35 protein-coding genes and 1 pseudogene are annotated in these 45,408 nt (G+C 71.1%); 18 read left to right on the top strand and 18 right to left on the bottom strand.

The features are described 5' to 3' along the window. Window positions 1–254: 254 nt before the first annotated feature. Window positions 255–1,742 (bottom strand): SulP family inorganic anion transporter, encoded by a 1,488-nt coding sequence (locus JGS39_RS08540; RefSeq protein WP_219568150.1) that lies wholly within the window; start codon window positions 1,740–1,742, stop codon window positions 255–257. Between the two features lie 413 nt (window positions 1,743–2,155). On the opposite strand from JGS39_RS08540, the gene JGS39_RS08545 reads away from it, so the two are divergent. Then, entirely contained in the window at window positions 2,156–2,560 is a 405-nt protein-coding gene (locus tag JGS39_RS08545; protein WP_219568151.1) for a MerR family transcriptional regulator, read from the top strand. Between the two features lie 66 nt (window positions 2,561–2,626). Here JGS39_RS08545 and JGS39_RS08550 read toward each other — a convergent pair whose 3' ends face one another. Then, window positions 2,627–3,460 carry an RraA family protein gene (locus JGS39_RS08550; RefSeq protein WP_236063497.1) on the bottom strand — a complete coding sequence of 278 codons (834 nt, stop codon included), beginning with the start codon at window positions 3,458–3,460 and terminating at the stop codon, window positions 2,627–2,629. Window positions 3,461–3,569: 109 nt separating this feature from the next. Here JGS39_RS08550 and JGS39_RS08555 point away from each other — a divergent pair, with 109 nt between their 5' ends. The 5 genes and pseudogenes from JGS39_RS08555 to JGS39_RS40675 all read left to right on the top strand — a co-directional run. Then, window positions 3,570–4,895 (top strand): alpha-L-fucosidase, encoded by a 1,326-nt coding sequence (locus JGS39_RS08555; protein ID WP_219568152.1) that lies wholly within the window; start codon window positions 3,570–3,572, stop codon window positions 4,893–4,895. A gap of 189 nt (window positions 4,896–5,084) precedes the next feature. After that, the gene (locus JGS39_RS08560; protein ID WP_219568153.1) at window positions 5,085–6,329 is read left to right on the top strand and encodes an ABC transporter substrate-binding protein; all 1,245 of its coding nucleotides are present in this window, start codon (window positions 5,085–5,087) and stop codon (window positions 6,327–6,329) included. Continuing rightward, the gene (locus JGS39_RS08565; protein WP_306068827.1) at window positions 6,308–7,237 is read left to right on the top strand and encodes a carbohydrate ABC transporter permease; all 930 of its coding nucleotides are present in this window, start codon (window positions 6,308–6,310) and stop codon (window positions 7,235–7,237) included. Before JGS39_RS08560 ends, JGS39_RS08565 begins: the two co-directional genes overlap by 22 nt. A gap of 9 nt (window positions 7,238–7,246) precedes the next feature. Then, window positions 7,247–8,158: a carbohydrate ABC transporter permease gene (locus JGS39_RS08570; RefSeq protein WP_308120263.1), complete on the top strand. Its 912-nt coding sequence runs from the start codon at window positions 7,247–7,249 to the stop codon at window positions 8,156–8,158. A gap of 590 nt (window positions 8,159–8,748) precedes the next feature. Beyond that, window positions 8,749–9,798 (top strand): annotated as a pseudogene (locus JGS39_RS40675) (right-handed parallel beta-helix repeat-containing protein); the annotation flags it as partial. Between the two features lie 213 nt (window positions 9,799–10,011). Here the strand turns inward: JGS39_RS40675 and JGS39_RS08580 are convergent. The 3 genes from JGS39_RS08580 to JGS39_RS08590 all read right to left on the bottom strand — a co-directional run bounded on the left by JGS39_RS08580 (window position 10,012) and on the right by JGS39_RS08590 (window position 12,775). Continuing rightward, complete coding sequence (locus tag JGS39_RS08580; protein WP_236065703.1) at window positions 10,012–10,773, bottom strand: GntR family transcriptional regulator; 762 nt, start codon at window positions 10,771–10,773, stop codon at window positions 10,012–10,014. A gap of 68 nt (window positions 10,774–10,841) precedes the next feature. Then, on the bottom strand, window positions 10,842–11,828 hold the full coding sequence (locus JGS39_RS08585) for an acetylxylan esterase (RefSeq protein ID WP_219568154.1): 987 nt from the start codon (window positions 11,826–11,828) through the stop codon (window positions 10,842–10,844). 122 nt (window positions 11,829–11,950) lie between these two features. After that, window positions 11,951–12,775: an amidohydrolase family protein gene (locus JGS39_RS08590; RefSeq protein ID WP_219568155.1), complete on the bottom strand. Its 825-nt coding sequence runs from the start codon at window positions 12,773–12,775 to the stop codon at window positions 11,951–11,953. A 107-nt stretch (window positions 12,776–12,882) separates the two neighbouring features. On the opposite strand from JGS39_RS08590, the gene JGS39_RS08595 reads away from it, so the two are divergent. From JGS39_RS08595 to JGS39_RS08605, 3 genes are all read left to right on the top strand, one after another. Continuing rightward, window positions 12,883–14,829, top strand: a complete 1,947-nt coding sequence (locus tag JGS39_RS08595) for a DUF8034 domain-containing protein (protein WP_308120264.1) — start codon at window positions 12,883–12,885, stop codon at window positions 14,827–14,829. Continuing rightward, on the top strand, window positions 14,826–15,782 hold the full coding sequence (locus JGS39_RS08600) for an aldo/keto reductase (RefSeq protein WP_219568156.1): 957 nt from the start codon (window positions 14,826–14,828) through the stop codon (window positions 15,780–15,782). The genes JGS39_RS08595 and JGS39_RS08600 overlap by 4 nt, the downstream gene beginning before the upstream one ends. A 282-nt stretch (window positions 15,783–16,064) precedes the next feature. Beyond that, window positions 16,065–17,453: an MFS transporter gene (locus JGS39_RS08605; RefSeq protein WP_236063503.1), complete on the top strand. Its 1,389-nt coding sequence runs from the start codon at window positions 16,065–16,067 to the stop codon at window positions 17,451–17,453. A 280-nt stretch (window positions 17,454–17,733) separates the two neighbouring features. On the opposite strand, the gene rhaS is transcribed toward JGS39_RS08605, so the two are convergent. The 5 genes from rhaS to JGS39_RS08630 form a co-directional block, all read right to left on the bottom strand. Further along, window positions 17,734–18,822 carry a rhamnose ABC transporter substrate-binding protein gene (gene rhaS, locus JGS39_RS08610; protein WP_219568157.1) on the bottom strand — a complete coding sequence of 363 codons (1,089 nt, stop codon included), beginning with the start codon at window positions 18,820–18,822 and terminating at the stop codon, window positions 17,734–17,736. A gap of 135 nt (window positions 18,823–18,957) precedes the next feature. Next, the gene (locus JGS39_RS08615) at window positions 18,958–19,989 is read right to left on the bottom strand and encodes an ABC transporter permease (protein ID WP_236063504.1); all 1,032 of its coding nucleotides are present in this window, start codon (window positions 19,987–19,989) and stop codon (window positions 18,958–18,960) included. A 16-nt stretch (window positions 19,990–20,005) separates the two neighbouring features. Then, window positions 20,006–21,061: an ABC transporter permease gene (locus tag JGS39_RS08620; RefSeq protein ID WP_219568159.1), complete on the bottom strand. Its 1,056-nt coding sequence runs from the start codon at window positions 21,059–21,061 to the stop codon at window positions 20,006–20,008. Next, window positions 21,058–22,587: a sugar ABC transporter ATP-binding protein gene (locus JGS39_RS08625; protein ID WP_219568160.1), complete on the bottom strand. Its 1,530-nt coding sequence runs from the start codon at window positions 22,585–22,587 to the stop codon at window positions 21,058–21,060. Before JGS39_RS08625 ends, JGS39_RS08620 begins: the two co-directional genes overlap by 4 nt. A gap of 597 nt (window positions 22,588–23,184) precedes the next feature. Continuing rightward, window positions 23,185–24,432, bottom strand: coding sequence for a cytochrome P450 (locus JGS39_RS08630; RefSeq protein WP_219568161.1), 1,248 nt, complete (start codon window positions 24,430–24,432; stop codon window positions 23,185–23,187). A 256-nt stretch (window positions 24,433–24,688) separates the two neighbouring features. On the opposite strand from JGS39_RS08630, the gene JGS39_RS08635 reads away from it, so the two are divergent. The 5 genes from JGS39_RS08635 to JGS39_RS08655 all read left to right on the top strand — a co-directional run bounded on the left by JGS39_RS08635 (window position 24,689) and on the right by JGS39_RS08655 (window position 30,926). Then, on the top strand, window positions 24,689–24,952 hold the full coding sequence (locus tag JGS39_RS08635) for a hypothetical protein (protein ID WP_219568162.1): 264 nt from the start codon (window positions 24,689–24,691) through the stop codon (window positions 24,950–24,952). 109 nt (window positions 24,953–25,061) lie between these two features. After that, entirely contained in the window at window positions 25,062–26,258 is a 1,197-nt protein-coding gene (locus JGS39_RS08640) for a radical SAM protein (protein WP_219568163.1), read from the top strand. Next, window positions 26,255–27,634, top strand: a complete 1,380-nt coding sequence (locus JGS39_RS08645; protein WP_219568164.1) for an MFS transporter — start codon at window positions 26,255–26,257, stop codon at window positions 27,632–27,634. Before JGS39_RS08640 ends, JGS39_RS08645 begins: the two co-directional genes overlap by 4 nt. 50 nt (window positions 27,635–27,684) lie before the next feature. Beyond that, entirely contained in the window at window positions 27,685–29,817 is a 2,133-nt protein-coding gene (locus JGS39_RS08650; protein WP_219568165.1) for a prolyl oligopeptidase family serine peptidase, read from the top strand. Beyond that, window positions 29,814–30,926 carry a glycosyltransferase gene (locus JGS39_RS08655; protein ID WP_219568166.1) on the top strand — a complete coding sequence of 371 codons (1,113 nt, stop codon included), beginning with the start codon at window positions 29,814–29,816 and terminating at the stop codon, window positions 30,924–30,926. The genes JGS39_RS08650 and JGS39_RS08655 overlap by 4 nt, the downstream gene beginning before the upstream one ends. A 69-nt stretch (window positions 30,927–30,995) precedes the next feature. Here JGS39_RS08655 and JGS39_RS08660 read toward each other — a convergent pair whose 3' ends face one another. The 6 genes from JGS39_RS08660 to JGS39_RS08685 are packed head-to-tail and all read right to left on the bottom strand — an operon-like array spanning window position 30,996 to window position 37,550. Beyond that, on the bottom strand, window positions 30,996–31,607 hold the full coding sequence (locus JGS39_RS08660) for a GAF domain-containing protein (protein WP_219568167.1): 612 nt from the start codon (window positions 31,605–31,607) through the stop codon (window positions 30,996–30,998). After that, window positions 31,604–32,455, bottom strand: a complete 852-nt coding sequence (locus JGS39_RS08665) for a S8 family peptidase (protein ID WP_219568168.1) — start codon at window positions 32,453–32,455, stop codon at window positions 31,604–31,606. The genes JGS39_RS08660 and JGS39_RS08665 overlap by 4 nt, the downstream gene beginning before the upstream one ends. Then, window positions 32,452–35,610: an adenylate/guanylate cyclase domain-containing protein gene (locus tag JGS39_RS08670; protein ID WP_236063499.1), complete on the bottom strand. Its 3,159-nt coding sequence runs from the start codon at window positions 35,608–35,610 to the stop codon at window positions 32,452–32,454. The genes JGS39_RS08665 and JGS39_RS08670 overlap by 4 nt, the downstream gene beginning before the upstream one ends. Next, window positions 35,610–35,819, bottom strand: a complete 210-nt coding sequence (locus tag JGS39_RS08675; protein ID WP_219568169.1) for an aroma-sacti cluster domain-containing protein — start codon at window positions 35,817–35,819, stop codon at window positions 35,610–35,612. The genes JGS39_RS08670 and JGS39_RS08675 overlap by 1 nt, the downstream gene beginning before the upstream one ends. After that, window positions 35,812–36,504 (bottom strand): iron-containing redox enzyme family protein, encoded by a 693-nt coding sequence (locus JGS39_RS08680; RefSeq protein WP_219568170.1) that lies wholly within the window; start codon window positions 36,502–36,504, stop codon window positions 35,812–35,814. The genes JGS39_RS08675 and JGS39_RS08680 overlap by 8 nt, the downstream gene beginning before the upstream one ends. After that, window positions 36,501–37,550 carry a radical SAM protein gene (locus JGS39_RS08685; RefSeq protein WP_219568171.1) on the bottom strand — a complete coding sequence of 350 codons (1,050 nt, stop codon included), beginning with the start codon at window positions 37,548–37,550 and terminating at the stop codon, window positions 36,501–36,503. Before JGS39_RS08685 ends, JGS39_RS08680 begins: the two co-directional genes overlap by 4 nt. A 406-nt stretch (window positions 37,551–37,956) precedes the next feature. Between JGS39_RS08685 and JGS39_RS08690 the strand changes: the two genes are divergently transcribed. Then, a complete protein-coding gene (locus tag JGS39_RS08690) occupies window positions 37,957–39,837 on the top strand; it encodes an AfsR/SARP family transcriptional regulator (RefSeq protein WP_219568172.1) in 1,881 nt (626 codons plus the stop codon). Between the two features lie 389 nt (window positions 39,838–40,226). Here JGS39_RS08690 and JGS39_RS08695 read toward each other — a convergent pair whose 3' ends face one another. Further along, a complete protein-coding gene (locus JGS39_RS08695) occupies window positions 40,227–41,270 on the bottom strand; it encodes a helix-turn-helix transcriptional regulator (RefSeq protein WP_219568173.1) in 1,044 nt (347 codons plus the stop codon). 388 nt (window positions 41,271–41,658) lie between these two features. Between JGS39_RS08695 and JGS39_RS08700 the strand changes: the two genes are divergently transcribed. The 3 genes from JGS39_RS08700 to JGS39_RS08710 all read left to right on the top strand — a co-directional run bounded on the left by JGS39_RS08700 (window position 41,659) and on the right by JGS39_RS08710 (window position 45,179). Then, window positions 41,659–42,912 carry a GAF domain-containing protein gene (locus JGS39_RS08700; RefSeq protein WP_219568174.1) on the top strand — a complete coding sequence of 418 codons (1,254 nt, stop codon included), beginning with the start codon at window positions 41,659–41,661 and terminating at the stop codon, window positions 42,910–42,912. A gap of 163 nt (window positions 42,913–43,075) precedes the next feature. Next, window positions 43,076–44,599 carry an acetaldehyde dehydrogenase ExaC gene (gene exaC, locus JGS39_RS08705; RefSeq protein ID WP_219568175.1) on the top strand — a complete coding sequence of 508 codons (1,524 nt, stop codon included), beginning with the start codon at window positions 43,076–43,078 and terminating at the stop codon, window positions 44,597–44,599. A gap of 202 nt (window positions 44,600–44,801) precedes the next feature. Then, window positions 44,802–45,179 carry an FKBP-type peptidyl-prolyl cis-trans isomerase gene (locus tag JGS39_RS08710; protein WP_219568176.1) on the top strand — a complete coding sequence of 126 codons (378 nt, stop codon included), beginning with the start codon at window positions 44,802–44,804 and terminating at the stop codon, window positions 45,177–45,179. Between the two features lie 87 nt (window positions 45,180–45,266). Here JGS39_RS08710 and JGS39_RS08715 read toward each other — a convergent pair. Then, a partial coding sequence (locus JGS39_RS08715) for an SDR family oxidoreductase (protein WP_219568183.1) occupies window positions 45,267–45,408 on the bottom strand: 142 nt, incomplete at its 5' end.

Below are 45,408 nucleotides of genomic sequence, written 5' to 3' on the forward strand. Positions count from 1 at the left end.
AACGCTCGTGATCAATACAGCTAGGGCGTGTTTCGAAAGTAGCGTCGTCCGCCCGAAGGGCGGGCCCGGCGGCGTCTGGTGCGTGCGATCGCAAGGCGCGGAAAAGGTCTCGTAGCGGAGCTACTAGGGCATTTCCGCAACGCCGCGAGCGTGCGTGCCAGGCGTCGCCGGGCAGGCGGGACTTTCGAAACACGCCCGAGGGCCCGACCCCGGAGACCGGCTGAGCGGCAAGGGCACGTGAGCCGCCCGTTGGATCAGTGACTGGTGAGCTCTCCGGAAAGCTTCCCGTGGAGATGTGCGCTGGAAGCGTTGAGGCCGATGATCTCGACGGTCTTGCCGCGCTGGGCGTACTTCGTCTCGATGGCGTCGAGGGCGGCCACGGAGGAGGCGTCCCAGATGTGGGCGGCGGAGAGATCGATAACGACGCGCTGGGGGTCGCCCGCGTAGTCGAACCTGCCGACAAGATCATTGGAGGAGGCGAAGAACAGCTCGCCGTTCACGGAGTAGACGACGGCGCTGCCGTCGGGGTCGGTGACCGCGGTGACGTCGGCGAGGCGGGCGACGCGCCGGGCGAAGATGACCATCGCGGTGACGGTACCGACGACGACGCCGATGGCGAGGTTGTGGGTGGCGACGACCACGATCACGGTGATGACCATGACGGCGATCTCGCCCGCGGGCATCCGCCTGAGGGTCTTCGGGGCGATGGAGTGCCAGTCGAAGGTCGCGAACGACACCATGACCATGACGGCGACCAGGGCGGCCATGGGAATATCGGACACCACCGGGCCGAAGACGATGCACAGCACCATCAGAAAGGAACCGGCGAGGAAGGTGGACAGCCGGGTACGGGCTCCCGAGACCTTCACGTTGATCATCGTCTGGCCGATCATCGCGCAGCCGCCCATGCCGCCGAAGAACCCCGTGACGATGTTGGCGATGCCCTGCCCGATGGACTCGCGGGTCTTGGAGGAGTGGGTGTCGGTGATGTCGTCGACCAGCTTCGCGGTCATCAGCGACTCCATCAGCCCGACCAGCGCCATCGCGAAGGCGTAGGGGGCGATCGTCGTCAGGGTGTCGAGGGTGAAGGGAACGTCGGGCAGACCCGGCACCGGCAGCGAGGACGGCAGGTCACCCTTGTCCCCCACGGTCGGCACGGCGATCCCCGCAGCGACCGTGATGACGGTGAGGATGACGATGGAGACCAGCGGGGCCGGAATCACCCGGGTGACCTTCGGGAAGAAGACCATCAGCGCCAGGCCGCCGATGATCAGCGGGTACACGGCCCAGGGCACGTCGTGCATCTCGGGCACCTGCGCCATGAAGATCAGGATCGCCAGAGCGTTGACGAACCCGACCATCACCGAACGCGGCACGAACCGCATCAGCTTCGCCACTCCCAGCGCGCCGAGCACGACCTGGAAGACCCCCGCCAGGATGACGGCGGCGATCAGGTACCCCAGGCCGTGCTCACGGTTCAGCGGAGCGATCACGAGGGCGACGGCGCCGGTGGCGGCCGAGATCATGGCACGGCGGCCGCCGACGACCGAGATGACCACCGCCATGGTGAACGAGGCGAACAGGCCGATCGCCGGGTCGACGCCCGCGATGATCGAGAACGAGATGGCCTCGGGGATCAGCGCCAGCCCGACCACCAGACCGGCCAGGATCTCGGTACGCCAGACCTTCGGGTCGGACAGCCAGTCGGGCTTCAGGCCGCGCAGCACAGCGGCGGGCGTCATGACGGAAGAAGACAAGGAGGTGAGAACCTGTCGTGCTCGGGCAGACCCCGCCGGCAGGCCGGGGCTTGCGGGAAAAGCGCGAAGGGGCCGGGCCGGCACCCCGCGGACGGCCCTGGAGGGCCGGAGTACGAGGGGGAGGGACGGAGCACTGGCGCACGGCCGGGCCACTCACATCCGGGAAGCGGAAGTCACGGCGGGCAGGCGGGGGCGCTCAGCACCATGGGCTCGCGCACGCTCACTCCTGCAAGAATCGGGTCTGCGCCGGGTCGTCGTCGGCCCCGGGAACGATGGCTGGGAGCGGGGCAGTCGCGCGGCCCTCGCCGTCAGCAACTCTACCCTAACGTTAGGGTAGAGGTCGGTCGCGGTCGCGCAGGGTGCGGCCCGCCACGAGGAGAAGGGCCGGGGCCACGGGCGTGGACGACAAGCACATGCAGATCGGCGAGGTCGCCGCACGGACCGAACTGTCCCTGCGCACGATCCGCCACTACGAGGAGACGGGCCTCGTCGTTCCTTCCGCCCGCTCGCAGGGCGGGTTCCGACTCTACACCGAGAGTGACGTCCAACGGCTCATGGTCATCCGCCGCATGAAGCCGCTCGGTTTCACTCTCGACCAGATGCGCGACCTGCTCGATGCGACAGACCGCCTCGACGCGGGCAACGCGCTGGACGCCGGTGAACGCGAGGGCCTGTTGGACCGGGTACGCGAGTACGAACGGGCCGCCGCGGAACAGGTCACCAGGCTCCGCATCCAGCTCTCCCGGGCCGAGGACTTCGCCGGCACCCTCCGTGCACGCCTGCCGCAGGACACTCCTGGCTGAGCTGAGCAGTCGGCCGGCCCGCGGGCCGGCCCCGACCTCCGGCGGAAGCGTCGACACCATGTCCCCTCAGGTGGCGGACCGGCTCGCCAGGTACTCGGTCATGCCCTCGCCGGTGAGCGGATAGTAGTCGGAGAGCCTTGCGCCCTCATCGAGGCGGCGACGGGCGAACGCCTCCCGGTCCTGGTGGAGCAGGGAGTCCTCGGCGAGCGGGATCGCGTTCTGCTGCGGCACGACGACGGCCCCGTCCTCGTCGGCGACGATCAGGTCGCCCGGTGTGACCAGTGAGCCGCCGACGCCGACGGGCACGTTGAACGCGGACGGGAACAGCTCGGTCTGCGAGGCGTAGTGGGGAGTGACGCCGGTGCACCAGATGGGCACGCCGAGCGCGCGCACCCGGGCCGCGTCCCGCACCCGGCCGTCCACCACGATCCCGGCGCCGCCGCGCAGCTTGAAGTAGCGCACGAGCATGTCGCCGAGGCAGCCGGTGAAGTGACTGCCCTGGGCCGAGATGACCAGTACATCGCCGGGCTGGATGGATTCGAGTACGCCCCACAGCGGGGTCTTGCGCTCGATGTCCTCCTGCTCGGCGCCGTTGAAGACGTCTTCCCGCTGCGGGAGGAACTGCAGCGTCACGGCACCGCCGGTGACCTTGACGTCCGGTTCCCGGTGCAACGGCACCGGTCCGTCGATGAACGTCCGGGTGATGCCCATCTGGTGGAGCTTCGCACAGGCCGTCGCCGCGCTCACGTCCTTGAGCGCGTCCACCATCTGCGGGGTGGGCCGTACATACGCGGAGGTGTGGACCGGTGACCGCATCGACTCATAGGCACCGGTCCCCTCCGTCCCGCCGATGAGGGACTCCCCCGCCGATGCCGCTTCCTGATTCCCGATCGAGTGCATGCACGTGCCTCTCCGCGCGCTCGCCGCACGCAACGCCAGTGACATCATCGCCTATCGATGGTAGATAACAGCCAATCGATTAGTGCTGTCAATGCGTCAGGAGCCTTCCATGAACGGTGCGACCACGGATTCCGCCGATTCCCCCGCCGCCACCGGGTGGTTCGAGGCGGCCCGCTTCGGCCTCTTCGTCCACTTCGGCCTGTACAGCCTGGCGGCGCGGCACGAGTGGGTGCGCAGCCGTGAGTCCATGTCGCAGCAGGAGTACGACCGTTATCTGGACAAGTTCGATCCGGACCTCTTCGACGCGCGCCAACTCGCACGCGCCGCGCGGGAGTCCGGGATGCGCTATGCGGTACTGACCGCCAAGCACCATGACGGGTTCTGCCTCTTCGATTCGGCGCTGATCGACTACACGTCGGTGCGCGCGGTGGGCCGCGACCTGGTCCGCGAGTTCGTCGAAGCGATGCGCGCCGAAGGGCTGCGCGTCGGCCTGTACTACTCACTGCTCGACTGGCACCACCCCGACTTCCCGGTCGACGAGCACCACCCGCTGCGCGACACCCCGGCCCGGCAGGACCCTCGCGACATGGAGCGCTACCGCGCCTACATGGAGGGCCAGGTACGTGAACTCCTGACCGGGTACGGCCCGATCGACACCCTGTTCTTCGACTTCACGTACCCGGAGAAGGGTCCGCGGGAGTGGGGGGCGGAGCATCTCCTGTCCACTGTGCGGGAGTTGCAGCCGGGCATCCTCGTCAACGACAGGCTCGGCATTCCGGGCGACTACGTCACGCCCGAGCAGTACCAGCCCGACCGGCCGCTGGAACGCGACGGCGAGCGCGTGACGTGGGAGGCCTGCCACACACTCAACGGCTCATGGGGCTACGACCGCGACAACCACGACTACAAGGACCCCGCGCTGCTGGTCCGCATGCTGGTGCAGTCCGTCGCCTGCGGCGGCAACCTCATCCTGAACGTCGGGCCCAACGGCCGCGGCGCCCTGGATCCGCAGGCCCGCGCCACGCTCCGGGCCATCGGCGCATGGACGGACCTGCACGCACGGTCCGTGCACGGTGCGGGGCCGAGCTCCTTCGAGCCGCCCCCGCACGCCCTGTACACACAGTCCGGCAATCGTCTGTACCTGCACCTGCCGGCCTGGCCGCTCAAGCACCTTCACCTCCCCGGGCTGGCCGGGCGCGTGCGCTACGCCCAACTCCTGCACGACGGTTCGGAGATCCGCTTCCACGAGACGGACGGCGCCCGGCACGAGCACAACAACCTCGCGCCGCCGAGCCAGCCGACGGGGACGCTGACCCTCACCCTGCCCATCGCCCGGCCCGATGTGCTGCTCCCGGTGATCGAGCTGGAGCTGGACACGAGTACCGGAACTCAGATTTGCGGCAGCACCCTTGAAGAAGCAACGAGCCCGCTCTAGCATCAACAATCGATAGACGATAGGCCTGTTGGGAGGCGGGGGTCCGGCCCCGCCTCCACGACATCGCACCACCCCGCCGGGCGAACCGGACCCTCGGGCGCCCGCACCCTCCCGCCGCCTTCCCCTCAGGAATCCGCGGCTGGATGCCAGCTATCGATTATTCACGACTACGCAACGGAGCGTGTCCCGATGAAAACAATGTGGCGCCGCGCTTGCGGGCTCACCGTGGCTCCCCTGGTGATGGCCTCGGCCGTCGCCTGCGGGGGCGGGTCCGACCAGGCGTCGGAGGGCACGACCCTCCGCGTCATCGTGAACATCACCCCGAACCTGACGGAGAAGTACTGGAACGACCTCTTCGACGGGTACGAGAAGGCTCACCCCGGTGTGACCATCAAGCTCGAACTGACCGGCACGATCTCGCCGGACGCGAAGCTGAGGCAGGACCTGGCCGCCGGCGATCCGCCCGACGTCGCGCAGCAGATCACGCCGAAGGCCGACAACGTGTCGCTCTTCACGGACCTGTCCGACCAGCCCTGGATCAAGAAGACTCCGCTGACCGCCCAGTACGCCGTCGGCGGCAAGCACTACGTGGCGGGTGTGGGTGAGCAGATACAGTCGCTCGTCTTCTACAACAAGGCCGCCTTCGCGAAGGCGGGGGTCGACGCGGCTCGGATCACGACGATGGCGCAGTTCACTTCGGCCATGGGTGAGTTGAAGGACGCCGGTTACAAGCCGCTGCAGACTGCCGGGCAGTGGGTCACCGGGGCCCAGTTCTCGATGATCGCCGACGCGGGTGTGCTCACCGCCGATCCCGAGTGGTCGGCCAAGCGCAACCAGGGCAAGGCCTCCTTCGCCGAGAGCGGCTACCTGCCCTACTTCGATCACTACAAGAGCTGGATCGACGACGGCTACCTGGAGAAGAGCGCACTCGGACTCACCTACGCGGACGGCCAGACGGCGTTCCTGAACGGCAAGTCCGCGATGTACGTCATGGGCTCGTTCTTCGTGCCCGCCGCGGACGCCGCGAAGAAGAGCGACGACATCGGGGTGTTCACCATGCCGACGGACGGGGCTTATCCGTCCGGTCAGTTCGGCAACATCTCGAACCCGTACGTCGTCGTGAACAAGTCGCGCCACAAGGCCGAGGCGATCGAGTTCGTGAAGTGGGCGACCACCGATGCGGCGGCCATCAAGAGCCAGCTCGCCTCGGACGGCAACCTGCGCGAGGGCTTCACGTATCCGATGTCCAGCCTCGGCACCTCCGTGCAGCAGATCCTCGACAAGGCGCCGTCGGTGCTCGTGAAGTCCGGGGAGAGCGAGCCGATCACCGGCTTCAGCGACGAGCTCAACAAGCAGATCCAGTCCCTGTACACAGGCGCTTCCCCCGAGGACGCGGCCGACGGATTGGACAAGTGGTGGAACTCGCAGAGCTGACCGCGGGGCTTGACCGGCAGGCGCGTCGTCGGGCGAGACTGCGTGAGTCGGCCGTGTCCTTCGCGATGATGGGTCCGGCCGTCCTCCTGTACACGGTGATGACCGTCGTTCCTGTGGGCGTCGCCGTCTATCTCAGCCTGACCGACTGGGACGGATTCTCCGCTGCCGCGTTCATCGGCCTGGACAACTACAAGCACCTCTTCGACGACCCGAGTTCGTCGGAGGCCTGGTATGTGACGGCGCTGATCGCCACGGCCGGCACCGTGCTCATGGTGGGTCTGGGGCTCGTGTACGCGCTGGCGCTCAAGGGCCGTTCGCGCGCGAACTCCTTCTTCCGGGCCGTCGCCTACTTCCCGCACGTCATCAGCGCGCTGATCCTCGGCTATCTGTGGGCGGCGATCCTCGGAACCAACGGCGCCATCAACAACACGCTGGCCAAGTTCGGCATCGAGCCGCTCGGGTTCCTCTTCGACGAGCAGTTCGCGCTGATCTCACTGATCGGCGTGATCGTGTGGGCGGGATTCGGTTTCAACGTGGTCCTGTTCGTGGCCGCGCTGCAGACGGTGCCGGCCGAGCTGCTCGAGGCGGCGGCGATCGACGGCGCGTCCAAGCGGCAGATCAATCTGCGGATCGTGATCCCGATGATCGCGCCCGTGGTGACCGTGGCGACCGTACTGAACCTGGTGGGTCTCATCCGGGCCTACGACATCGTGGTCAGCCTCACCGGCGGAGGCCCGGCCGGGTCGACGCAGACCTTCACCTATCTCATTCTCGCCCGGTCCTTCGAGGGCACCAAAGTCGGATACGCGACCGCGCAGGCGGTGTTCCTGATGGTGGTCTCGGCGGTGCTCGCCCTCGTCGTGACGGCGCTGCGCAACCGCCAGGACCAGGCCGCGACAGGAAGTTAGGAGCCGTTGGTGGTCGTACTGGAAGCAAAGGTCCACGACAGGCCGCAGGCCGCGCCGGCCAAGGGCGGGAAGGCACCGGGCACGGAGCGCGGGGAGCCTCGCTCGCCCGGCCGGTGGGTGCTGCTCGGGGTGCTGTTCGTCATCATGATCGTGCCGGTGTACCTGCTGGTCGTGAACGCCTTCAAGTCGCAGCAGGACATCCTCGACAACCCCTTCTCCATCCCGCTGAGCGGGCTGACCTTCGAGCACATGTCAGCCGCGGTCAGCAGCCCGCAGTTCAACGTCATCGACGGCTACGGCTTCACGCTGTTCCTCGTCGTGCTCGTCGACGTGCTGTGCATCCTGCTCGCCGGCCCGGCCGCGTACGCGATCGCGCGCAGCCTCAAGCGACGGACGCAGCTGGTGCTGCTGTACTTCCTGGCCGGCACGTTCATTCCGGGCGCCGCCGTGATCATCCCGGTGATCTACGTACTGCGCGAGATCGGGCTGGCGAACACCGTGACCGGCCTGGTCGCGCATGACGTGGCGTCCACGCTGCCGGTGAGCATCTTCCTGTTCGTCGGCTTCATCCGCACCATTCCGGTGGACATCGACCATGCGGCGACGATCGACGGTGCGGGCCGCTTCCGGACGTTCTGGGCCATCATCTTCCCGCTGATGCGGCCCGCGGTGGTCACGGTGCTCATCCTCAACTCGATAGGGATCTGGAACGACTTCGTCTCTCCGCAGATCCTGCTCAGCCCGTCCTCCGGGCACTACACGGTGACGACGGCGGTCTACGCCGGCATCAGCCAGTACTCGACCGATCTGACGAAGGTGTTCCCCAACCTGCTGCTCGCCATCGCACCGGTCGTCATCTTCTTCATCTATATGCAGCGCCACATCATCAGCGGTCTCACCGTGGGCGCCGTGAAGGGCTGACCGGGGCCCACGTTCCAATTCCGTCCGAGAAAGAGCCGAGAGCCGAGAAAGGACCACGCGTGCTGAGAAACCCGAAACGACGGTCCCGTGGAGGACCGTGGACCGCGGCCGTCCTGTTCGCGTCGCTGGCCATGGTCGCGGTGGGGCATCCCGCCGCGGCCCATCCGGTCAAGCCCAAGGCGGGGAACACGTATTACGTAGCACCCTCCGGCCAGGACACGGCGGACGGGAGGAGTGACAGGTCGCCGTTCCGGCACATCCAGAAGTGCGCCGACGTGATGGTTCCGGGCGACACGTGCCTGGTCCTGTCCGGTACGTACGAGGAGACGGTCGTGCCGGCTCGTTCCGGCACCGCCGAACTGCCCCTCACCTACCGCGCGGCCCCGGGTGCGAAGGTGACGGTGAGCGGCGCCTCCAGGATCGGCGGCTTCGAGCCGGTCACCGCCGCCGATGTCACCGAGATCGCCACGAAGGACCCGTTCGCCGCCGGCTCGCAGTTCAGCGACGCCGTGGCGGACGGGCACGTATACAGCACGAGCGCCGACCTCGGGCCCGACGTGACCACGGTGCAGGTCTTCACCGACAAGAATATGGGCGTCGAGGCCCAGTGGCCCTACCCCGGCCTCGACCTGCTCGGTCCCTCGCTCCAGTACGCCGGTGCGGGCAGTGCCGACGCCACCGTCGCCGACGCGGATCTGACCCGTCCGGCGGGGTACTGGGACGGCGCGCGCGCCCTCACCGGCTACTGGTACGTGTCGGCCACGACCACGGTCAAGAGCTCCGCCGTCGGCTCCGTGACGCTGGACGCGGCGCCGCCGTGCGTCCACAAGGTCGTACCCGAGGAGACCCGGTACGCACTCTCCGGGAAGATCGGCGAACTCGCTCATCCGGGCGAGTGGTTCTATGATCCGGCGGCGAAGCGCCTGTACGTCTACAGCACCGACGATCCGGACACCCACAGCGTCGAGGTCAAGCGGCGCACGCTCGGCTTCGACCTGACGAACACCTCTCACACGACGGTCGACGGCATCGGCCTGTTCGCCACCACCATCACCACGGGGCCCTCCAGCACGGGCGTCACTCTGGACGGCATCGACGGCCGGTACCTCTCGCACTACACGGACATCACCCGGGGCGCGACGGACTGCGGCAGTACGGTGACGCGGGGCGTCGGCGACACCGGCATCGTCCTCGACGGCACCCGGAACAGGATCGTGAACAGTGATCTGTCGCTGAGCGCCGGAAACGGCATCGCGCTCCGCGGACAGAACAACACCGCCACCGACAACGTGATCCACGACGTCGACTACATGGGCACCTACGCGGCGGGCATCGCGGTGCAGGGCAACAGCCAGACGGTCACGCACAACACGATCTCCCGGGTCGGCCGCAGCGGCATCAACCTCCAGTGGAACGAGGTCCCCGGGCTCACCCCGGGCAAGGACGTGATCGCGTACAACGACATCTCCGGGTATGCCCGCATGAGCCTGGACGTCGCCGCGATCTACACCTGCTGCAGCGCCTGGATGATGGGCACCACCATCGACCACAACGTGCTCCACGACCCGGCTCCGGCCACGACCTCCACCACCTTCGGGATCTCGGGGGTCTACGCGGACAACGGCCAGAGCGACCTCGTGATCGCGAACAACGTGGGCTGGGGCAACCGGGAGGGCACGGTGATGCTGAACGGTCTGGGTACCGGATCGCACGACAACGGCGTCTACAACAACACCGGTGGCATGACGCTGTTCTACGTGAAGGAGCCGGGGCAGTCGACCGGCACGGAGATCTACAACAACCTCGGGACGATCCGGGGCCTGACCGGCGCCACAGACGGCGGACTCGTCCTCTCACACAACCTTCCCGCGGAGACCGACCCGCTGTTCGTCGACGCGGCCAACCACGACTACCGGCTGACCGCCGGCTCCCCCGCGCGTGGTCAGGCGCTCGCNTGCGTGGTCGGCGAACGCCTGGGCCGCCTTGGCGGGCTCCCTGGACCTCAACAGGCTGACGAGGCGCCCGTGTTCGTCGGCCATGGCACGCCAGTCACCGTCGAACAGCGGGTCGGAGATGGCCCGCAGGGTGCGCAGACTCGGCTCGATGACCTCCCACATGCGGGCCAGGAACGGATTGCCCGCGAACCGGCTGACGAGGGTGTGGAACTCAATGTCGGCGTCGCGGAAGCTGCTGACGTCGTTCGTGGCGACCGCCTCGTGCATCCTCTCGACCTGCGCGTCGAGCTCGGCCAGCTGGTCCTCGGTGATGTGCTCGGCGGCCAGCTGTGCGGCCAGCCCCTCAAGTGGTTCGCGTACTTGACGTGCGTACTCCGCGTCCCGCGAGGAGATCTCCACGACGAAGTGGCCGCGGCGGGGGACGTGCGTGAACAGGCCCTCACGGGCGAGCCTTTTGACCGCCTCGCGCACCGGGGCCTGGCTCACGCCGAGCCGCCGGGCGATCTCGGATTCGACCACGCGGTCGTTCGGTGCGAGATCGCCCTCGACGACGGCCTGGCGCAGCAGGTCGTACACCTGGTCCGAGATCAGGGTCTTGCGGAACCGGTCCTTGTTGGTGGCCAGCGTGGAGACGAACCCACCGGACGCATGTGATGCCATGAAATCCCAATCCTGCACTGGGGCACGTCAGTTGCGACATAATACGCGCCCGCCCTCCCTCGGTGGAGTCACACCGAGGTTTCCAGCTGATCGGCCAGCCACTCCAATTTGACTACCTCATGGGCGGCCCCGCCGCCTTCGTGGTCGTTGAACGGATAGACCCGTATCTGCTTGTCGGACTGATCCACGTTCCCGTGGGTGCCGTAGTGGTTGAACGCCGCGTACACCGTGGAGGGCGGGCAGATGCGGTCCATCAGCCCGACCGAGAACAGGGTCGGCGCATTGGCCCGCCGGGCCAGGGCGGCCCCGTCGAAGTACGACATGGTGCGCGCCACCGTGGCCGCGTGCTCACGGTGCCGCTTCACGAACCGGGTGACCTCGTCGTACGGCGGCATGTCCGTGATCGTCGTGGCGCGCGCGAAGTGGCACAGGAACGGCACGTCCGGCATGACGGCCACGAGGTCGGGGACCAGACCCGCGGCGGCGAGCGTGATGCCGCCGCCCTGACTGGTTCCGGTGACCACGACGCGGGCCGGGTCGACGTCCGGGTGCGTGCGCGCCGCGGCCACGGCGCGCACCGCGTCGGTGTAGAGGCGCCGGTAGTAGTAGCGGCGCGGGTCGAGGACGCCGCGGGTGAGGAAGCCGGGCGCCGCGATGTCGCCGGTGGCCGGGTCGGCGTCGGGGGTCTCGGCGCCCTGGCCGCGGGTGTCCATGACGAAGTGCGCGTAGCCCGCGTCCGCCCACAGGCGCGTCTCGTGCGGCGCCCCCCGCCCGGTGCCGTAGCCCAGGTACTCCACGACGACCGGCAGCGGGCCGGTGCGGGTCACCGGCAGGTGGAGCCAGCCGCGTACGGGGTGGCCGCCGTAACCGGCGAAGGTCACATCGAAGGTGTCGATCGTGACGAGCCCGTTGTTCACCGGCTGGAACGAGACAGCGAGGTCGACGTCCTCGTGCCGGGCAAGGGTCTCCTGCCAGAAGACGTCGAAGTCGTCCGGCTCGGCGAGAGCCGGCCGGTAACTCTCCAGCTCGTTCAGGGGAAGGTCGAACTGTGCCATGAGCATCTCCGCGGAGGTCGGGGCCCGCTCTCGGCGATGCCGAGCCGGCCGCTGATCATCGCCTATCGATCATCGAGGGAATCGAATCAGGGGCGTTCGAGCACTGTCAACCGGGCGGACGGTCAGCTGTCGAGTCCGTACACGCGGGCCGGGGTCGTGTGCAGGATGCGAGTGCGCCGGTCGTCCGTCAGGTGCGCCAGGCCGAGCCGGGACGTCGTGAGCGAGTCGGCCCGGGTGCCCCGGGGCAGACAGATCGGCCAGTCCGAGCCGATCAGGCAGCGGTCCGGGCCGAGCGTGTCGACGACGTGCCGCAGCATGTGCGCGATGCGCTGATGTGGTGCGCCGTGCTGTTGGGTGAGCAGTCCGGAGATCTTCACCACCACACCGGTCGCGTCGGCTGCGCGCTCGATATCGCGGTACCACTCCCCCGCCTCGGGCGTGCGCAGATGCGGGGGATTGCCCAGGTGGTCGACGACGACCTTCAGCTCCGGATGCCGGTCTGTGACGTCGGCCGCCGCCCCCAACGCCCCCTGATGCAGGTTGATCTGGAGGACCACGCCTTCTTCGGCCAGGACGGGGACGAGCGCGCGGGCCGCCTCGGGAGTGTCCGTCCAGGAGGTTCCGCCGAGCCGCATCCCGTTCGGCCGCGAGGCACCCCACTCGTGCAGCAGGGCACGGAACGGGCCGGGTCCGTCGGCGCCGTGGACGTGCAGGTTGGCCACGTACCCGGCGATCAGGTCCGGGCGGCGCAGGCGCAGTTCGCGCAGCGTGCGCGTCTCTCCCGCGTCTCCGCGCGACGCCTCGACGAGGATCGCGCCGGCCAGGCCGAGACCCGCACCCGACCGCTCCAAGTCGCCCTCACCGAAGGGGTGATGATGCTCACTGCCGGGCTTGATCCACGGGAACCCCCCGGCCGGATCCCACAGGTGGACGTGGCAGTCGATCACGGTGCGCCTCCTCCTCGGCTTGCGGGGCAGCTCCTGAGTATTGACACCTCGCTCCCCGCCGGTGAGTCTAACCATCGGCTATCGATGGGCGATTATTCAATGCTTACGTGACGAGGGAGCAGGTGTTCTCGATGCTCAGGCCTGAGCGGACCGGCGGCACACATACAGGGAAAGAGGCACACGGGCCTCTGCTGAACGCGACCCGGACCGTTACCGACATCCCCCGATGGGCAGAGCTGGAACGGCAGTTGTTCGCCTTCCAGAACAAGGCGTGGCGGCTCTTCGCCGACCGCTACACCGAAGGCGACGGCCGCCTCGTCTTCCGCGACACGCTCGGCCGGGGTCTGGACGGCCGGGACGGGGTGGACGACTTCTACGAGCCGTTCTTCAACTGGCCGATGCTGTACGTGCTCGGCGGCAGTACGGATCTGCTGGCGGCCGCGCGGCGGCACTGGAGTGGTGTCACCGCGCAGCTCACCGAAATGGGCATGCTCGTCGAGGGCCTGGAGCGGGGCTACGACTGGTTCCACCAGGGCGAGGGGCTGCTCCTCTTCTACGGCCTGTGCCTCGCGGACCCGGACGACGAGGAACTGCGCGCACTCGCCCTGCGTTTCGCGGACTTCTACCTTCCCGGCGGACCCAACTACGACCCGGAACAACGTGTGGTGCGCGCCCCGCACAACGGCTCGGCGGGTCCACGGTACGGCTTCAGCGACGAGGAGCCGTACTTCCCGTGGAGCCCGGCTCTGCGCCCGTACGGCATGCCGCTGGACGGGGTCGACGACCTCGCGTCCTTCGACGACCTGGAGGCGTCACCCGAGCGGGCCCGGGCGTACGGCCGGGCGATGTGGGAGCGGATGGGCCGCGGTGACACGATCGTGAACCTCGCGGCCACGGGCCTCGCGACCCAGGCGTTTCTGCTCAGTGGCGAGCGGCGCTACGCGGACTGGGTGGCCGAGTACGTCGGCGCGTGGCAGGAAAGGCTCGACGGCCGTGCCGTCGTGCCCGACAACGCGGGCCTGAACGGTGTGGTGGGCGAGTACCTGGACGGCCGCTGGTACGGCGGCCACTACGGATGGTCCTGGCCGCACGGCCTCTCCCCCGTCGGCAGCGCCACCGTCGTCGGCGCGGCCAACGCGACCCTTCTCACCGGGGACCGGGGCTTCCTGGACCTCGCCCGCAATCCCCTCGACGTCGTGATGTCCCACGCCGAGCAGCGCGGCGCGGGCGAGATGGGCACGCTCGGCGAGCGCTGGGAGCCGCACCTGCGCGCCATGGCGGACGAGCGCACCCTCATGGTTCCTCAGCGGCACAACGACTCCGGCTGGTTCGACTACACCGTCATGCCGGGACAACTTCCGCTTGCGCTCTGGCACTTCAGCCGGGACGAGGCCGACCGGGAGCGGATCGAGCGGCTGCGGTCGGCATCCCGCTGGGACTGGGCGGCGGTGCACACCCAGCGCATCAAGGACGAAGCGGGCCACGAGGAGCCCTGGTACGAGTTCCTGCACGGGCGGAACCCCCAGTATCCCGAGCGGATTCTGCGCAGTGCCCTGGCGAGCTGCGCCGAGCGCGTGGAGGCCATCGAGAGCGACACCGTCGACCCGGCGGTCGGCCCGGACGCGCTGGACATCCACCACTGGCAGCACCTCAACCCCGTCCTGACCGAGGCTCTGCTGCAGCTGACCACCGGCTCCCCGCAGGTGCTCTACAACGGCGGACTGGCCCACCTGCACGTGCGCTACCACGACGCGGACGCCCGCCGCCCCGGCCTTCCGCCGGACGTCGCCGCGCTCGTCTCCGACATCCGCCCGGACCACACGGTGCTGGAACTGGTGAACCTCGGTGGTGCGGCGCGTTCCCTGCTGGTGCAGGCGGGTTCGTTCGCCGAGCACCATGTCGGAGCCGTCCGTGTGGACGACGGCCCCGCCCAGCCGGTCGGCGGACCGTACTTCCGCGTCGCCCTTCCCGGGAACGCGCGGATCCGGCTGACCCTGACCATGACCCTGCGCGCGGGACGCGCGGCCTGCGCCTCACCGTGGGAGACGGCATGACCGACCGGCCGGCAACGAACCGGCTGCCCTTCACTCTGCCCCGCCTCGGTCTGGGCACCGCTCCCCTGGGCGGTCTCTTCGAGGACGTCAGCGACGAGGAAGCCGCAGCGACCCTCAAGGCGGCGGCCGAGGGAGGAATGTCGTACGTCGACACCGCTCCCCGCTACGGACACGGCCTCGCCGAGCGCCGCCTGGGCCGGCTGCTCCCCTCCTCCGGGGGCGCCGGCCCGGTGATCTCCACCAAGACGGGCTGGCTGCTGCGCCCCCGGCCGGACGGCTCGCCGGGTGAGGTGATCACCGACTGGACCGAGCGCGGCATCAGGGAATCCCTGGAGTCGAGCCTGGCTCGTCTCGGCCGCTCCAGCGTCGACATCCTGTATCTGCACGACGCCGAACGCTTCCCGGACGAGATCCGCCGCACTGCCTATCCGGCGGTGCGCAGACTGCGCGAGGAAGGCCTGGTCAAGGCCATCGGGTTCGGCATGAACCACAGCGCCCCGCTCGCCTCGTACGTGGCGGAGTTCGAGGTCGACGTCGTACTCGTCGCGGGCCGTCTCTCGCTTCTCGACCACGAGGCGCTCACCGAGTTGCTGCCGCTGTGCGCCAGGACGGGTACCGCGGTGGTCGTCGGTGGTGTCTTCAACACCGGCCTTCTGGCCGACCCGGTGCCCGGCGCCATGTTCAACTACCAGCCGGCTACCGCTGCCTCACTGGAGCGGGCACGGCAGTGCCGGGCCCTGTGCGACGCGTACGAGGTGCCGCTCCCCGCGGCAGCGATCCAGTTTCCGCTGCTGCACGGCGCCGTGGACTCGGTCGTCCTCGGCTGCCGTTCCGCGGCAGAGGTGACGGCCAACGTGGCAGCCGCCCGCTTCCCGGTTCCGGACGAGCTCTGGCAGCGGCTCGCGAGGGCGGGATTCGTCCCCGAACGGCTGCTGGCGGAGCGCGTCGGCTGACCCGCGTACCAGGGCGGCCCCATTGTGGAGCCCGGTTGCCGCACGCGCCCCGTGTGTGCGGCGGCGGCAACCGGGCATCCGGCCGATAGTGGATGCACTGCGGCCACGCGGTGCACACCCGCCGCCCGGGACGAGGAGGGAACCGCTGTGATCAGCCCCGACGCATCGGAGGAGCCCGGAGACAGGGAGGGAACGGCGGCGCCGGGTGATTCCGGAATCGGCGGGGTCACCACGGCCGTCCCGGCGCGGCTGGACCGGCTGCCCTGGTCACGCTGGCACTGGATGATCGTCATCGGCCTCGGCACGGTGTGGATCCTCGACGGGCTGGAAGTGACGACGGTCGGCAACATCGCGAGCCGGCTGTCGGAAGAGGGCTCGGGACTGGCCATCACGTCCACCCAGGTCACCGGCCTGGCGGCGGCCCTCTATGTGGCGGGGGCCTGCTCGGGAGCGCTGTTCTTCGGCTGGCTCACCGACCGGTACGGCCGTAAGAAGCTGTTCATGGTGACGCTCGCGGTCTATCTCGCGGCGACCGCGATGACCGCCCTGTCCTTCAGCGCGTGGTGGTTCTTCCTCTTCCGCTTCCTCACCGGCTTCGGCATCGGCGGGGAGTACGCCGCCATCAACTCGGCGATCGACGAGCTGATCCCCTCGAAGTACCGGGGCCGGGTCGATCTCATCATCAACGGCAGCTACTGGCTGGGCGCGGTCGGCGGGGCGCTGCTGTCGATCGTCATGCTGAACACGGACTACTTCCCGAAGGACCTGGGCTGGCGGCTCACGTTCGCCCTGGGTGTTGTCCTGGGCCTCGTGATCCTGCTCGTACGCCGGCATGTGCCGGAGAGTCCGAGGTGGCAGTTCATCCACGGCCACGGCGAGGACGCCGACAGACTCGTCGGTTCGGTCGAACGGGAGATCGAGGAGCAGCGTCATGAGAAGCTGCCGCCGCCGGCCGGTGAGATCACGATCCACGAGCGCAAGAGCATCGGCTTCGGACTCATCGCGAAGACGGTCTTCCGGAGCTACCCGAAGCGCGCGGTGCTCGGGCTGTCACTCTTCATCGGGCAGGCCTTCCTCTACAACGCGATCACCTTCGGTTTCGGCGCGATCCTCACCACGTTCTACGACGTCGAGAGCGGTCAGACGGGCTACTACTTCGCGGTGATCGCTGCCGGAAACTTCGTCGGACCACTCGTACTCGGCAAGCTGTTCGACACGATCGGGCGGCGCGTCATGATCGCCGCCACATACATCGTCCCGGGCATCCTGCTCTTCATCACGGCTTGGCTCTTCGACCGGGGTTCGCTCAATGCCACCACCCTGACCGCGTGCTGGTGCGTGGTGCTGTTCTTCGCCTCGGCAGGTGCGAGCAGCGCCTACCTGACCGTCTCCGAGGTCTTCCCGATGGAGACCAGGGCCATGGCCATTGCCTTCTTCTACGCGGTCGGTACGGCCGTCGGCGGGATCAGCGGCCCCCTCATCTTCGCCGACCTCACCGAGTCGGGCGTCCCCCGCGACACCGCCCTCGCCTTCTGCATCGGGGCCGGGCTGATGTGCGCGGCGGGCATCGTCGCCGCCTTCCTCGCCGTCAACGCCGAGCAGCGCTCCCTGGAGGACATCGCGAGGCCACTCTCCCAGACGGAGGAGACCGTCGGCGGCACGAAGCAGTGAGCGGACGAGTATCCGGTTCGCAGTGCGGGCGCTGCCTACGGACACAATCCGGTCGTCCACGTCTCCGGACAGGCTCCCGCGCCTGCCTTCCCGCAGCCGCCGGGTCGCCGTGGTCAGGCCCCGGGCGTGGCGCGCGAGTCCCGCCCACGGGTCCTGGTCGGCGCGGTCCCCGAGGCCGGTCACCGTCCAGCGGCGGGCTGTCGGACCGGGGACGTCCAGCTCGTCCCGGGCCGGCGGCACCGCGACGGGAGCGCCGGGCCGGGACCGGACCGCGAAGGGCTCAGAACTTGAACTGATCGATGTTGGCCTTGTCGAAGACGGTCGGCTTGCCGAGCAGGACCACGCCGTCCTTCCCGATCGTGAACGAGCCCAGGTCGCCCGCGGTGAAGGTCTCCCCCTCGGCACCGGTGATCCGGCCGGATTCCAGGGCGACGGCCGTATGGGCGGCGAGGGCGCCGAGCTTCGCCGGGTCCCAGAGCTCGAAGGCCTCGACGGTGCCGTTCTTGACGTAGGCGCGCATGTCGTTCGGGGTGCCGAGGCCCGTCAGCTTGACCTTGCCCCGGTACTTGGAGCCGGACAGGTACTGGGCGGCCGCCTTGATGCCGACCGTGGTCGGGGACACGATCCCCTTCAGGCCGGGGTGCTCCTGAAGCAGTCCCTGGGTCTGCTGGAAGGACTTCTGGGCGTCGTCGTCACCGTAGGCCGTCTTGACCAGCTTGATGTCCTTGTACTCGGGCTTCTTCAGCTCGTCCTTCATGAAGTCGATCCAAGTGTTCTGGTTGGTGGCCGTCTGGGCCGCCGAGAGGATCGCGATCTCGCCCTTGCCGCCGATCTGCTTCGCCAGCAGCTGGATCTGGGTACGGCCCAGGTCCTCGGCACTGGCCTGGGAGACGAACGCCTGACGGCAGCCGGTCTGCGTGTCGGAGTCGTACGTCACGACGCTGACGCCGTTCTTCATCGCCTGCTTCAGTGCCGTGCACAGGGCGCCCGGGTCCTGGGCGGAGACGGCGATGGCGTCGACCTGCTGCTGGGTGAGGGTGTTGACGTAGGAGACCTGTCCGGATGTGTCGGTGCCGCTGCTGGTGCCGACCTCCTTGTACGTGGAGCCGAGCTGCTCCAAGGCCTTCTTGCCGCCGCCGTCCGACGTGGTGAAGTAGGGATTGTTGACCTGTTTGGGCAGGAAGGCGACGGTAAGACCCTTCTTTATGGCCTTGTTCGGGTCCGCCTTGCCGGTGGCGGCGGCCGGGCCTGCCGCCTTGTTCGCGGAGTCCTTGGTGGTGCCGGAACAGGCGGTGGCACCGAGGGCGAGAACGGCGGTGACGGCGAGAGCCGCGGTCAGCCGGGCGCTTTTGGCGGTGGGGCCGTACATGACGGGTTCCTTTCGCTGCCGCGAGCCGCGGGGGCCGGCGTGCGGATGTCCGGATGGTGACGGAGTACGTGCGGGTCGTTGCGGCTCCGCGGTGATGTGGCATCGGGAGCCTGCGGACGGGGTGGCGCCCCGCATTCAGGAGGTGCGGGGTGAAGGCGGGACGACCGCGGCCCGGGTTCTCCTGCGGGCCCGGGCCTCGGAGACCTGGCGGCCGACCCGGGGGGCGAGAACGGAGATCACCAGGAGGACGCCGGTGACCACGATCTGGGACTGGGCGGAAACGTTGGTCAGGCTCATGACGTTCTGCAGCGTGCCGAGCAGCAGCACACCGGCGACGGCTCCGCCCAGGGTCCCCTTGCCGCCGTCGAAGTCGATACCGCCGAGCAGCACCGCCGCGATGACGGACAGTTCGAGGCCGGTGGCGTTGTCGTAACGGGCGCTCGCGTAGTGCAGCGCCCAGAAGACGCCGGTCAGCGCGGAGATCAGTCCGGTGGTCACGAACATGGACAGCTTGAGCCGCTTGACCCGGATGCCCGAGAACCTCGCCGCCTCCTCGCCGGCACCGGTCGCGAACAGCGAACGGCCGGTCGGGGTGGCGTGCAGGACCACGACGGCCACGGCGAGCAGCACGGTGAAGGGGACGGCGGCGTACGGAACGAAGGTGTCGCCGATCCGGCCGGACCCGAAGTCGAGGTACTGGGTGGGGAAGTCGGTGACGGAGTCGGAGCCGAGGACGATCTGCGCGATTCCGCGGTAGGCGGCCATGGTGCCGATGGTCACGGCGAGGGAGGGCAGTCCGAGCCGGGTGACCAGCAGTCCGTTGATCAGACCGCAGACGACACCGAGCAGCAGGCACAGCGGGATGATCGCCTCGATCGTCATGCCGGCGTTCCACAGCGCGCCCATCACCGCCCCCGACAGGCCGGCTGTGGAGCCGACGGAGAGGTCGACCTCTCCGGAGACCACCAGCAGGGTCATGGGCAGGGCGATCAGGGCGATCGGCAGGGTGTTGCCGATCAGGAACGACAGGTTCAGCGCGTTGCCGAAGTTGTCGACGAAGGAGAACGAACAGACCAGGAGGGTCAGCAGCAGGACGCCGACGGCGGTGTCCCAGCGGACCGCTCCACCAAGGCGGGCCAGGGCCGGTGGCCGAACGGCGGGGGCCATGGTGGTGGTGGTGGCGTCAGGCATGGCGGGCGCTCCTCGTCCGTGCGGCCTTCTTGCGCAGCGCCGCGGCCACCCGCAGGGCCAGGATCCGGTCGGCGGCGATGGCGAGCAGCAGCAGGAAGCCGTTGATCGCGGTGACCCAGACCGAGCTGACGCCGATGGCCGGGAGCACGCTGTTGATGGAGGTGAGCAGGAGAGCGCCGAGGGCGGCGCCGTACACGGTTCCGGAGCCGCCGGTGAAGGCGACACCGCCGACGACGACGGCGCTGACCACGGTGAGTTCGTATCCGTTGCCGGTGGCGGAGTCGACGTTGCCGAAGCGGGCCAGGTAGAGGGCTCCGGCGAGACCGGCCAGCGCGCCGCAGAGGACGTACGCCGTCATGATCCGCGCCCGGACGGGGATGCCCGCGAGCCGGGCGGCCTCGGGGCTGGAGCCGAGGGCGTAGAGGTCGCGTCCGCTGTGGTAGCTGCGCAGGTAGTACGCGACGCCGGCCAGTACGGCTGTGGCGAGCAGGGCGAGGTAGGGCAGTACCCAGATCCCGTCGTGGCCGAAATCGACGAAGCCGGCGGGCAGTGCGTCGGCCGTGATCTGGCGCGATCCGACCCAGATGGAGTCGATGCCCCGGACGATGTAGAGGGTGCCCAGGGTGACGACGAGCGCGGGAACCTTGCCCAGGCTCACCAGGGCTCCGTTGAGGACGCCGAAGAGCGCGCCGAGACCGACTGCGAGCAGGACGGCGACCAGTGGACTGCCGCCGTCCCGGAGGTGGATGCCGGCGGCGAAGGCGGAGATGCCGAGGACGGAGCCGACCGAGAGGTCCACGTTGCGGGTGATCACCACGACTGCCTGGCCTGTGGCGACCAGGACCAGGATCGTCGCGTTCAGCAGCAGGTCCTTGACGCCCTGCTCGGACAGGAACTCGGTGTTGGAGAGCTGGGTCGCGCCGAGTATCAGGACGAGGACGAGGGCAACGGCCAGTTCGCGGGCCTTGAACACCCTGTCCACGAGTCGCCGCGAGGCGTCGGGCGGGGGTGCGGGCTGCTGCCGCACCGGGTCTGCGGTCACGGTCATGCCGCGGTCCTCCCTCGGTCGGCACGGCCGGTCGCCGCCGCCATCACCGCCTCCTCGGTCGCCTCGGATCCGGGGATCTCGGCGGTCAGCCTGCCTTCGTGCATCACCAGCACGCGGTCGGCCATGCCGAGGATCTCCGGCAGGTCGGAGGAGATCATCAGCACCGCGACTCCCTGTGCGGCCAACGAGGAGAGCAGCCGGTGCACTTCGGCCTTGGTGCCGACGTCGATGCCCCGGGTCGGCTCGTCCACGATCAGCACCTGTGGGGAGGTGGCCAGCCACTTGGCGAGGACGACCTTCTGCTGGTTGCCTCCGGAGAGCGTGCCGACGACATGGGCGAGCCGCGCGTACTTGACCTGGAGCCTGACCGCCCAGTCCACCGCGCGGTCGCGTTCGGCGGCACGGTTCATCAGACCGGCGCGTGTGGTCGCGGCGAAGCCGGTGAGGCCGATGTTGCGCTCGATGGACATGTCCATCACCAGGCCCTGGGCCCGGCGGTCCTCGGGGACGAGGGCTAGGCCCGCGGCCATCGCCGCACTAGGGGCGCCGGTTCGCAGTCTCCGGCCCAGGACCTCGACTTCACCTCCGTCGAACCGGTCGACGCCGAACACGGCGCGGGCCAATTCGCTGCGGCCGGCCCCGACCAGTCCCGCCAGGCCCACGATCTCGCCTCGCCGGACTTCGAAGGAGACGTCCGTGAAGACACCCTCACGGGTCAGCCGGCGTACTCCGAGGGCCACTTCGCCGATCTCCGTGCGCTGCTTCGGGTACAGGTCGTCCAGGTCTCGGCCGACCATCCGGCGTACGAGGTCGTCCTCGCTCAGACCTTCGAGCGGTTCACTGGAGATCAGGGCGCCGTCGCGCAAGGTGGTGACACGCCGGCAGAGCGCGAAGATCTCCTCCAGACGGTGCGAGATGAACAGCACCGCCGCGCCCTGCGACCGGAGCGTCCTGACGACGCCGAACAGCCGGGCGACCTCGCTGCCGGTGAGCGCCGCGGTCGGCTCGTCCATGATCAGGACGCGGGCGTCGAAGGAGAGGGCCTTGGCGATCTCGACCAGCTGCTGGTCGGCGATCGACAGCCCGCGCGCCGGCCGGTCCGGGTCGAGGTCGACGCCGAGGCGTTCGAACAGCTCTGCTGTGGCCCGCCGGACCGCCCGGTGGTCCACCCGGCCGAACGAGCGGCGGGGCTGACGGCCCACGAAGATGTTCTCCGCGACGGACAGGTCCGGGAAGAGCGTCGGCTCCTGGTAGATCACAGCGACGCCGGCGTCGCGGGCATCGGCCGGGCCGTGGAACCCGACGGGCTCGCCGTCCAGCAGGACGGTTCCCGTGTCGGGGCGGTGCACACCGGCGAGCACCTTGATCAGCGTCGACTTTCCGGCACCGTTCTCGCCGGCCAGGGCATGGGCCTCTCCGGCGTACAGCCGCAGGGACACGCCGCGCAACGCCCGTACGGCACCGAAGGACTTGCTCACCCCCTCCAGCTCGAGTACCGGGGTCGTCTCCGGTTCGGGGTGCTTCATGGCTGTTCTCCCGTGCTTGTGGCGACCAGAGGGCTCGTCATGAAATGTTTCAGTGGAGTAGCCGGGAAGCTAGCCCCGCCCCGATCAACACGTCAAGGGGTGTTCCGCGTTGAGCATCACGAAACGTCAGGAGGCCGGAGAAAACGTTGTCAGCCCGCAGTGGACTGCCAGGGCACGCCCACGCGGACCGGTCCGGACCCGCGACGACACGATCCGGCAACAGCTCCCGCCGCCCGGCGAAAACTCTTGACTCCTCATGCGTGGGCGGTTAATTTCACGACGCGGTATGAATCGATTCATCACCGGGCAAAATCACCGGGCTGAGCTACGGCCGCTCAAAGTGTGCGAACCGATGCCGGCGCAGGCCCGGGTCCGGAGCCCGGAGGCGCCGGGTGAACGCCGTTCGCGAGGCACGGCATCACCGGACGTGAACCAAGGGCTGTCCCGCGATTCCTGGTGTATCGGCGCACGGCGTCGGATGCGGTGCACCGCCAGGCGGCGAGGCGCCCGCACGCTGGATGTATCCGGGCGTTTCGACAACGCGGCGAGGTGCCGTAGCTATCGTTTGGGCGCCCGCCAGGGATCGCGGGACAGCCCTCAGGCGCGGCCGCGGGGCAGCACGGGCAGGGCGGCCAGGCGGCGGTGCAGATAGCCGCCGCCCCAGGTCAGTTCATCCAGCGGCACCGCCGGGGCCAGTCCGTGCCAGCGGCCGAGCAGGGTGGTCAGGGCCACCGTGAGCTCCAGCCGTGCCAGCGCCGATCCGGGGCAGTAGTGCGGGCCCAGACCGAAGGTCAGGTGGCGGCTCGCGGTGCTCCGGTCCGGATCCAGCGTTCCGGGGTCGGCATGGCAGCGCGGGTCGTGATTGGCCGCCGCCACGGACAGCAGGACGCCGCTGCCCGCCGGAATGACCGTGGACCCGAACCGGACGTCCTCCAGCGTCACTCGCTTGGTGCTGAAGGGACCCGGAGTGTCCCAGCGCAGCAACTCGTCCACCGCACGCGGGATCCGCCCGGGTTCGTCCCGCAGGGACCGCTGCACTTCGGGGTGGCCCAGCAGGGCCACCACACTCATGCCGATCGCCTGCACCGTGCTGTCGAAACCGGCCAGCAGCAGCATCGCCAGGAGGGAGGCCACTTCGTCCTCGGCCGCACCGCCCTGCTCACGCCATGCGGCAAGCACACGGGAGACGACGTCGTCACCCGGTGCGGTGGTGCGGAGGGCCATCGTGGAGCGCACGAAGACGTCGATCCGGGCCACGCTCTCCTCGATCGTGGCGGCGGTGCAGCCCGCCTTGTCCGCGAGGCAGGCCACCGGCTCGTAAAGGGCGGCCCGCTCCTCCTCCGGCACGTCGAAGACCTCGCACAGCGACAGGAAGGCGAGCGGGCGCGCGAAGGCGTCCATCAGCTCGACCGGGCCGTCGCCGCGGGCCGCGTCGGCCGCGTCGAGGAGTTCGCCGGCGGCTCGCTCGATCCGCTCGCGGTGGGCGGCCATACGCGCCGGGGTCAGCGCCGGCGTCGCCAGACGGCGGATCCGCGTGTGGTCGGGCGGGTCGTAGTTGACCAGCGTCAGATCGAGTGCGCGGCGGCGCACGCCGGGATCGGGAACGCTGCCGCCGCTCAACGAGAGCCGGGGGTCCCGGAATCCGGCCCGCACGTCCTCGGCACGGGTCACCAGCCACACCGGCCGTCCGGCCGGCGTCCTGACCCGGGCCACGGGACAGGTCTCCCGGATGTCGGCCAGCGCCTCGGCCGGCCGGTTCAGGAAGCCGGCCCCGAGCGGCTGCGGCAGCGGCTGCTGCCCTGCCGGCGCGGGCGCGCCGGCCGTGACGGCGGGTTCGGTGTCCATCCGAAGGCGTCCTCTCGCGGTCGCGGAGTGTACTGGGGCCACGCTAGGAACGGCCGGTTGCCCGCCGGTTCGTGCCCGGTGGGATTGCGGTATGCCCGCGCGCCCGCCGCACCGGCCCGCCCACACGCCGACCAGGACGATTCACCGCGCGACAACCGGATGCGAACCGGTCCCGAACCTCCTGCTCCTAGCTTCCTGGCGGTCGGCGCAGCACCGCCGTCCGTCGTCCCGATCGCCCGTCGTATGGAGGACCAACATGGCCGAGAACGTCGAGCCCAACGAGACCCCCGCCGAGGACGCCCCCGAGGTCGTCGCACACGTCGAGTCGCCTGTCGGCTGGTGCGGCATCCACCAGGAGGTGGCCGAGGAGCCCGAGGTCATCGCGCACTCCGAGGCGCCCGTCGGCTGGTGCGGTGTGCACCAGGAGGCGGCCGAGACCGAGGAGCCCGAGGTGATCGCGCACTCCGAGGAGGGCGAGGACACCCCGTGGTGCGGCGTCCACCAGGAGCAGAACGCCTGATCCGGTCAACCGGTCGGCCCTCCTCGGTCGCGGCGGCGCACGACGCCGCCGCGGCCGGGGTTCGCTCCGGCCGACCCGCTCCTGCCACCACCCCGACCCGGAGGTTGCCGTGCCCGGTACGCAGTCTGTCGCCGTCCCCGCCGCCGGGGCCCGTCTGATCCACGCCGACAGGGGGTGGTGGTTCCTCGGCGCCGGCGGATACGCGCTGATGCGGCCCGGCCAGGTGGGGCCGGACGGCACCCTGCGGCCCTCGGCGGAGCGCTATCTGCGCGAGGCGGGTCTGTACGACGTTCGGCCCTACACCTCGTACTCGCTCACCGTGCTGACCAGCACGGACTGCAACCTCGGTTGCGGATACTGCTTCCAGAACACCGCACAGGATCCCAAGGGCGGCAGCCGGCCGCCGCGGATCCAGCACGCCCGCCTGACACCCGAAGCCATCGGACAGGTACTGGACTTCACCCGTGAGCGCATGGACGCGGCGGGGATGGACCGGCTGGCGCTCCTGCTGTTCGGCGGTGAGCCGCTGCTCAACCCGCGGGGCTGCCGCGACCTGCTCACCCGAGCACGGGAGCTGGGGCCCCTCACCGCGTCGATGACGTCCAACGGCACCCTGCTGACCCCGCTGATCGCCAAGGAGCTCAACGCGGCGGGTCTCGGCTCCGTCCAGGTGACCTTCGACGGCGACCGGGCCGACCACGACTCCATCCGGGTCAAGCGCTCCGGGGGCGGCACCTTCGACGTCATCGTCTCCAACATCGCGCGCGCCATCGAGAAGACCTCGCTGCGCTGGATGCTGCGGGTCAACGTCTCCCATCTCAACCGGAACGGCGTGGACGAGCTGGTCGAGCGCCTCGGTGCCCGACTCGATCCGGCACGCTGCGGCATCCACTTCGCACGGGTCGGTGACGTGGGCGTCGGCTACGCGAACAACCTCATGCACGAGGACGGCCTCGTCGGGGACTTCGTCCGCTGGCACGCCCGCGCGCTGGAACTCGGCTTCATGGTGGCCCGTCCGCGCGCCCATGTCCCCTGCCAGGCCTGCTCCTTCAGCGACGGACGCTACGGCGCGGTCATCAACGCCGACGGCGTCCTCGCCAGTTGCTGGGAGACCGCCGGCAAGCCCGGCATGGAGGTGGGCACCCTCACCGACGGCTATATGACCGCCGAGCAGACGGAGGGCCGCTGGGTCAGCTGCCACGACCATTACCAGTACGACGAGGAGGCGGCCGTCCGCGCCACCTTCCAGGACCGGGTCGACGCCGGTGTCCTGGACTGCCTCAACGCCGTCGGACGGCTGGGATGAAGAGCGCCGGCATCCTGCGCACCAACCCCGACTTCCGCCGCTACTGGCTCAGTTCGACCCTTTCCACGCTCGGTTCCCAGCTGTCGCTGCTGGCCTTCCCCCTGCTCGTCCTGTCCATCGGCGGGAGCGCCGCGCAGGCCGGCACGGTGGCGACGTGCTCGATGGTGACCCGGACGCTGTTGCGTCTGCCCGCCGGCCAGTTCGCCGACCGGCTCGACCGCCGCATGATCATGGTCGGGACCGATCTGGTGCGACTCGTGGCGCTGGCCAGCATTCCGCTGGCGTCGGGGCTGGGAGAGCTAGGCCAGACGCATCTGCTGTGTGTGGCCATAGTGGAGGGCGCGGCCACCGCGCTCTTCTCCCCCGCGGCCACGATCGCCGTGCGCGACGTGGTGCCGGAGAAGGATCTCACCGACGCGCTGAGCCGCAGCCAGACCGCCATGGCGTCGAGTTCGCTGATCGGGCCGTTCCTCGGCGGCTGGCTGTTCACCCTGGACCCGATCCTCCCGTTCGCGGTCGACGCCGCCTCGTACGGGGTGTCCGCGCTGCTGCTGCTGCGGATGGGCACGCTGCCCTCCCAGAAGGTCCCGGACACCGAGCGCGACAACCGGCTCACCGCCGGGCTGCGGTGGCTCACGCACCAGCGGGCGCTGCTGGCGGCGCTGCTCTTCGCCGCGGGCATCAACATCGTCTCGGCGGCTGCCCAGACGACCATGGTCGTCTCCCTGCGCCAGAGCGGCGCCGGCGGGACGGCGATCGGAGCGGTGATGGCCTGCGCCGGCATCGGGGGGCTGCTCGGCGCGGCCGCGGCGCCATGGCTGATCAAGAGGAACCCGGCCGGCCGGATGTTCCTGCTCATCGGCACCGTCTGGGCACTCGGACTCGCCGTGTTCTCCGCGACCACGCAGCCCTGGGTGATCGGCCCGGTCCTGGTGGTGGTCGTCTTCTTCAGCCCGCCTGCGGGCATCGTGGTCGGCCGCGCGATCCTCGTACTCGCACCCCGCGATCTTCTGGGCAGGGTCAGCACGGCGACCGGGCTGCTGATGGCCGGTCTCGCCTCCGCCGGACCGGTCATGGCGGGCGCGTTCGTGGACTCCATGGGCGGGAGCCGCACCTGGCTGATCCTGGCCGGGGCAGCCGCGGTGGTCACCGTGGTCTCGTCGGTGCCGCTGCTGCGCGAGACCAGTCTGGACGCCACTGGCGACGCCGGCAACGGCAACGACGGCGCGAACGACCGCGGCGACTCGGACACCGCCCTGCCCTCCGAGCGGCCGGCCGGCGAGCCGCATCCCGAACAGGCCGCCCCTGACGGCACGGAGCCCGTGGGCCTGATCCCCGCGCCTCCCGCACCGCGCCAGGGCACCGGCGGCAGCTGACCCCGCCCTCCGCCCGTGTCCGCCGTGACCGTCCTCCCAGGAGTGCCGCGATGACCGTGTCCCCGCCCCGCGACGCCGGGCCGACGCCGGCCCGGCCCGCCTACCCGGCCGCTCCCCGCAGCGGACCGGTGGAGCTCGTGCACGGACAGCCCGTGGCGGACCCCTACCGCTGGCTGGAGGACCCCGAGGACCCCGCCACCGCCGCGTGGAGCGCCGCCCAGGACGTGCTCCACGCGCAGGAGGAGGCGCGCTGGCCGGGCCGGGAGGCGCTCCGCGAGCAGATGGCGGCGCTGCTCGCCGGCGGTGGCAGCGGCCCGCCGGTGGTGCGCGGCGGGCGCGCGTTCCACCTGCGCAGGGAACCGGGGCATGAACTGGCCGTGCTCGCCGTCCGGGAGAACGGCCGGACCCGGGTGCTGCTCGACCCGCTGGCGACCGACCCGTCGGGCACCACGGTGCTCGACGCCTGGGAGCCCTCGTGGGAGGGCGGCCTGGTGGCCGTACAGCTGTCCTGCGGTGGTACGGAGAACTCGGTGCTGCGGGTACTCGACGCGCGGACCGGCGAGGTGGTGGACGGGCCGCTGGACCGGGTCCGCCGCTCTCCCGTGGCGTGGCTGCCGGGCGGCCGGGCCTTCTACTACGTACGCCGGCTGCCGCCGCAGGAGGCCGTCGGCGCGGGCCGTCACCGCCGTGTGTATCTCCACGAGGTCGGAAACCCGGCCGGGCTCGACACGGAGATCTTCGGCGCCGGACGGCCGGAGACCCAGTACTACACCGTGGCCACCTCCCCCGACGGCCGCCTCCTGGTCATCGGCGCCAGTGAGGGCACCGCGCCGCGCACCGACCTGTGGACCGCCGACCTCACCGTGACCGGCCCGGACCGGCCCGCACTGCGCCGCTTCCAGCACGGCACCGACGCGCACACCGCCGTCCGCCTCCGGCCGGGCCGCGGTCCCCTGCTGCTCCGGACGACCGCCGGCGCCCCGCGCGGCCGGATCGCCGCGGCCCGTCGCGACGCCACTGGCCCCGGTCAGTGGCACACCCTGGTCGGCGAGCAACCCGGCACCGTGCTCCAGGACTTCGCGGTCCTGGACGGCCCGGCACTTGACCGGCCCCTGCTGCTGGTCGCACGGACCCGGCACGCGGTCGGCGAGATGACCCTGCACGACGCACGGACGGGCGCCCTCGCCGGGTCCGTGACCCTGCCGGGGCACGGGTCGGTCTCGCGACTGACCACACGTCATGACCCGGGGCACGAGGCGTGGTTCGCGTACACCGACCACGTCACCCCCAACGTCGTCCTGCACTACGACGCGGTCACCGGGCGCCTGCGCCCCTGGCCGGCCGACTCGGCGGCCGGCCGGCCGGCCGACGGGGTGAGAGTCACCCAGGAGGTCGTGCGTTCCCGTGACGGAACCGACGTGCGCATGTTCGTGATGTCTCCCGCGGGACGTCCCGACCGGCCCCGCCCCACCGTCCTCACCGGGTACGGCGGCTTCGGCGCTTCGATGACGCCCGGCTTCACCCCGCAGGCCCTGCCGTGGGTGCGGGCCGGCGGCGTGTACGCGGTGGCCTGTGTGCGCGGCGGCGGCGAGGAGGGCGAGGAGTGGCACCGGGCCGGGCGCCGCGAGCACAAGCACAACACCTTCGACGACTTCGACGCCGCAGCCGACCATCTGCTCCACGCCGGATGGGCCGCGCCAGGCCGTCTCGGCGTCCTCGGCAGTTCCAACGGCGGTCTGCTGGCGGCGACCGCGCTGACCCGCCGTCCGGAGGCCTACGCGGCCGTCGTGTGCGCGGCGCCGCTGCTTGACATGGTGCGCTACGAGCTGTCGGGGATGGGGGCGAGCTGGCGCGACGAGTACGGGAGCGCCGAGGACCCCGACGCCTTCGCGCGGCTGCTCGCGTACTCCCCGTACCACCGGGTGCGCGAGGGCGCCCGCTACCCGGCCGTGCTGCTGGCCGTCTTCGACGGCGACACCCGGGTCGATCCCGCGCACGCCCGGAAGATGTGTGCCGCCCTTCAATGGGCCGGAACGGGTGACGGACCGGTGGTGCTGCGTACCGAGCGCGGCGTCGGTCACGGCACGCGCGGCGCCTCGCGCAGTGCCGGCCTGTACGCGGACGTGATGGCCTTCTTCGCCCGCTACCTGGGCCTCGACCTGACGGGGGACGTCCCGGCATGAACGTACTTCTGTGCCCGCTGAGCGACCCGGGCTACCTGTACCCGGCCCTCGCGGCCGGCCGGGAACTGAGCCGCCGCGGCCATACGGTCCAGGTGCTCGCCGGGCAGCAGGCCGAGGCAGCGGTCACCGCGGCGGGCCTGACGATGTCGGCCGTCACGGACCCCACCGCCCTGTCGGTGACCCACTGGACCGTCCGCGGCCCCGAACAGCACACGGCGGTGGCGCGTGCGGTCCGGCGGCTGCGGCCCGATGTCCTGGTCACCTCCGTGCTCTGCCACGGCGCTCTGGTGGCCGCCGAGAGCGCCGGGCTGCCGGTGGTGGTCCTCGGACTGGCGGCGTACCTGTGGTCGTACCGCACGGGGCCGGCGGACGAGTGCGGCCGCGCGTGGCGGCTGGCGGAGACCGTGAAGCACTACGCGTCGGTGCGGGAGGCGGCCGGTCTCGCCCCGCGGCGCGACCGGTTCGCGGACACCCCGCTGCTCGGCGCCGCCTTCCTGCTGCGCGGGCACCCCGCCCTGGAGGTGCCCGGCGCCGAACTGCCCGGGGCCGTAGGGCATGTCGGTCCCTGCTGGTGGGAGCCGGAACCGCCGGCGGCCGAACCGCTGCCGGATTCCAAGCCCCTGGCGTACGTCCATCTGGGCCGTACCTTCGGCGGCACCAGCCTCTGGCCGCGGCTCAACACCGCCTTCACCTCGGGCACGCACCGGGCCGTCGTGGAACTGGGGCGGTCGGGTGCGCCCGAGGCCGCACCGGGCGCCGACCTGATCGTGGGGCGTCGTCGCTGGATGGGGCCGCTCGTGGAACGGAGCGACCTCGTCCTGACCAATGCGACATCGGCCCCCGTGCTCGCCGCGCTCCTGCACGGCAAGCCGCTGCTCGTCGCCCCCAACGGCTCGGAGCAGAAGGTCCTCGCCGCCGGCTGTCTGCGCGCGGGTGTCGCCCGCAGGCTCCCGGAGCCCGGTGCCCGTGCCGAGGCCCTGCGGGCCGCGGTCCACGACACCGCCCGCGACCATGGGCTGCGTGCCCGCACGGAGGAGGTGGGCGGCCTGCTCGCCGACGGCAAGAGCGAGGCGCGTGCCGCCGACGCCGTGGAATCGGCGGCACGCTGACCCCGGACGGATCGGCCGGCACGACGCCCGGCTGATACGGCTTCGTCGCTGACGGCCTCACCCGGCGCCTCAACTACCGTGCGACCCCTGCGGCGGCATCCCGTCGAGGAGCACGTCCCGCAGCGCGGTCACGAGCTCCAGGCTCCGCGCCTGGACCGCCGACGGTGTCGCGTCACCGCGCCGCTCGGCGACGACGGCGAGAGCCGCCGCGGCCTGGCGTGCGAAGAGAGCGAGCAGGTCGAGTTCGGAGAGGCTGGACCGGGACTGCTCGACGGGGTCGAGCACTTCGAGCACACCGAGTACCCGGTCCCGGTGCGCGAGGGGCGCCGCCATCAGCGCGTCCGGGACGTACCCGGTCGACTGGGCGACGTCCCGGGCGAACATTCCCTGGTTGCGCAGGTCGTCCGCGACCATCGGCTCGCCCGAGACGAGCACCCAGCCCGCCAGCCCCCGGCCGGCGGGGAACCGGGAGCCCACGAGTGACTCCTCGCCCTCCCCGGCCACTGCCTGGAAGACCAGTTCGTCGGCGTCCTCGTCGTGCAGCAGGAGGGAGCTGGCCGCGGCTCCGAAGATGGCCCGTGCGGTCTCGACGACGGACTGCAGCAGATCGCGCTCGGCGCTGCCGGCCCGTGTCGCGGGGCCCACGCCGGTGGCGGGGACGAGGCCGTGGGACTGGCTCATGATTCACCTCTGGTTCCTGGTGCGCCGATCCGCACGTTCGCGGCGGAGAGGTACAGCGCGTGCTTGATCTGAAATGGCGTCAATTTCGGTCTGCTGCCGAGCAGTCGTGCGCACATCCCGCTGATGAAGGGAGTGGCGAAGCTGTTCCCCGTGGTGCGGATGGTCCTGCCGCCCGTCCAGGCCACCTGCACGTTCTGGCCGGGTGCGAAGAACTCCACGGGCGGTGCGGGGTTGTAGAGGAAGAGCCCGGAGTCGTCCTCGCGGTGCGTACCGACGGAGATCACCGACGAGAACCGCCAGGGGAAGCTCTCCACCGGTGTGTTGTGGGCCGATGCCACCAGCGTGGTTCCGGTGAAGAACGCCTGGTCGGCCAGGGACCGCAGGGTTTCGAGGAACTTCGGGCGGGTCGTGGACAGACTGAGGTTGACCACGTCGAAGCCCTGGTCGACGGCCCAGCGCAGTCCGGTGAGCAGGGCGTCGCCGCTGCCGGTGAAGCCCTCCCCCAGCACCCGCACGCTGTACAGGTCGCAGCCCGGCGCCACCCGGCGGACGATTCCGGCGCACGCCGTGCCGTGTCCGCATCCGTCGCCGGTGCCGTCCGGCAGCGGACCGCTGTCGACGACGTGCAGGCTCCCGTCGGCGGTGGGCACCACCTCGTAGGAGCCCTGCACCGGGCCGACCGATGGGTGACCGCACTCCACTCCGGTGTCGACCACGCACACGCGTACGCCCGAACCGTCCGACCATGCCGAGGGGTCGGCGGGCGGAGTGTCCGCGAGCAGGGCGAGGTCCTCGGGAGCACGGTCGCGCAGGCTCCAGGTGAGCCCTCCTGCCGTCCCGGTGGTCATGGGGTCCTTCCTTCCGGCCCGGACCGGCGGCCGGTGCTCCGGGCCGCGGCCGCGCTGTCGTCGGCGAACGCGGCCGCGCGGTCCGCGCCGAGCCGGTGTCCCTTGGCGGCGAAGTGCTGCTGCGCCGTGCGGGCCGCCCGCTCCGCTTCGTCGTGCCGTGCCAGCGTGCGCAGCGTGTGGGCGCGATCGAGGGCCGCGGTGCCGCGGACGACCGGGGAGTCGGTTTCGGCTGCCGCGGCGGTCGCCCGGCCCGCGCCCGCCCGTGCGGCGTCCGGCTGCCCCGTGAGGGCCAGGGCACGGGCCCGCAGCCCCTCCGCGTCGGCGGACTCCGCCGGGGGCAGACCTGCCTCCTGGGGGTCCGGCAGGGCGAGTGCCGGTGCCGGATCCCCGCGCTCCAGCAGGATCCGGGCCCGTTCACGGGCGATGCCGGGCAAGGCGCCCGTGGCACCGAGTTCACGGCCGGCGCGGGCGGCCTCGTCCAGGAGGGCGAGCCTGCGGTCCGGCGTACCCGTCAGCGCCTCGACCTCGGCGGCGAACAGCGGGACGAACAGCGCGCTCTCGGCGTAGCCGAGGCCGCCCGCGAGCCGCGCCGCCTCGGCCAGCCTCTCCCGTGCCTCGTCGTGGCGGCCCTGCAGGGCCAGGAGTACGGCCAGCGGACAGGCCAGGGTGGCGCGGACGGTGGGCCGTCCGGAGCCGTGGGCCGTCAGCAGTTCCTCGCAGCGGGCGACGGCTCGCCCGACCGGGGTCGGCCCCCGCCACAGGGAGATGCCGACCGCGCCGAGCGCCAGGGCCCGTTCGGGTTCGGCGTCGGCACGGCCGGCGTGGTCCAGCGCCTGCCGAAGCAGCGACTCGGCTTCGGCGTGCCGCCCCTGCCGCTGGCGGTCCTGTGCGATGCGGACGCAGGCGCGTGCGATGCCCTGGTCGTCGCCCGCCACCGTGAAGAGCGCGAGGGCCGCCTCGGCCACCTCGGTCGCCGCCCCGTGCCGGGGGTCCAGGGCTGTCAGCGCGAGCCGGGCGTGGGCGGCGCCCAGTCGGTCACCGGCCCGGTCCGCCGTGTCGAGCGCCCCTGCCAGCAGTTCCCGGCCGCGCACCGGCTCACCGCGGGCGACCTTCGTCTCGCCGAGCCGCCGGGCGGCCTCGGTGGCTGCGGGTTCACCGGGAGCGGCGAGGTCCAGCCCCTGGGTCAGGAGATCGTCGGCCCATGGCAGGTCGGAGCGCGCCAGCGCGGCCGCGCCGGCCCGGATGAGCAGGCCGGCGGCGCGCGTGCGCAGCACGTCGGTGTCCCCGTCGCGCATGCCCAGTTCGGCGAGCAGCCGGTGGGCCCGGGCCAGGTGGGTCCCGACGGCGGCGTCGCCCGCCTCGTGCCGGACGAGGACGCGGGCGGCGTGCTCGTGGCGCCGGGCGCGTACCTTCTTGGCCATCCCCCGGTAGGCGGTCTCCTGCACCAGGGCGCTGCCGAACCGGAGTACGGAGCTCATGGCCAGGGTGCGGCCTCCGGGCTCGACGAGGCGCCGTCGTACGAGGCCGCGCAGCCCGGCGGCGGACCCGCCGGGGCAGGAGTGCTCGGCGTCGGCGAGTTCCGTCAGGTCGGCCGGGCGGAACTCGCGTCCCAGGACGGCGGCCAGCTGGAGCAGGGTCCGCTCCTCGGGTGGCAGCGCGTCGATACGGGCGCCGAGCAGGGCGTGCACGGTGAGCGGCAGGTCGTCGCACTGGGCCGCCACGGCTGTCAGGTGTTCCAGGTACAGCGGATTGCCCTCCGCGCGGTCGAGGGCCCCCTCCAGCACTCCCTGCCGGTGGGCCGCCACCTCGATCAGTTCACCGGCGAGCAGGGCGGCCTCCTCGCGGGTGAGCGGCGTGAGCATGAGCGAGGCGGACCGCATCCGGCCGCTGCCCCATCCGGGGTGTGCCTCCAGCAGTTCGGGACGCGCGGCGCACACCACGGCGACGGCCGAGCGGTCGAGCTCGTCCAGCAGCCGCTCCGCCATGTCGAGCAGCGGCGCGGACGCCCAGTGGCAGTCGTCGAGTACGAGCACCACGGGCCGCTCACGGGACAGCGCGTCCAGCAGGCAGGCCAGTGCCATGAGGGTGTCGTCGGCCGACGGGCTGGGTGTGCCGTCTGCGAGCAGGCCGCTCCGCAGCAGGCGCAGTGCCTGTTCGGCCTCGATCCGCTCGTGCACCGGAAGTCCCGCGAGACCGGCGTCCTCCCCGACGGCCGCGAGTACCTGGCGTACCGCTTCGGCGAGCGGAGAGAGGGTGCCGGTCTCGCCGTACGGACGGCATCGGCCCTCGCCGTACGCCGGGCAGTCCCGCAGCCACTCGCGCAGCAGGCGCGTCTTGCCGAGGCCCGCCTCTCCGTAGACGGTCACCAGGTGCGAGCGGGGGTCCGCCGTCAGTTTGCGCAGCAGCAGGCGGAGTTCGGCGAGTTCCTGCTCGCGGCCGATGAACGGGGTGTCGAAGCGGCGGACCCGCTCGGGGTCGTCCTCGTGCAGACCGACCAGGCGGAGGGCCGGGACGGGGGCGTCGACACCCTTGAGTGACAGCGCTCCGGCCGATTCGGTGACCGCCGAGGGCCCGGCGGCGCGCAGTGTGGCGGGCCCGATCAGGATCTCGCCCGGACCGGCGTGCTGCTCGAGCCGGGCGCCGATGTTGACGACCTCTCCGGAGACCAGGGCCTGCCGGGCGGCGGGGTCGACGCTCACCACGACCTCTCCCGTGTTCACGCCGATGCGGACGGCGAGCCGCACCCCGTGCTCGCGCTCCAGTTCGGCGTTGAGTCCGTCGAGGCCGGTGATCATCCCGCGGGCGGCTGCCAGGGCCCGGTGGGCGTCGTCCTCATGGCGCACGGGGACGCCGAAGACGGCCATCACGGCGTCGCCGATGAACTTCTCCACCGTTCCGCCGTGTTCCTCGATCCGGGCCCGCATCAGCGCGAAGTACCGGAGTGTGACCGTGCGCAGGGTCTCCGGGTCGAGCCTCCCCGACAGGGCCGTGGATCCGACGAGGTCGCAGAAGACCACGGTCACCACCCGGCGTTCCTCGGCCGTCGCGGTACCTGCCACGGCGACGCAGGCCGTTCCGCAGCCGGGGCAGAAGGCCGCGCCGTCCGGTGGCGGTTCGGGGCACCGGGGGCACTTCATCCGTATGGACCCGGTCATCAGAACAGCGCTCCGCCGGCGATCTCGCTGTGCGCCTGCACCTCCGGCTCGGCGGCGTCCAGCCGCTCCTTCAGGCCCAGCAGCAGGGTCAGTTCCTCCGCGCTGAGGTCCTGGAGCACCTCGCGCTGCTCCGGTGACAGGCTGTGCAGCGGGAACCCGGCGTCCTCCAGTGTGCGGAGGCGGTCGCGATCGTGCGCGTGGTCAGTCATGAGCGCTCTCCGATACGTGGGGTGCCGTGGCGATGCGGTCGAACAGCTCGGCGAGGGCGGTGACCGTGTGCAGCGCGCTGACGGCGACCAGGGAGCGCCGCGCGGGGTCCAGCGGCAGCCGGCCGATGAGCCGGTCCAGGTCGGCGCTGTGCCCGTCGTCGAGGTCGGCGTGGAGGCGGACGGTCTCGAACGCGGCCTGCGGCAGGCCCGTCTCGCGTGCCAGCCGGCCGGCCAGACCGGGTGCCGGCGCGTTTCCCTCCAGTACGGCGATGTAGCCGAGCAGGGCCACGGGGTGGCTGTGCTCGATCCAGTAGTACTGCGCTCCCACCAGGGCGGCGACATGGGCCGGCGGAACGGAACCGGTCAGCTCGCACGGTGCCGTCCCGGATGCCTCGGCGTCGGTGAGCAGCCAGTCGTCGTGGCCGCGTTCCTGCTCGGCGTGTGCCCGCAGATAGCGCGCGAGGGGCGGGGCGAGCGGGTCCTGCGGCAGCCTCTCGCACCGGGCGGCGGCCCGCTCCATCAGCGGCACGGAGGCGCGGATCACCTGGTGCATGGCGCGCAGGTAGTGCCGGTACCGGCCGGGGAGCCCGGCGTCGGAGTGCCACATGCGGGCGGCGGCGGACCTCAGTACGGGCTGTACCAGGGACAGTTCGAGTCGCAGGCTCGCCGCGGCCGACACGTTCACGCGGGAGCCTCCTCGTCCACGGGGCCGCCGAGCAGCACGAGCGGCGCGTACGGCTCGCTTCCGTACCGCCGCATCAGCACCTCGGCCCCCGCATCTCGCTGGAGCCGGGCGCCGAGTGCGTCCATGGCACCGGCCGCGGGGCGGGATCCGGTCCGTTCCGCGGCGGCCAGCGCCGCGGGCCGTCGCGCCAGGCCACGGCAGTCGGCACAGGAGGCGACGCCCGCGGTGCGGATGGTGCGCAGTACGGGTGAGTCCTGGCAGCGGCTCCGTATCCGCGTCCAGTCGTCCGTGGCGATGTGTCCCAGGCGCAGATGCTCGGGCACCGGGCGGGCGTCCACCACGCCCTGATTGCAGCAGGCCGTGACGGTGCCGTCGAAGGCGACCACCGGCCAGGCCGCCATCGCGCAGGGTGCCGGCTTCGCCCCGGCGCCGTCGGCCTGCACCGTACGCGCGGCCGCCCAGCCCGCTGCCCGGCCAACCGGCCGGACGTGATTGACCAGTACGGCCGCCCGGTCACGGAACTCGGCACGTATGGAAGCGGTGATGTCCGCGAGATACGGGTCGTCCACGGAATCGCCCACCACGTGAAAACTCACGTCGATTCCGCTCTCCATGATGAGATGCACCGCGCGGAAGGCCGCCGCACGCGGAACTTCACGTTCGTGGAATACGTCGATGCTCGCCGAGAAATGTTCGACATGACCGAGCGCCCGCATGATGCGGTCGGGAACCCGCCCGTCGGCCGCGAAGAACATACCGCTGAGCACGGAGGTGCGCGTCCCGGACGAGGCGGCGAGCATCGCGAGCTCACCGACGAGCGCGGGCCGCAGCAGCGGCTCACCGCCCGTGAGCATGAGGACCTCTGGACGGTTCCCGGCGGTGAACCCGCCGACGAAGCGGCGCAGCGCCGCGGCCGGGGTGTCCTCGCCCCGTGTCCCCGACGATGTGGAGCAGTGGGCACAGCTCAGCGGGCACCGCCTGGTGAGGGTGGCGAGCAGCCCGGCAGCCGGAACCGGACGCAGCTCGATGATCTCCGCCAGTCGCATCGCGTCACCTCCGTCGGTCAGCGGGACAAGCGGCGTCAGGGTGCGCGGGAGCGGTTCGGTCGCGGTTGGTGCCGGGTTGGGGCCCGGTACGCGGCGCAGGACCGGCCGGGTGTGCGGGGTACCGAACCCGGCCTGACGTTTCGCCCGGTTGTATGCGTCTATTGCCGCTTTATCCCGGCGGGTGCGTTGCTGCATGCACCTTGAGCCATCCTCGGCCCCATGGCCCCGCCTCCGACTTGTGACCATGCTGTGAAGAACCGAAGGAATTCCCTCGAATTCCCGAAGTTTTCACGGCTCCTCGCGGATTCGCTCACCCCCCCGACCGCACCCCGGAGGCTTTCGTGCACGCAATTGCTCTCTCTTCCCCGAATTCCGACGACACCGGCTGGGGAAGGGGTTGAGGACAATGACCGACACGTTCACCGAAATCCGCACCGGAGAGGCGGATCCCGGGATTCCGCGAGAACACGCCGGCGAGGCCGGTGCCGCTCCGCTCCGCATCGACCTTCTCGGCCCCCTGCGAGCCTCCCGCGACGGCCTGCCCCTGCCGCTCGGCCCGCTCAAGCAACGTCTCGTCCTGGCGGTTCTCCTCACCCGTCCGAACACACCGGTGTCGATGGAGGAACTCACCGACGCCCTCTGGCCGGACGATCCGCCGCGCACGGCCCGCAAGAACCTCCAGGTGTACGTCTCGAACCTCCGCCGGGTACTCGACCCCGGCGACCTCGGCCGGCTCCGTCACGGCCCCGGCGGGTACGTCCTGCACCTCACGGCGGACGAGTGCGACAGCCTGCGGTTCGACGAACTGGCCCGGCACGGCGATGCCGAGCTGCGCGCGGGTGCGCCGAACCGCGCCGCCCTCCACTACCGCCGGGCCCTGGACCTGTGGCGTCATGCGCCCTTCAGTGATCTCGCGGCCCGTGCCGATGTGCTGCGCGCCGCCGTGGACCGGCAGCACACCCGCCGGCTGGCCGTGTACGAGGCATGGGCGGAGGCGCAGTTGGAGACCGGCGAGCCCGCCCCGGTCGCCGACACCGTGGACGAGATGGTGAGCCGGCACCCCCTGCGGGAACGGCTGCGCGCCGCCCAGGTCACCGCGCTGCACAGGGTCGGCCGCAGAACGGAGGCGTTGGCCGCGTACGACGACTGCCGCCAGCAGCTCTCCCGGGAGCTGGGGCTGGAGCCCGGCGCGGCACTGCAGTCGGCCTACCGCTGCCTGCTGGAGAACGCCGCCCCGTCCCGGCCGCGCGGCGGCCACACCGGGTCCCGGCTGCTGCCGCCGGACCTCGCCGACTTCACCGGGCGTTCGCGTGAACGGGACGCCCTCAGCGCGCAGTTGGGGTGTGAGGGCGGGCCCCCGGTGCTTCTCACCGGACCGGCCGGCATCGGCAAGACGGCACTCGCCGTGCAGGTCGCGCACCGCCTCGCCGCCCGCTACCCCGACGGTGTTGTCGCCACCCGGCTGTGCGCCGAGGACGGGTCCATCCGCCCGTGGTCATCGGTGCTCGCGGAGCTGGCCCGTTCCCTGGGCTGCGCCGAACGGCTGCCCCCCGACCGGGAGGAGGCCGCCACCGTCTGGCGGTCCTGGCTGTCGGGGCGCCGGGTCCTGCTGCTCCTGGACGACGTACCCGACGCCGCCGCCCTCGGCCCGCTGCTGCCACCGTCCGGCCCCACCGCCGCACTGGTCACCTCCCGGAGCCGGCTGCCCTGTCTGGAGTCCGCGCACCGGACCGAACTCCCGCCGCTGTCCGCCGATGAGGCCCTGCACCTGCTCGGCCGCATCATCGGCCGGACCCGGCTGGCGGCCGAGTACGGCGCCGCCGAACGCATCGTCGCCGCCACCGGGTTCCTCCCGCTCGCCCTGCGGGCCGGCGGAAACCGCCTCTCCGTGCTGCGCCACATGCCGCTCGGGCAGTACGCGGACCGCCTCGAGCACCCTTCGGAGGCGTTGGACGAACTCTCGTCCGGCGGCCTCGGGGTCCGCGCCCGTCTCGCCGGTGCCTGGGCCCGGCTGCCCGGCCCCGCCCGTGTCACCCTCCGAGCCCTGGCCACGCTGCCTGACCCCGCCTTCTCCCTCCCCGCCGCCGCCCGCGCCCTGGGCCTGGACGGACGGGAGACCCAGCGCGCCCTGGAGGGCCTGATCGACGTCGGCGTCCTGGCTCCGCCGTCCTGTCCTGAGGTGACCGCGCACCGGGGTGCGGCCTCGGAACCCGTGCGCTATGAACTCCCCTGGCTGACCCTGCTGTTCGCACGGGAGCAGGCGGCCGGGCCGGGAGCACGGTGCTAGTGCCGCGGCGGGCAACGTTTGCCCGTAAAGGAGCGGCGTCCGGTGCGTGCTCCCGGCGTGCCGTCCGGAGGTCCTCGTACTGGACGTACTCGGGCTTTCGGCCGGTGCGGCGAGAGTGCGTGCCGGGCGTCGCGACGGGGCAAACATTGCCTGCCACGGCACTAGTGCCGCGGCGGCCGGGTCAAGCCGGCCCCGCCGCCGCGGAATCCGGCCATCCTGGGCGGGCCGGCCATCCTGGGCTCGCAGGCCGTCCTCCGCGGACCGGGACGGCTCCGCGGACCGGGACGGCTCCGTCCCGGGGAGCCTCCCGGCCGCCTCCGGCCCGATCGGCGGGAGGGGCGACGGCGCCGTCCGCGTCCGGTCGGGCGCGGACGGCAGCGGTGTGCGGTTCAGGCGCTGCCCGGGGCCGGAGCGGAGGACTGCACCCGGGCGAGATAGCCCGCCTGGAAGCGGCTGGCCGCACCCAACTGCTCCATGATCTCGGCGATGTGCTTGCGGCAGGTACGCAGCGACATACCCAGGCGCCGGGCCACCATCTCGTCCTTCATGCCCTCCGCCAGCAGCCGCACGATGGCCTGCTTCACCTCGTCCCGCGCCGAACTCTCCGTCCAGGCCGGGTGGTAGGGCTCGGCCAGCGACCAGGTGTGGTCGAAGGTGGCGCACAGGTACGCCACCGTGGACGGCTCGTGGATGACGATGGCCGCGTCCAGGTCGTCCTGGTGCGGAATGAACACCGTCTCCCCGTCGAAGGCCACCATGCGGCCGAACAGTTCGCTCATCGTCCTGATCTCGGCGCCCTCGTCGGTCATCCGCCGGGCGTACTCCTGCGTGGGCAGGTGGTAGCGGGCCGTGTGCTGGTACAGCGTGCGCATCCGCACACCCCGGCGCAGCATGTCCCGGTCCTGGATGAACGCCTGCTCCAGCAGCGTCGGGGAGCGGCCCCCGCCGGGGTGGCAGGTGCGGACCTCCTGGCGACACCTCATGGTCGCCTCGGTGATCATGCCCACGACCGTCTTCAGGTCCGTGACCTCCGTCAGGGGCGGCCGCCCCTGCCACCGGCGCCGGCTCTCCGCATAGAACGGTGTCAGGAGGGCCAGCTCACCCCGGAGCTGGTCGATCTCGGCCAGCTGCCGGCGGAGCCCCGCCTCCTTCGGCGCGACCAGCGCCGCGATGGCGGCGTCCGGGGCCACCGGCACCAGCCGGTCGGAATCCTCGGGCAGATGGCGCAGCAGCAGCAGTCCGGTCAGGGTCGCCACCGCCGAGGCCGCACAGTCCTCCGTCAGCCCCAGTGTCGCGCCCAGCGTCCTCGCGTCGCACGATCCCTGGTCGCTCACCCACCGGAACACCCGGACGGCGTCCTCGGACAACTGCGTGCCGGACACCGTCCTGCCGGCCGCCCCGCCAGGACCCGGTAACTGGCCGTGCTCACCCATGGCGCCCACCCCTCATCAGCCAGATGGCTCCGCCCCCGCCCGTACAGATGTCTATTGTTCAGATGCGCGGTAGATATTCCCAGACCCCCTGGAAGGAATCACCGTGGAACGAACCAAAGGGGCAATCACCCTGATCCTGGGACTCCTCACTCTCCTTCTCAGGGGCCGGGTCCGCTCGCGGCGGCAGCGCGCCGGTGGTGACGGGGGTACGGCCCGCGAGGTGCTCAACCAGCCTCCGCGGCCGGTGCGCGGAAACGATGACGACACACCGGCCGTGCCCACACCCCACTGGTGAGCCGGCGGCGCGATTGCCCCGCGCCCGGCGGTTGTCGCGGACGCCCGTTGCCCCGACGATGGGCAGGAACGCCGCCACGGACAGGAGGGCGAGTTGACGGACCCCTGGGTGGCCCTGGCCGCCGACGCCAGCCCCGGCGCCCGGCTCGGTGAACTGCGCCGTGCGCACGAGGCGTTCACCTCCGACGGGCGGCTGGAGAAACCGGTGCGCACCGTGGTGGGCCAGTCGTGGCGACGCTCCGCCCGGGCGCGGGTCAGCCCGGACGGCGCGGCATCGGTCGAGCTCTGTGCGAACGAGCTCGGACCATACAGGGACACCCACCCCCTGGCTCCTGCCATGCCGGTGATCCGCGAACTCATGGGCGCCTACGCCATGGACGGCGAACATCTTCTCGCGGTCTGCGATGCGCACGGCATGCTGCTGTGGGTCGAGGGGCATGCGCGGGCACGTCGGCGCGCGGAGCGGATGAACTTCGTGGAGGGCGCCCGCTGGGCCGAGTCGGAGGCCGGGACGAACGCGCCCGGGACGGCGCTCGCGGTCGACCGCCCGGTCCAGGTGTTCGCCGCAGAGCACTTCCTGCGGCCGGTCCAGCAGTGGACGTGCGCGGCCGCCCCGCTGCACGACCCGCGCACGGGCCGGGTCCTCGGTGCCGTCGACATCACCGGCGGGAACGGGCTCGCCCATCCGCACAGCCTGGCGTTCGTCCAGGCGGTGGCGCGCGCCGCGGAGTCCCAGCTCGCACTCGTCGCGCCACGGTCCGGGAACGGGTCGGCGCAGCTCTCCGCGCTCGGCACCGACGAGGCACTCCTTCTCCTGGACGGGCGCAGAATCCGGCTCAGCCGGCGGCACAGCGAGATCCTGGTGACGCTGGCCCTCCACCCGGAGGGCCTCGGCGGGGACGAACTGCTGATCGAACTGTACGAGGACGAGTCCGTCCCCCCGGTGACGATGAGGGCCGAACTCGCCCGGTTGCGAAGGCTGCTGGGTCCCGAGCTGCTGCGCTCGCGTCCGTACCGGCTGGGCGCGACGGTCGACGCCGACTTCGACACCGTCGCACGCAGGCTGGAGTCCGGGGCGGTGGCGGCGGCGCTCGCCGCGTACGCCGGCCCCCTGCTGCCGCGTTCACAGGCACCGGCCGTCGTCCGGCTGCGGCACCGGCTCGCCGGGCAGCTGCGAGCCGCTCTGATCGCGCGGGGTGATCCGGGACTGCTCGCCGACTGGGTGCACAGCCCTTGGGGCGCCGAGGACCTTGCTGTCTGGCGGGCGCTCGCGACGGCCGCACCCCCGGAGCGGCGGGCCGCTCTGCTGGCCAGGGCCCGGGTGCTCGACGCGGAGCAGCGCGCATAGGCCGGATCGGGCCGGCCCCCGCGAGCCCGGCATGAGCCGAACGAGGGGCCCTGGGGCGCGTCGCGGCGATGGTCCGTGCAACGGCGTTGCAACGTCGCGCCGCCTAGCCTCGCGCCGAGGGCCGCCCAACGGCGGGCGGCACCGGATCCGGGAGGCCACAGAGATGACCCGTTACGCCGCGCCGGGCACCGAGGGTGCCATCGTCTCGTACGAGTCCCGCTACGACCACTGGATCGGTGGCGCCTACGTCCCGCCGGCCCGCGGCCAGTACTTCGAGAACCCGAGCCCCGTCAACGGCCGTCCCTTCACGGAGATCGCCCGCGGTACCGAGGCCGATGTCGAGCGCGCCCTGGACGCGGCCCACGCGGCGGCCCCTGCCTGGGGCGCCGTGTCCGCGGCCGACCGCGCGACCGTCCTGAACCGGATCGCCGACCGCATGGAGCAGCATCTGGAGGAGCTGGCGGTCGCCGAGAGCTGGGAGAACGGCAAGCCGGTGCGCGAGACCCTGGCCGCGGACATTCCGCTGGCCATCGACCACTTCAGGTACTTCGCGGGTGCGCTGCGCGCTCAGGAGGGCTCGCTCAGCGAGATCGACGAGGACACCGTCGCGTACCACTTCCACGAGCCGCTGGGTGTGGTGGCTCAGATCATTCCGTGGAACTTCCCCATCCTGATGGCTGTCTGGAAACTGGCCCCCGCGCTGGCCGCCGGCAACGCGGTGGTCCTCAAGCCGGCCGAGCAGACCCCCGCGTCGATCCACGTGTGGATGAGCCTGGTCGCGGATCTGCTTCCCCCCGGCGTGGTCAACATCCTCAACGGCTTCGGCGCGGAGGCGGGCAAGCCGCTCGCTTCCAGTCCACGGGTCGCGAAGATCGCCTTCACCGGCGAGACCTCCACGGGGCGCCTGATCATGCAGTACGCCTCGGAGAACCTCAAGCCCGTCACACTGGAGCTGGGCGGCAAGTCGCCGAATCTCTTCTTCGACGACGTGTGGGCACTGGACGACGACTTCCGTGACAAGGCGCTCGAGGGCTTCACCATGTTCGCCCTCAACCAGGGCGAGGTGTGCACGTGTCCGTCGAGGGCGCTGATCCAGCGCGGGCACTACAACGAGTTCCTCGAAGCGGGTATCGCCCGGACCGAACAGATCGTGCCCGGGCACCCGCTGGACACCAACACGATGATCGGCGCGCAGGCCTCCGACGAACAGCTGAAGAAGATCCTCTCGTACCTCGAGATCGGTCAGCAGGAGGGCGCGAAGGTCCTGACCGGCGGTCAGCGCGTCGAGTACGGGGGCGAGCTGGAGGGCGGGTACTACGTCCAGCCGACGATCTTCGAGGGCGACAACCGTATGCGGGTCTTCCAGGAGGAGATCTTCGGCCCGGTGCTCGCCGTGACGTCCTTCTCGGACTTCGACGAGGGGATCGGGCTGGCGAACGACACGCTGTACGGGCTCGGCGCGGGCGTATGGACCCGGGACACCAACACCGCCTACCGGGCGGGCCGGGCCATCAAGGCCGGCAGGGTCTGGACGAACTGCTACCACGCCTATCCGGCCCATGCCGCCTTCGGCGGATACAAGCAGTCGGGTATCGGCAGGGAGAACCACAAGATGATGCTGGAGCACTACCAGCAGACGAAGAACCTCCTCGTCAGCTACTCGCCGAAGCGCCTCGGGTTCTTCTGAGCGACTTCGCGAGCCGCACTGGCCCGCCTCTCCCCCCGCGTTCCGGTCGCCAGGACTCACCGGCCGTCAGGGAACTCGGCGCAATCGGCCCGGGCCTCGCCACAGCCGTACCGAAGACGCGCCACACCCAGTCACGCCGCGCTGTGCTCCGTGGGGTTTGATGTACGTCAGTCCGACTCCGGCGAAGATCAGTGAGGCTGCGATGAGTGAACCGGCGAAGCCCGAGATCGAACGTCCCAAGGGTGATGCTCCCAAGGAGCTGACCATCCGGGACCTCGTCGTCGGGGACGGGCCCGAGGCGAAGCCGGGCAGGGTGGTCCGCGTTCACTACGTCGGGGTCACCTTCGAGTCCGGAAGGGAGTTCGACACCTCCTGGGACGGGGGCCGGCCGTTCAAGTTCGCCGTGGGCGGTGGCAGGGTCATCAAGGGCTGGGACCGGGGAATCAGAGGGATGAAGGCCGGCGGCCGGCGCGAGATCATCGTTCCCCCGCACCTCGGCTACGGCAACCAGTCCCCCTCGTCGTTGATCCCGGCGGGTTCCACGCTCGTCTTCGTGGTGGACCTGCTCTCCGTAGCCTGAGGAAGGCCCGCTCCCCTCTTCGGCCTCTCCGTCGGCGGGATCATCGCGATGGACACGGTGATCCCGGCGGCGTCTCCCGTGCGCCGGTCAGACGCGTGGGCCGAGGAAGAGGCCACCACTCGCGTCGATGACCTGGCCGGTGACCCAACGAGCGGCGCCGGACGCGAGGAAGGCGACCACGTCGGCAACGTCGTCGGGCCCGCCGAGCCGGTCCAGCGCCGTCATGGCG

It is taken from the genome of Streptomyces poriferorum (assembly GCF_019399235.1).
Classification (GTDB): domain Bacteria; phylum Actinomycetota; class Actinomycetes; order Streptomycetales; family Streptomycetaceae; genus Streptomyces; species Streptomyces poriferorum.

Coding starts and splice junctions, on each gene's coding strand:
- JGS39_RS08695 (WP_219568173.1), bottom strand. CDS start 41,270: ATGGGTGAGCACGGCCAGTTACCGGGTCCTGGCGGGGCGGCCGGCAGG.
- JGS39_RS08540 (WP_219568150.1), bottom strand. CDS start 1,742: ATGACGCCCGCCGCTGTGCTGCGCGGCCTGAAGCCCGACTGGCTGTCC.
- JGS39_RS08600 (WP_219568156.1), top strand. CDS start 14,826: ATGACCGACCGGCCGGCAACGAACCGGCTGCCCTTCACTCTGCCCCGC.
- JGS39_RS08710 (WP_219568176.1), top strand. CDS start 44,802: ATGAGTGAACCGGCGAAGCCCGAGATCGAACGTCCCAAGGGTGATGCT.
- JGS39_RS08635 (WP_219568162.1), top strand. CDS start 24,689: ATGGCCGAGAACGTCGAGCCCAACGAGACCCCCGCCGAGGACGCCCCC.
- JGS39_RS08615 (WP_236063504.1), bottom strand. CDS start 19,989: ATGGCCCCCGCCGTTCGGCCACCGGCCCTGGCCCGCCTTGGTGGAGCG.
- JGS39_RS08555 (WP_219568152.1), top strand. CDS start 3,570: ATGAACGGTGCGACCACGGATTCCGCCGATTCCCCCGCCGCCACCGGG.
- JGS39_RS08675 (WP_219568169.1), bottom strand. CDS start 35,819: ATGACTGACCACGCGCACGATCGCGACCGCCTCCGCACACTGGAGGAC.
- JGS39_RS08655 (WP_219568166.1), top strand. CDS start 29,814: ATGAACGTACTTCTGTGCCCGCTGAGCGACCCGGGCTACCTGTACCCG.
- rhaS (WP_219568157.1), bottom strand. CDS start 18,822: ATGTACGGCCCCACCGCCAAAAGCGCCCGGCTGACCGCGGCTCTCGCC.
- JGS39_RS08685 (WP_219568171.1), bottom strand. CDS start 37,550: ATGCGACTGGCGGAGATCATCGAGCTGCGTCCGGTTCCGGCTGCCGGG.
- JGS39_RS08630 (WP_219568161.1), bottom strand. CDS start 24,432: ATGGACACCGAACCCGCCGTCACGGCCGGCGCGCCCGCGCCGGCAGGG.
- JGS39_RS08620 (WP_219568159.1), bottom strand. CDS start 21,061: ATGACCGTGACCGCAGACCCGGTGCGGCAGCAGCCCGCACCCCCGCCC.
- JGS39_RS08660 (WP_219568167.1), bottom strand. CDS start 31,607: ATGAGCCAGTCCCACGGCCTCGTCCCCGCCACCGGCGTGGGCCCCGCG.
- JGS39_RS08650 (WP_219568165.1), top strand. CDS start 27,685: ATGACCGTGTCCCCGCCCCGCGACGCCGGGCCGACGCCGGCCCGGCCC.
- exaC (WP_219568175.1), top strand. CDS start 43,076: ATGACCCGTTACGCCGCGCCGGGCACCGAGGGTGCCATCGTCTCGTAC.
- JGS39_RS08585 (WP_219568154.1), bottom strand. CDS start 11,828: ATGGCACAGTTCGACCTTCCCCTGAACGAGCTGGAGAGTTACCGGCCG.
- JGS39_RS08645 (WP_219568164.1), top strand. CDS start 26,255: ATGAAGAGCGCCGGCATCCTGCGCACCAACCCCGACTTCCGCCGCTAC.
- JGS39_RS08665 (WP_219568168.1), bottom strand. CDS start 32,455: ATGACCACCGGGACGGCAGGAGGGCTCACCTGGAGCCTGCGCGACCGT.
- JGS39_RS08670 (WP_236063499.1), bottom strand. CDS start 35,610: ATGACCGGGTCCATACGGATGAAGTGCCCCCGGTGCCCCGAACCGCCA.
- JGS39_RS08550 (WP_236063497.1), bottom strand. CDS start 3,460: ATGCACTCGATCGGGAATCAGGAAGCGGCATCGGCGGGGGAGTCCCTC.
- JGS39_RS08690 (WP_219568172.1), top strand. CDS start 37,957: ATGACCGACACGTTCACCGAAATCCGCACCGGAGAGGCGGATCCCGGG.
- JGS39_RS08605 (WP_236063503.1), top strand. CDS start 16,065: ATGATCGTCATCGGCCTCGGCACGGTGTGGATCCTCGACGGGCTGGAA.
- JGS39_RS08625 (WP_219568160.1), bottom strand. CDS start 22,587: ATGAAGCACCCCGAACCGGAGACGACCCCGGTACTCGAGCTGGAGGGG.
- JGS39_RS08560 (WP_219568153.1), top strand. CDS start 5,085: ATGAAAACAATGTGGCGCCGCGCTTGCGGGCTCACCGTGGCTCCCCTG.